50 protein-coding genes (1 of these 50 running past the window's edge) are annotated in these 57671 nt (G+C 68.1%); 30 read left to right on the top strand and 20 right to left on the bottom strand.

Annotated elements, in window-relative coordinates; translation table 11 throughout:
- Window positions 1-234: hypothetical protein (locus tag CFB82_RS26200; protein WP_218829056.1), on the bottom strand; the 234-nt coding region annotated here is incomplete at its 3' end.
- Between the two features lie 77 nt (window positions 235-311).
- Here CFB82_RS26200 and CFB82_RS26205 point away from each other — a divergent pair.
- Complete coding sequence (locus tag CFB82_RS26205) at window positions 312-2294, top strand: methyl-accepting chemotaxis protein (protein WP_089485882.1); 1983 nt, start codon at window positions 312-314, stop codon at window positions 2292-2294.
- A gap of 36 nt (window positions 2295-2330) precedes the next feature.
- Here CFB82_RS26205 and CFB82_RS26210 read toward each other — a convergent pair whose 3' ends face one another.
- Window positions 2331-3992, bottom strand: coding sequence for an acyl-CoA synthetase (locus CFB82_RS26210; protein WP_089485883.1), 1662 nt, complete (start codon window positions 3990-3992; stop codon window positions 2331-2333).
- Window positions 3993-4160: 168 nt separating this feature from the next.
- Here CFB82_RS26210 and CFB82_RS26215 point away from each other — a divergent pair, with 168 nt between their 5' ends.
- From CFB82_RS26215 to CFB82_RS26240, 6 genes are all read left to right on the top strand, one after another.
- Entirely contained in the window at window positions 4161-4916 is a 756-nt protein-coding gene (locus CFB82_RS26215) for a Crp/Fnr family transcriptional regulator (RefSeq protein WP_174943712.1), read from the top strand.
- Window positions 4917-5144: 228 nt separating this feature from the next.
- A complete protein-coding gene (locus tag CFB82_RS26220; RefSeq protein ID WP_089485884.1) occupies window positions 5145-8312 on the top strand; it encodes an efflux RND transporter permease subunit in 3168 nt (1055 codons plus the stop codon).
- Window positions 8313-8348: 36 nt separating this feature from the next.
- Complete coding sequence (locus CFB82_RS26225) at window positions 8349-9578, top strand: efflux RND transporter periplasmic adaptor subunit (protein WP_089485885.1); 1230 nt, start codon at window positions 8349-8351, stop codon at window positions 9576-9578.
- Between the two features lie 5 nt (window positions 9579-9583).
- The gene (locus tag CFB82_RS26230; protein ID WP_083266082.1) at window positions 9584-11104 is read left to right on the top strand and encodes an efflux transporter outer membrane subunit; all 1521 of its coding nucleotides are present in this window, start codon (window positions 9584-9586) and stop codon (window positions 11102-11104) included.
- 28 nt (window positions 11105-11132) lie between these two features.
- Window positions 11133-11828 (top strand): heavy metal response regulator transcription factor, encoded by a 696-nt coding sequence (locus tag CFB82_RS26235; RefSeq protein ID WP_011355331.1) that lies wholly within the window; start codon window positions 11133-11135, stop codon window positions 11826-11828.
- Window positions 11825-13264: a heavy metal sensor histidine kinase gene (locus CFB82_RS26240; protein WP_089485886.1), complete on the top strand. Its 1440-nt coding sequence runs from the start codon at window positions 11825-11827 to the stop codon at window positions 13262-13264. The genes CFB82_RS26235 and CFB82_RS26240 overlap by 4 nt, the downstream gene beginning before the upstream one ends.
- A 75-nt stretch (window positions 13265-13339) precedes the next feature.
- Here CFB82_RS26240 and CFB82_RS26245 read toward each other — a convergent pair whose 3' ends face one another.
- The 4 genes from CFB82_RS26245 to CFB82_RS26260 form a co-directional block, all read right to left on the bottom strand.
- A complete protein-coding gene (locus tag CFB82_RS26245; protein ID WP_089485963.1) occupies window positions 13340-14380 on the bottom strand; it encodes a helix-turn-helix domain-containing protein in 1041 nt (346 codons plus the stop codon).
- 144 nt (window positions 14381-14524) lie between these two features.
- Window positions 14525-16051, bottom strand: coding sequence for an amidase (locus CFB82_RS26250; protein ID WP_089485887.1), 1527 nt, complete (start codon window positions 16049-16051; stop codon window positions 14525-14527).
- 55 nt (window positions 16052-16106) lie between these two features.
- Window positions 16107-17159 carry an aliphatic aldoxime dehydratase gene (gene oxdA, locus CFB82_RS26255; protein ID WP_089485888.1) on the bottom strand — a complete coding sequence of 351 codons (1053 nt, stop codon included), beginning with the start codon at window positions 17157-17159 and terminating at the stop codon, window positions 16107-16109.
- Between the two features lie 96 nt (window positions 17160-17255).
- Window positions 17256-18152, bottom strand: coding sequence for a transporter (locus CFB82_RS26260; protein ID WP_089485889.1), 897 nt, complete (start codon window positions 18150-18152; stop codon window positions 17256-17258).
- Between the two features lie 511 nt (window positions 18153-18663).
- Here CFB82_RS26260 and nthA point away from each other — a divergent pair.
- From nthA to CFB82_RS26280, 4 genes are all read left to right on the top strand, one after another.
- Window positions 18664-19263 (top strand): nitrile hydratase subunit alpha, encoded by a 600-nt coding sequence (gene nthA, locus CFB82_RS26265; RefSeq protein ID WP_089485890.1) that lies wholly within the window; start codon window positions 18664-18666, stop codon window positions 19261-19263.
- Window positions 19264-19307: 44 nt separating this feature from the next.
- Window positions 19308-19961, top strand: coding sequence for a nitrile hydratase subunit beta (gene nthB, locus CFB82_RS26270; protein ID WP_089485891.1), 654 nt, complete (start codon window positions 19308-19310; stop codon window positions 19959-19961).
- On the top strand, window positions 19958-21220 hold the full coding sequence (locus tag CFB82_RS26275; protein ID WP_089485892.1) for a GTP-binding protein: 1263 nt from the start codon (window positions 19958-19960) through the stop codon (window positions 21218-21220). Before nthB ends, CFB82_RS26275 begins: the two co-directional genes overlap by 4 nt.
- Window positions 21221-21407: 187 nt before the next feature.
- Entirely contained in the window at window positions 21408-21995 is a 588-nt protein-coding gene (locus tag CFB82_RS26280) for a LysE family translocator (protein ID WP_089485893.1), read from the top strand.
- A gap of 10 nt (window positions 21996-22005) precedes the next feature.
- On the opposite strand, the gene CFB82_RS26285 is transcribed toward CFB82_RS26280, so the two are convergent.
- Window positions 22006-22851, bottom strand: coding sequence for an AraC family transcriptional regulator (locus tag CFB82_RS26285; RefSeq protein ID WP_089485894.1), 846 nt, complete (start codon window positions 22849-22851; stop codon window positions 22006-22008).
- Window positions 22852-23026: 175 nt separating this feature from the next.
- On the opposite strand from CFB82_RS26285, the gene CFB82_RS26290 reads away from it, so the two are divergent.
- Window positions 23027-23821 carry an SDR family NAD(P)-dependent oxidoreductase gene (locus CFB82_RS26290; RefSeq protein ID WP_089485895.1) on the top strand — a complete coding sequence of 265 codons (795 nt, stop codon included), beginning with the start codon at window positions 23027-23029 and terminating at the stop codon, window positions 23819-23821.
- A 24-nt stretch (window positions 23822-23845) separates the two neighbouring features.
- Here CFB82_RS26290 and CFB82_RS26295 read toward each other — a convergent pair whose 3' ends face one another.
- The 5 genes from CFB82_RS26295 to CFB82_RS26315 all read right to left on the bottom strand — a co-directional run bounded on the left by CFB82_RS26295 (window position 23846) and on the right by CFB82_RS26315 (window position 29026).
- The gene (locus CFB82_RS26295) at window positions 23846-24220 is read right to left on the bottom strand and encodes a hypothetical protein (RefSeq protein WP_089485964.1); all 375 of its coding nucleotides are present in this window, start codon (window positions 24218-24220) and stop codon (window positions 23846-23848) included.
- Between the two features lie 221 nt (window positions 24221-24441).
- Window positions 24442-25512: an AI-2E family transporter gene (locus CFB82_RS26300; RefSeq protein WP_089485896.1), complete on the bottom strand. Its 1071-nt coding sequence runs from the start codon at window positions 25510-25512 to the stop codon at window positions 24442-24444.
- 128 nt (window positions 25513-25640) lie between these two features.
- The gene (locus CFB82_RS26305) at window positions 25641-26750 is read right to left on the bottom strand and encodes an NADH:flavin oxidoreductase/NADH oxidase (protein ID WP_069251469.1); all 1110 of its coding nucleotides are present in this window, start codon (window positions 26748-26750) and stop codon (window positions 25641-25643) included.
- Between the two features lie 143 nt (window positions 26751-26893).
- The gene (locus tag CFB82_RS26310) at window positions 26894-27580 is read right to left on the bottom strand and encodes a type 1 glutamine amidotransferase domain-containing protein (protein WP_069251468.1); all 687 of its coding nucleotides are present in this window, start codon (window positions 27578-27580) and stop codon (window positions 26894-26896) included.
- Between the two features lie 417 nt (window positions 27581-27997).
- Entirely contained in the window at window positions 27998-29026 is a 1029-nt protein-coding gene (locus CFB82_RS26315; RefSeq protein WP_089485897.1) for a substrate-binding domain-containing protein, read from the bottom strand.
- A 187-nt stretch (window positions 29027-29213) separates the two neighbouring features.
- Between CFB82_RS26315 and CFB82_RS26320 the strand changes: the two genes are divergently transcribed.
- Both CFB82_RS26320 and CFB82_RS26325 read left to right on the top strand, forming a co-directional pair.
- Window positions 29214-30791, top strand: coding sequence for a glycoside hydrolase family 68 protein (locus CFB82_RS26320; protein WP_089485898.1), 1578 nt, complete (start codon window positions 29214-29216; stop codon window positions 30789-30791).
- Window positions 30792-30943: 152 nt separating this feature from the next.
- Window positions 30944-32581 (top strand): glycoside hydrolase family 32 protein, encoded by a 1638-nt coding sequence (locus CFB82_RS26325; protein WP_089485899.1) that lies wholly within the window; start codon window positions 30944-30946, stop codon window positions 32579-32581.
- A 96-nt stretch (window positions 32582-32677) separates the two neighbouring features.
- Here CFB82_RS26325 and CFB82_RS26330 read toward each other — a convergent pair whose 3' ends face one another.
- Complete coding sequence (locus CFB82_RS26330) at window positions 32678-33427, bottom strand: SDR family oxidoreductase (RefSeq protein ID WP_089485900.1); 750 nt, start codon at window positions 33425-33427, stop codon at window positions 32678-32680.
- 166 nt (window positions 33428-33593) lie between these two features.
- Window positions 33594-34511 carry a LysR family transcriptional regulator gene (locus CFB82_RS26335; RefSeq protein ID WP_089485901.1) on the bottom strand — a complete coding sequence of 306 codons (918 nt, stop codon included), beginning with the start codon at window positions 34509-34511 and terminating at the stop codon, window positions 33594-33596.
- A 307-nt stretch (window positions 34512-34818) separates the two neighbouring features.
- On the opposite strand from CFB82_RS26335, the gene pdxR reads away from it, so the two are divergent.
- The 9 genes from pdxR to CFB82_RS43390 all read left to right on the top strand — a co-directional run bounded on the left by pdxR (window position 34819) and on the right by CFB82_RS43390 (window position 42942).
- Window positions 34819-36303 (top strand): MocR-like pyridoxine biosynthesis transcription factor PdxR, encoded by a 1485-nt coding sequence (gene pdxR, locus CFB82_RS26340; protein WP_089485902.1) that lies wholly within the window; start codon window positions 34819-34821, stop codon window positions 36301-36303.
- A gap of 93 nt (window positions 36304-36396) precedes the next feature.
- Window positions 36397-36834, top strand: a complete 438-nt coding sequence (locus tag CFB82_RS26345) for a carboxymuconolactone decarboxylase family protein (protein ID WP_069251461.1) — start codon at window positions 36397-36399, stop codon at window positions 36832-36834.
- 10 nt (window positions 36835-36844) lie between these two features.
- Entirely contained in the window at window positions 36845-37267 is a 423-nt protein-coding gene (locus CFB82_RS26350) for a cupin domain-containing protein (RefSeq protein ID WP_089485903.1), read from the top strand.
- Window positions 37268-37527: 260 nt separating this feature from the next.
- Window positions 37528-38226: a TetR/AcrR family transcriptional regulator gene (locus tag CFB82_RS26355; RefSeq protein ID WP_089485904.1), complete on the top strand. Its 699-nt coding sequence runs from the start codon at window positions 37528-37530 to the stop codon at window positions 38224-38226.
- A complete protein-coding gene (locus tag CFB82_RS26360; RefSeq protein WP_089485905.1) occupies window positions 38223-39188 on the top strand; it encodes an HlyD family secretion protein in 966 nt (321 codons plus the stop codon). The genes CFB82_RS26355 and CFB82_RS26360 overlap by 4 nt, the downstream gene beginning before the upstream one ends.
- The gene (locus CFB82_RS26365; RefSeq protein WP_089485906.1) at window positions 39185-40144 is read left to right on the top strand and encodes an ABC transporter ATP-binding protein; all 960 of its coding nucleotides are present in this window, start codon (window positions 39185-39187) and stop codon (window positions 40142-40144) included. The genes CFB82_RS26360 and CFB82_RS26365 overlap by 4 nt, the downstream gene beginning before the upstream one ends.
- Window positions 40141-41295, top strand: coding sequence for an ABC transporter permease (locus CFB82_RS26370; protein ID WP_089485907.1), 1155 nt, complete (start codon window positions 40141-40143; stop codon window positions 41293-41295). Before CFB82_RS26365 ends, CFB82_RS26370 begins: the two co-directional genes overlap by 4 nt.
- A 10-nt stretch (window positions 41296-41305) precedes the next feature.
- Entirely contained in the window at window positions 41306-42796 is a 1491-nt protein-coding gene (locus CFB82_RS26375) for an efflux transporter outer membrane subunit (RefSeq protein ID WP_089485908.1), read from the top strand.
- Window positions 42793-42942, top strand: coding sequence for a hypothetical protein (locus CFB82_RS43390; protein WP_174943718.1), 150 nt, complete (start codon window positions 42793-42795; stop codon window positions 42940-42942). The genes CFB82_RS26375 and CFB82_RS43390 overlap by 4 nt, the downstream gene beginning before the upstream one ends.
- Before the next feature lie 115 nt (window positions 42943-43057).
- Here CFB82_RS43390 and CFB82_RS26380 read toward each other — a convergent pair whose 3' ends face one another.
- The gene (locus tag CFB82_RS26380; RefSeq protein WP_089485909.1) at window positions 43058-43840 is read right to left on the bottom strand and encodes an SDR family oxidoreductase; all 783 of its coding nucleotides are present in this window, start codon (window positions 43838-43840) and stop codon (window positions 43058-43060) included.
- Between the two features lie 172 nt (window positions 43841-44012).
- Between CFB82_RS26380 and CFB82_RS26385 the strand changes: the two genes are divergently transcribed.
- Entirely contained in the window at window positions 44013-44357 is a 345-nt protein-coding gene (locus CFB82_RS26385) for a winged helix-turn-helix transcriptional regulator (RefSeq protein WP_089485910.1), read from the top strand.
- A 378-nt stretch (window positions 44358-44735) separates the two neighbouring features.
- Here CFB82_RS26385 and CFB82_RS26390 read toward each other — a convergent pair whose 3' ends face one another.
- Both CFB82_RS26390 and CFB82_RS26395 read right to left on the bottom strand, forming a co-directional pair.
- Window positions 44736-45950 (bottom strand): porin, encoded by a 1215-nt coding sequence (locus CFB82_RS26390; RefSeq protein ID WP_069251452.1) that lies wholly within the window; start codon window positions 45948-45950, stop codon window positions 44736-44738.
- Between the two features lie 490 nt (window positions 45951-46440).
- Window positions 46441-47505 (bottom strand): phytoene/squalene synthase family protein, encoded by a 1065-nt coding sequence (locus CFB82_RS26395; protein ID WP_089485911.1) that lies wholly within the window; start codon window positions 47503-47505, stop codon window positions 46441-46443.
- A 375-nt stretch (window positions 47506-47880) separates the two neighbouring features.
- Here CFB82_RS26395 and CFB82_RS26400 point away from each other — a divergent pair, with 375 nt between their 5' ends.
- A complete protein-coding gene (locus CFB82_RS26400; protein ID WP_089485912.1) occupies window positions 47881-49026 on the top strand; it encodes a glycerophosphodiester phosphodiesterase in 1146 nt (381 codons plus the stop codon).
- A 57-nt stretch (window positions 49027-49083) separates the two neighbouring features.
- Here the strand turns inward: CFB82_RS26400 and CFB82_RS26405 are convergent, their stop codons facing one another.
- Both CFB82_RS26405 and CFB82_RS26410 read right to left on the bottom strand, forming a co-directional pair.
- The gene (locus CFB82_RS26405; protein ID WP_089485913.1) at window positions 49084-50712 is read right to left on the bottom strand and encodes a rhodanese-related sulfurtransferase; all 1629 of its coding nucleotides are present in this window, start codon (window positions 50710-50712) and stop codon (window positions 49084-49086) included.
- Window positions 50713-50838: 126 nt separating this feature from the next.
- On the bottom strand, window positions 50839-51405 hold the full coding sequence (locus CFB82_RS26410; RefSeq protein ID WP_089485914.1) for a cysteine dioxygenase: 567 nt from the start codon (window positions 51403-51405) through the stop codon (window positions 50839-50841).
- A 74-nt stretch (window positions 51406-51479) separates the two neighbouring features.
- On the opposite strand from CFB82_RS26410, the gene CFB82_RS26415 reads away from it, so the two are divergent.
- A complete protein-coding gene (locus CFB82_RS26415; RefSeq protein WP_089485915.1) occupies window positions 51480-52397 on the top strand; it encodes a LysR family transcriptional regulator in 918 nt (305 codons plus the stop codon).
- A 61-nt stretch (window positions 52398-52458) separates the two neighbouring features.
- Here the strand turns inward: CFB82_RS26415 and CFB82_RS26420 are convergent, their stop codons facing one another.
- A complete protein-coding gene (locus CFB82_RS26420) occupies window positions 52459-53814 on the bottom strand; it encodes an acyl-CoA dehydrogenase family protein (protein ID WP_089485916.1) in 1356 nt (451 codons plus the stop codon).
- Between the two features lie 294 nt (window positions 53815-54108).
- Between CFB82_RS26420 and CFB82_RS26425 the strand changes: the two genes are divergently transcribed.
- The 4 genes in view from CFB82_RS26425 to CFB82_RS26440 are tightly spaced (at most 33 nt apart) and all read left to right on the top strand, a layout consistent with a single transcriptional unit that may run on beyond the window.
- Window positions 54109-55194: an LLM class flavin-dependent oxidoreductase gene (locus CFB82_RS26425; RefSeq protein ID WP_089485917.1), complete on the top strand. Its 1086-nt coding sequence runs from the start codon at window positions 54109-54111 to the stop codon at window positions 55192-55194.
- 33 nt (window positions 55195-55227) lie between these two features.
- Window positions 55228-56067: a class II aldolase/adducin family protein gene (locus tag CFB82_RS26430; RefSeq protein WP_069251444.1), complete on the top strand. Its 840-nt coding sequence runs from the start codon at window positions 55228-55230 to the stop codon at window positions 56065-56067.
- Window positions 56068-56099: 32 nt separating this feature from the next.
- Window positions 56100-57140 (top strand): ABC transporter substrate-binding protein, encoded by a 1041-nt coding sequence (locus CFB82_RS26435; protein ID WP_089447532.1) that lies wholly within the window; start codon window positions 56100-56102, stop codon window positions 57138-57140.
- Window positions 57141-57144: 4 nt separating this feature from the next.
- On the top strand, window positions 57145-57671 hold the 5' portion of the coding sequence (locus CFB82_RS26440) for an ABC transporter permease (RefSeq protein ID WP_089485918.1). The gene runs 574 nt beyond the window's last position; the window shows 527 of its 1101 coding nt (coding positions 1-527); its start codon is at window positions 57145-57147; its stop codon lies beyond the right edge, outside the window.

A 57671-nucleotide genomic window follows, 5' to 3' on the forward strand; every position in this document is an offset into this window, starting at 1 on the left:
CTCATACACCGCCTCCAACGTCAGTTCCTGTCGTCTGGCGATCTCTTTCGCTCGCACGCCGTCGCTGAACATCAGAATCGTCCGCGACCGGTCTCGTATTCGCCAATCACGACGGCTTCTCGCCATCGCTTCAAGCTTTGTACGTTCTTCCTGCGTCAGTTCCAGCGCTTTCAATGCCATCAGCTTCGTTGCTCGTCCCGTCCAGTTCGAACCATGATTGTAGAGACATTTCATGTCGAAGGCTTATTAACCGGTCAACGAGCGGTGACGCGTGCGTTCCGCCTCCTCTCCCTCCCCACTCAGGATGTTTCATGAGATTGACCCACTTGGGCCGGGTGAGCGTCGGCGCGCGTCTTGCGGCGCTGGCGTGCGCGCTCGTCGCCCTGCTGTTTACCGTTTTCGCGTGGACGCTCGCGCATTTCGCCGGCCAGCAGCTGGCTGAAGAAGCCCACATGCGGATCGTCGACAAGGAACAGTCGATCCGCGCGATGGTCGACTTGTTCGACAAGGCGCTGACGGCCGAAGCGAACCGCTCGATGTCGCTGTTCGCGAGCTTCCTGCCGCCTGATTTTTCGCTCGACCCGGCGCGCACCGTCGACATCGGCGGCGTCGCCGCGCCGACCCTGCTCGCGGGCGGCCAGCCGCTCGACCTCGACTATTCGATTCCCGACCAGTTCCTGAAGAAAAGTGGCGCGATCGCGACGATCTTCGCGCGCGACGGCGACGATTTCGTGCGCATCACGACGTCGCTGAAGAAGCAGGACGGCGCGCGCGCCGTCGGGACGAAACTCGACCGTGCCGGCCCCGCCTACGCGCCGCTCGTCGCCGGGCGCAGCTACACGGGCCTCGCGAAGCTGTTCGGCCGGTCGTACATCACGCAGTACAAGCCGGTGACCGACGCGACCGGCCGCGTGATCGGCGCGCTGTTCGTCGGCCTCGACATCGGCAACGAACTCAAGCTCGTCGAGGACGGCATCCGCTCGCTGAAGATTGGCGACAACGGCTACTACTTCGTGCTCGATGCGTCACAGGGCCCGTCGCGCGGCACCTTCGTCGTGCATCCGGATGCCGACGGCCGGCCGGCCGACGACACGCGTGCGCCGTATGCACAGATGCTCGCGGCCGGCGAGGGGCGGCTCGCGTATACGTCGACCGACCCGGCCGCGCACGATGGCGGGCCGACCGCGAAATTCGTGTCGTTCACGACGATTCCGCAGTGGCAATGGCTCGTCGGCGGCATCGCGCTCGACGACGAACTGCTCGCCACCATGCGCGCCACCCGCAACCGCTTCCTGATGATCGGCGCCGTGCTCGTCACGGCATTCGCGACGCTGTTCGTCATCGTGGTGCGCCGCGTCGTGAGCCGGCCGCTCGATGCGGCGGCACGGGCCTCCGAACGCTATGCGGCGGGCGATCTCAGCGTGCGCATCCGTGATGGCGCGGCCACGCGCGGCCATGCGGGCGACGACGAGATCGGCCGGCTCGTGCAGGCGGTCGACGGGATCGGCGACGGCCTCGCTCGGATCGTCGCGCAGGTGCGCAACAGCTCCGCCGACATCGCGCGCGGCACGGTCGACATCGCGGCCGGCAGCAGCAACATCGCCGCGCGGATCGCGACGCAGGCGAGCAGCGTCGAACAGACGGCCGCCAGCATGGAACAGATCACCGCCGCCGTGCAGCAGAGCGCCGAGCACGCGGCGCAAGCCAATGCGCTGGTCGCGGACGCGTCGGCGGCCGCGACGAACGGCGACGCCGCGGTGCAGCGCGTGGTCGCGACGATGGACGACATCGGCCGCGCGACGCGCCGGATCGCCGAGATCACGGGCACGATCGAAGGCATCGCGTTCCAGACCAACATCCTGGCGCTGAACGCGGCCGTCGAGGCCGCGCGCGCGGGCGAACACGGCAAGGGCTTCGCGGTGGTCGCGGCCGAAGTGCGCGCGCTCGCGCAGCGCAGCGCGGCCGCGGTCAAGGAGATCGACGCGCTGAGCGCCGAATCGTCGACGACCGTCGAACAGGGTTACCGGATCGCGGAGGCCGCACGCGGCACGATGCGCGACATCGTCGCGCGCGTCGACCAGGTCAGCACGCTGATCGGCGAGATCAGCGCCGCGTCGCGCGAACAGTCGACCGGTATCGAGCAGGTGAACCTGGCCGTCACGCAGATCGGCGACGCGACGCAGCAGAACGCGTTGCTGATCTCGGATGCCGAACGCGCGGCCGTCGCGCTGCGCGACCAGGCCGCGCACCTGTCGGACGCGGTCAGCGTGTTCCGGCTCGAACGGAACGCGTGACGGAGAACGGCTGGCCGGCGACGGCCGGCCCATCGCCTACTTCTTGTTCTTGTCGTCGCCTGCCAGATCGATCGCCTTGTCCGATCCCACCGCATTGCGCAGCTGGAACTTCTGGATCTTGCCGGTCGACGTCTTCGGCAGTTCGCCGAACCGCACGGCCTTCGGCACCTTGAAGCCCGCGAGCAGCGCCTTGCAATGCGCAACGATTTCCTCCTCGGTCGCGCTCGCGCCTTCGCGCAGCTCGACGAACGCACATGGCACCTCGCCCCACTTCGGGTCGGGCATCGCGACGACGGCCGCCACCGCCACCGCAGGGTGCCGGTACAGCGCATCCTCGACCTCGATGCTCGAGATGTTCTCGCCGCCCGAGATGATGATGTCCTTCTTGCGATCCTTGATCCGGATATAGCCGTCCGGCATCAGCACCGCGAGATCGCCGGTATGGAACCAGCCGCCGTGGAACGCCTCGTCGGTCGCCTTCGGGTTCTTCAGGTAGCCCTTCATGCAGATGTTGCCGCGGAACATGATCTCGCCGAGCGTCTCGCCGTCGGCCGGCACCGGCGCCATCGTGTCGGGATCGAGCACCGTCGCGCCCGCCTCCAGGTGATAGCGCACGCCCTGGCGCGCGTTGAGCCGCGCACGCTCCTCGTCGCTCAGTTCCTCCCAGTGCGACTGCTTCGCGCAGACGGTCGCCGGGCCATAGACCTCGGTCAGTCCGTATACGTGCAGCAGGTCGAAGCCGATCTCCTTCATCTTCGCGATCACGGCCGGCGCGGGCGCCGCGCCCGCCACCATCGCGTGCACCGTGTGGTCGATGCCTTCACGGAATTCGGCCGGTGCGTTCGCGATCGCGCTCTGCACGATCGGCGCGCCGCAGTAATGCGTGATGCGTTCGCGGCGGATCAGGTCGAACACCGTCTTCGCATCGAACTTGCGCAGGCAGACGTTCACGCCCGCGCGCGCCGCGACGGCCCACGGGAAGCACCAGCCGTTGCAGTGGAACATCGGCAGCGTCCACAGGTAGACGGCGTGCTTCGGCATGTCCCATTCGAGGAGGTTGCTGACGGCCGCGAGATACGCGCCGCGATGGTGGTAGACGACGCCCTTCGGGTCACCGGTCGTGCCGGACGTGTAGTTCAGCGCGATCGCATCCCATTCGTCGGCGGGCGGCGTCCATGCGTAGTCGGCGTCGCCGCTCGCGACGAGCGCCTCGTAGTCGGTCGCGCCCGCGAAACGCGCGGGGTCGGCCGGCATCGCGTCGGCCACGCTGACGATCTTCAGGCCCGGCACCTCGAGCGCCGCGCGATGCGCGAACTCCGCGTACTCGGTGTCGACGATCAGCACCTTCGCCTCGCCATGACGCAGCATGAACAGCACCGACGACACGTCGAGCCGCGTGTTGATCGTGTTCAGCACCGCGCCGGCCATCGGCACGCCGAAGTGCGCCTCGACCATTGCCGGAATGTTCGGCAGCATCGCCGCGACCGTGTCGCCACGTTCGACGCCGAGCCGCGCGAGCGCGCTCGCCAGCTGCTTCGCGCGCGTGTAGGTCTCGCCCCAGGTGCGCCGCACGTCGCCGTGCACGATCGCGAGGCGCTCGCCGTAGACTTCGGCCGTCCTGACCAGGAAGTCGATCGGGGTGAGCGGCACGTAATTCGCGTCGCGGCGGCCGAGTCCGGCCTCGAACATCTGCGTCATGATCCTGTCTCCCGTGTCCTGTCGACCGGGGCGCATCCACCCCGGATCGTTTTGATGTGGTTCAATTGCCGACAGCCTAACGGGCGCTATTGTGAGCCGTCTGTCATCGAAACGACAGAGTGCCTTTCACGCGCTGCGCGTTATCCCTATCCTCGCAAACCCGCACCCATGCACGCCCCTCTCGTTGCCCCGCCCGACGCGCCCGCCCACCCGGCCGACGCGCTGCCCGAACCGGGCCCGCTGCCGGCGCTGGCCATGCTGTTCGGCCAGTGCGCCTGGTTCCGCACGCTCGCGCCCGAGCACCAGGCGCTCGTGCTCGCGCAGTCGCGCGTCGAGCAGTGCGAGGCCGGCGATGTGATCGCCCATCGGCTCGCGCCATCCGAATACTGGATCGGCGTGCACCGCGGGCTGCTGAAGCTCGCGATCTTCAACGCGTCGGGGCGCGGCTGCACGTTCTCCGGCGTACCGTCGGGCGGTTGGTTCGGCGAAGGCAGCGTGATCAAGCGCGAGCTGCGCAAGTACGAGGTCGTCGCGATCCAGCGCTCGACCGTGCTGTTCGTGCCGGTCGACACGTTCCATGCGCTGCTCGATACGAGCCTGCCGTTCACGCGCTTCGTGATCCATCAACTGAACAACCGGATGGGCGAGTTCATCGCGTCGATCCAGAACAGCCGGCTGCTCGACGTCGATGCGCGCGTCGCGCAGGCGCTCGCGCAGCTCTTCAACCCCGACCTGTACCCGGACACCGGCCCGTCGCTGTCGATCTCGCAGGAGGAACTGGGGATGCTCGTCGGCGTATCGCGGCAGCGCATCAACCAGGCGCTGCAGCAGCTCGAGAAGCTCGGCGCGCTGCGGCTCGCGTACAACCAGATCGACGTCGTCGATCTCGGTGCGCTCGCGCGTGTCGGGATGGAGCAGATCTGAGCGCGGGCCGATGAACGGAATCGCCATCGAAGCAGCACGCCCATCCGGTATCGCGACCGTTTTCCGGCCGTCGCGCCGCGCTGCGTTTCCTCTGCTGAATCGGCGATCGGCCGCCCCGCCCCGACCTGACAATTCCGCCAGTTTCGCGACAGTAACCCGTTGCGGGCCGACGCCTATCATTCGGGTTCCATTTACCCACGCCTGATCTCCGCCCGTCCCGCTGCCTCCATGTGGATCGTCAATCTCGCGCTCAAGCGCCCCTACACGTTCATCGTGATGGCCATCATGATCGTGCTGGCCACCCCGCTTGCGCTGATGCGCACGCCGGTCGACGTGCTGCCCGCGATCAACATTCCCGTGATCAGCGTCATCTGGAATTACAGCGGCTTCTCCGCGACCGAGATGACGAACCGCATCACGTCCGTGCATGAGCGGATCCTGACGACGACCGTCAACAACATCCAGCACGTCGAATCGACATCGTTGCCCGGCATCGCGGTCGTGAAGGTGTTCCTGCAGCCGGGTGCGAACGTGCAGACGGCGATCGCGCAGACGGTCTCGTCCGCGCAGGCGATCGTGCGGCAGATGCCGCAGGGCGCGACGCCGCCGCTCGTGATCACCTATTCGGCGTCGAGCATCCCGGTGATCCAGCTCGGGCTGTCGAGCAAGACGCTCAGCGAACAGTCGCTCGCCGACATCGCGCTCAACTTCCTGCGCCCGCAGCTGATCACGGTGCCGGGCGTGCAGATCCCGTTCCCGTACGGCGGCCGCACGCGCGTGGTCGCGATCGACCTCGATCCGCAGGCGCTGCAGTCGAAGGGGCTCACGCCCGCCGACATCGTCAACGCGGTCAACGCGCAGAACCTCGTGCTGCCGACCGGCACCGCGAAGATGGGCCAGACCGAATACCGGATCGACACGAACGCGTCGGCCGATACGGTCGCCGACATCAGCAGCCTGCCGGTCCAGACGATCAACGGCGCGACGACCTACCTGCGCGAGGTGGCATCGGTGCGCGACGGCTTCGCGCCGCAGACCAACGTCGTGCGTCAGAACGGCCAGCGCGGCGTGCTCATCTCGATCCTGAAAAGCGGCGATGCGTCGACGCTCAAGGTCGTGTCGGACCTGAAGACGCTGCTGCCGCGGGTGATCCCGACGCTGCCCGAAGGGCTCACGATCACGCCGCTGTTCGACCAGTCGGTGTTCGTCAACGCGGCCGTCCAGGGCGTGATCCACGAGGCGCTGATCGCCGCCGTGCTGACCGCGATGATGATCCTGCTGTTCCTCGGCAACTGGCGCAGCACGCTGATCATCGCGATCTCGATCCCGCTGTCGATCTTCACGTCGCTGATCGCGCTGTCCGCGCTCGGCGAGACCATCAACATCATGACGCTCGGCGGGCTCGCGCTCGCGGTCGGGATCCTGGTCGACGATGCGACCGTCACGATCGAGAACATCGAGCGGCACCTGCATCTCGGTACCAACCTGCACGACGCGATCCTCGAAGGCGCGGGCGAGATCGCGGTGCCCGCGTTCGTGTCGACGCTGTGCATCTGTATCGTGTTCGTGCCGATGTTCTTCCTGACGGGCGTCGCGCGCTTCCTGTTCGTTCCGCTCGCGGAAGCCGTCGTGTTCGCGATGCTCGCGTCGTACGTGCTGTCGCGCACGCTGGTGCCGACGCTCGCGATGCTGCTGTTCCGCGCGCAGCAGGCGGGCACCGGCCCCGACCAATCGACGTCGCGCTTCGCGCGCATCCATCACGCGTTCAACGCTGCGTTCGAGCGGCTGCGGGCGTGGTACATCGTGCTGCTCAGCATCCTGCTGGTGCGCCGCCGCTTCTACGCGACGTGCTTCCTCGGCTTCTGCGTGCTGTCGACGGGCCTCGTGTTCGTGCTCGGCCGCGACTTCTTCCCGAATGCCGATTCCGGCAACATCCGGCTGCACATGCGCGCGCCGACCGGCTACCGGATCGAGGAAACCGCGCGCCTCGCCGACCAGGTCGAGCGCGTGATCCGCGAAACCGTGCCGCCCGACGAACTCGGCGCGATCGTCGACAACCTCGGCCTGCCGGTGAGCGGCATCAACCTGTCGTACAGCAACGCGGGCACGATCGGCACGCTCGACGGCGAACTGCTGATCGCGCTGAAGCCCGGCCACCGCGCGACCCAGCACTACGTGCAGGCGCTGCGCAAAGTGCTGCCCGAGCGCTTCCCGGGCGTCGAGTTCTTCTTCCAGCCGTCGGACATCATCACGCAGATCCTCAACTTCGGCCAACCGGCCGCGATCGACCTGCAGGTGCTCGGCAACGATCTCGCGAGTAACATGACTATTGCGAGCGGCCTGATGAAAAAGATCAGGCAAATCCCCGGCGCCGTCGACGTGCACGTGCTGCAGCGTAACGACGAACCGACCCTGCTGGCCGACATGGACCGTACGCGCATGCAGCAGCTCAACCTCTCCGCGCAGAACGTCGCGCAGAACATGCTGATCTCGCTGTCCGGCAGTTCTCAGACCACGCCGTCGTTCTGGATCAACCCGCGCACCGGGGTCCAGTACCCGCTGCAGATCCAGACCCCGCAATACAACATCTCGTCGGTGGACGACCTGCTCGGCACGCCGATCTCGGCGAGCGGGCGCACGGGCATGCCACTGCAACTGCTCGGCAACCTCGTGCAGGTGCGCAGCACCGCGAACCCGGCCGTGATCACGCACTACAACATCCGCCCGGCGATCGACGTGTACGTGAGCGTCGAAGGCCGCGACCTCGGCGCGGTGGCCGGCGAGATCGACCGCATCGTGTCGGATGCGCGCGCGACGCTGCCGCGCGGCACCGAGCTGACGATGCGCGGCCAGATCGAGACGATGCGCACGTCGTATATCGGCCTCGGCGCGGGCGTCGCGATGGCGATCGTGCTGGTCTACCTGCTGATCGTCGTCAATTTCCAGTCGTGGCTCGACCCGCTGATCATCATCAGCGCGATGCCGGCCGCGCTCGCCGGCATCGTCTGGATGCTGTTCATCACCGGCACGCACCTGAGCGTGCCCGCGCTGACGGGCGCGATCATGACGGTGGGCGTCGCGACCGCGAACAGCATCCTGGTCGTGTCGTTCGCGCGCCAGCGCCTCGAGGCCGGCGCGCCGCCGCTCACGGCCGCGCTGGAAGCCGGCGCGACACGGATCCGGCCGGTGCTGATGACGGCGCTCGCGATGATCATCGGGATGGTGCCGATGGCGCTCGGTCTCGGCGAAGGCGCCGAGCAGAATGCGCCGCTCGGCCGCGCGGTGATCGGCGGCCTGCTGTTCGCGACCGTGTCGACCTTGCTGTTCGTGCCGCTCGTGTTCGGCGGCGTGCATGCGCGGCTGGCCCGCCGGCGTGCGCGCCAGGCCGGCCACTGACTTTCGTCCCACTACCCGGTTGATTTGGTTGAATTTATGGAAGAGAAACATCACAGCGCCGTCGGCATCCAGGTGGACGAACACGGCATGCACCTGCCGCCACGGTCGTCGGTGTCGCGACGCGGGAAAATCGTCCTGATCGTGATCGGCGTGCTGCTGGCCGCCGGCGCCGCGCGCACGGTCGTCGTCAACGTGCTGAACCACAACCGGCTCGACGCGGTCGCCCAGCAGAACACGCGCCAGTACGTGACCGTCGCACATCCGGTCGATGCGGCCACCGGCGGCAAGCTGACGCTGCCCGGCACGCTGCGCGGCTTCGTCGAGGCGCCGATCTACGCCCGCGCGAGCGGCTACGTGCTGCGCTGGCAGGCCGACATCGGCGCGCACGTGAAGCAGGGCCAGACGCTCGCCGAACTCGATACGCCCGAGCTGAACCAGGAACTCGCGCAGGCCACCGCGCAGCGCCAGCAGGCGCAAGCCGCACTCGCGCTCGCGAAGACGTCGTTCGACCGCGCGCAGCAGTTGCGCCAGCGCGATGCCGTCTCGCAGCAGGAACTCGACGACCGGCAAGGCGCGTTCAACCAGGGCACCGCGAACCTCGCCGCGGCCGATGCGAACATGCGCCGCCTCACCGAGCTGAAAGGCTTCCAGCGGATCGTCGCGCCGATCGACGGGATCGTCACGCAGCGCAACGTCGACGTCGGCGATCTCGTCAGTTCCGGCAATGCGGGCCGCTCGCTGTTCACGGTCGTGCAGGCCGACCGGCTGCGCCTCTACGTGCAGGTGCCGCAGGCGTACGCGCAGCAGGTGAAGGTCGGCCAGCACGTGAGCGTCGCGCAGGCCGAGCTGCCGGGCCGGACCTTCGACGGGACGGTCACGCGCACGTCCGAAGCGATCGACGTCGCGACGCGTTCGCTGCAGATCGAAATCACGCTGCCGAACCCGGACGGACGGCTGCTGCCCGGCGCATACGTGCAGGCGACGCTGCCGATGACGCCGGTCGGCCGCCTGCAGGTGCCGGCCAATACGTTGCTGTTCCGCGCCGAAGGCCCGACGGTCGCCACCGTCGATGCGAATGGCCAGGTGCGCCTGAAGCAGGTGACGGTCGTGCGCACGATCGGGCAGACGCTCGAAGTCGACGGCCCGCTCACGCCGAATGACCGCCTCGTCACGAACCCGAGCGACGCGCTCGCGAACGGCGACCCGGTGATCGTCACGGCACCGGCCGCGAAGCCGGCCTCCGGCGCTGCGGAGGCGAAGTCGTGATCGCGATGCGCGTCCGCCGGCGGCCTGCCGCCGTCTCCATCACGTCGGTTGCGCTCGCCGCCGCGCTCGCCGGCTGCACGGTCGGCCCCGATTACAAGCGGCCCGATGTCGACACACCGGCCGCGTGGCGGCTCGACCCGGCGGATGCGTACTGGCATCCGGCCGCGCCGGCCCGCGCGCCGCTCGACCCGGCATGGTGGACCGCGTTCGGCGATCCGCAGCTCGATGCGCTGGAAGCCGACGCGCTGCGCAACAACCAGAACCTGAAAGCCGTCGCCGCGCGCTACGACCAGGCGAAGGCGACGCTCGCGTCGGTCGCCTCGGCGCAGTATCCGGCCGTCGGCCTGAACGCGAGCGGCCAGCGCTTCAAGATCTCCGCCGATCGGCCGCAGACCAACTACGCGACGAAAAGCACGTCGACCGTGCAGAACGAGATCCAGGTCGGCGCGGCCGTCAGCTACGAGCTCGACCTGTTCGGCCGCGTGCGGCGCAGCGTCGAATCGGCGCAGGCGACCACCGAGCAGGCCGGCGACGATTTCGCGAACGCGCGCCTGGTGCTGACCGCCAATCTCGCGTCGAGCTATTTCGCGCTGCGCGAATTCGATACCGAGATCGACGTCGTCAAGCGCTCGATCGACCTGCAGCAGAAAGCGCTCGACTACGTGAGCGCGCGCCACGACCTCGGCGCGGTGTCGGGCCTCGACCTGCTGCAGCAGCGCGCGCAGCTCGACGCGACGCGCACGCAGGCGCAGTTGCTGCTCCAGCAGCGCGTGCAGGTCGAAACCGCGATCGCGACGCTGGTCGGCACGCCGGCCCCCGCCTTCTCGATCGCGCCGCGCGTCGTGCCGATCAACGCGCCGGCGCTGCCGGCCGGCCTGCCGAGCGACGTGCTGCAGCGGCGCCCCGACGTCGCGTCGGCCGAGCGCGCGATGGCCGCCGCGAATGCGCAGATCGGCGTCGCGCGCGCCGCGTATTTCCCGCGCATCACGCTGTCGCCCGATATCGGCTGGGACGCGACGCGCTTCGCCGGCCTGTTCACCGTGCCGGCGTTGCTGTGGTCGGTCGGCGGGTCGCTCAGCCAGCCGCTGTTCCAAGGCGGCAAGCTGAAAGCCGGTGTCGATTTCGCGCAGGCCGGCTATGTCGCCGCGCAGGCCAGCTACCGGCAGACCGTACTCACCGCGTTCCAGGAGGTGCAGAATGCGGTCACGGGACTGTCGGTGCTCGCCGACGCCGCGCAGCAGGCCTCCGCGGCCGTCGACGATGCGCGCAAGCTCGTGTCGCTCGCGCAGGATCGCTACGCGGGCGGCCTGACGCCGTTCATCGACGTGCTGACGGCCCAACAGCAGTTGCTGACGAGCGAGCGGCAGGCCGTGCAGATCCAGGGCCAGCGCGCGGCGCTCGTCGTGTTTCTCGCGAAGGCGCTGGGCGGCGGCTGGGATGGCCAGGCCGCGGGCGGCCCCGCGCCGGCCGAGGTCGCCACGGCAGCGCCGGCGCCGGCCCCGGCCCCTGCGCACCCGAGCCCTTAACCGGATTACCCGGACAACGGATTCCCACATGAAAGTCCTGATCGTCGAAGACGAACCGAAAGTCGTTGAATACCTGAAGAGCGGCCTGACCGAGGAAGGCTGGGTCGTCGACACCGCGCTCGACGGCGAGGACGGCGCGTGGAAAGCCGTCGAATTCGACTATGACGTGGTCGTGCTCGACGTGATGCTGCCGAAGCTGGACGGCTTCGGCGTGCTGCGTGCACTGCGCGCGCAGAAGCAGACGCCCGTCATCATGCTGACCGCGCGCGACCGCGTCGACGACCGCGTGCGGGGCTTGCGCGGCGGCGCCGACGACTACCTGACCAAGCCGTTCTCGTTCCTCGAACTGATCGAGCGGCTGCGCGCGCTGACGCGCCGCGCCCGCGTGCAGGAATCGACGCTGATCTCGATCGGCGACCTGCGGGTCGACCTGATCGGCCGCCGCGCGACCCGCGACGGCACGCGGCTCGACCTGACCGCGCAGGAATTCCAGCTGCTCGGCGTGCTCGCACGGCGCAGCGGCGAGGTGCTGTCGAAGACGACCATCGCCGAACTCGTGTGGGACGTGAACTTCGACAGCAACGCGAACGTCGTCGAAACGGCGATCAAGCGCCTGCGCGCGAAACTCGACGGCCCGTTCACGGACAAGCTGCTGCACACGATCCGCGGCATGGGCTACGTGCTCGAGGCGCGCGAGGACGGCGACACCGAGAGGCCCGCATGAAACGCTCGATCGTCCTGCGGCTGTCGGCGATGTTCGGCATCGTGTCGCTGCTCGTGTTCACGCTGGTGGGCTGCGGGCTGTTCGTGATGATGGAGCGCCAGCTGTTCGCCGAGCTGCGCGCGACGCTCGACACGCGCACCAAGGTCGCCGAGATGATCGTGTCGCATGCGACCACGGCCATGCGCGGACGTCTCATGCAGGAGAAACTCGCCGACCTCGAGCCGCCCGACGGCTCGACGCACTATCAGGTCGACAGCCCGAATCCGGATTTCCGCTTCGGCACGCCCGTCGACGGCGTGCCCGTCGGCGCACCGTTCGGCGCCTTCCAGCGCTACGCGCTGAACCACAGCACCTACGACGTGATGACGAAGACCGTCATGGTGGCCGGTAACGGCGAGCGGCCGACGCTGAAGCTGATCGTCGCGAGCTCGTGCGAGCGCACGCAGCGGATGCTGCGCCGCTTCGGCTGGACGCTCGCGGGGCTGATCGCGATTGCCACGATCATCACGCTGCTGCTGAGCCGCGCGGTGGCCCGCTTCGGGCTCGCGCCGCTCGACCGGCTGTCGCAGGACGCATCGGCGATCAGCCTCGCGAACCGCCGCCAGCGGCTGCAGACCGACGCGCTGCCGCCCGAGCTGCGCGACCTCGCGACGTCGTTCAACGGTGCGCTCGACCGCATCCAGCAAACCTACGCGCGGCTCGAGGCGTTCAACGCGGACGTCGCGCACGAGCTGCGCACGCCGGTCAGCATCCTGATCGGCCAGACCCAGGTCGCGCTGACCAGCCGCGACCGCACGGTCGAGCGGATGCAGCGGACGCTGCAGTCGAACCTCGAGGAATTCGAGCGGCTGCGCGTGATCATCAACGACATGCTGTTCCTGTCGCGCAGCGACCGCGGCGAACGCGCGACCGACCTGAAGGACGTGTCGCTCGCCGACGAAGTGCGGCGCATGCTCGACTTCCTCGAGATCCCGCTCGACGAGGCGCAGTTGCGCGCCGAGCTGCACGGCGATGCGCGCGCGGCCGTCGATCCGTCGCTGTTCCGCCGCGCGATGACGAACCTGCTGATCAACGCGATCCAGCATTCGGCGCCCGGCGCGACGGTCAGCGTGACGATCGTGCGTCGCGACACGCTCGTCGAAATGTCCGTCGCGAACCCCGGCGAGCCGATCGACCCGGCCCGGCGCTCGCACGTGTTCGAGCGCTTCTACCGGCTCGAGGAAGCCCGCGCGAACAGCAAGGAGAACCACGGGCTCGGGCTGTCGATCGTCAAGGCCGTCGCCGAGATGCACGGCGGCAGCGTATTCGTCGCGTGTTCCGGCGGCATCAACACGTTCGGGTTCTCGGTATCGACCCAACCCGCCGCAGGCACCCCGCTGCGCCCGGCCGACGCGCGCGATGCGCGGCCGGCCCACGCGCCGCGCGCACTGCACTGACGGCGGCCGCGCCAGTCGACGTCCAGCCGCTCTTCCGACCGGCGCTTGCCTGCCTCGAACGCGGCCCAGGACGGGTTACGCGCGCGGTTTGCCGCCCTGCTCGCGCCAAGCCCGCGGCGACATCGCAAACCGCTCCCGAAACACGCGACTGAAATGCGACATGTCGTTGAATCCCCAGCGCAACGCGATGTCGGACACGCGCAGCACCGCGCATTGCGGATTCGCAAGATCCTGCGCGCACCGTTCGAGCCGCAGGTTCAATACGTAACGCATCAGCGACGTGTTTTCGGCCTCGAACAACTTGTTGATGTACCGCGACGAAATCCCGATCGACCGCTCGATCATCATCGGGCTCAGCTCCGGATCGTGCAGGTGCTCGAGCAGATGCCGCTTCACACGCGTCAGCGTCAACGCCTTCATCCTCGATTGCGCGAGGTCGTTGCGCTGCATGCCCCCGAGCGTCATCGCGATCAGCGAGATCGCGGTATCCGACAACTGCCGCATCTCTTCCTCGGTCACGCTGCGGATCTGCGACGACATCTGCTCGAGAAACGCACGCATGACGCTGCCGACGCCCTCCCCGGTTTGCGTCGGGCAGGCCGTGCGGTGTTCCATCCCGATGACGAGCTGGTTCAGGGTCGCGCGGGGAATGCTGACGACGATCTCGCGCCACGACTGGCCGAACTGCAGGTGGTGAGGCCGGGTCGCATCGTAGATCGCAAAATCCCCGGGGCGCAGCGTGACGATCTTGCCGTCCTGCTCGACCGATTGGCTGCCCTCGAGCATCAATACGCCGAAATACTTGTCCTCATACTCGCTCCGCGCCTGGCGATAGCGCCGAATCACGGCCTGCTCGCTGGCGTAGATTTCCGAGATTCGCATCTTTTCGCATTTGCGCTGCCGCACCTGACCGAAGAAATCAGCTTTCTGCACGGCCGCGATCTGCACGTCCGCGAACAAGCGCAGAATCGTCTCGCGCCAAAACTCGATACGCTGGCTGATCGAGCCGTCGGTCGCCACCTCGATCGCCGAATTCGTCCATTCGACCGGCGGGCTGCCGGACGCCGGGCCGGGCGCGTCACTGCTTGCGGCGCGCGGGAAAGGACGCATCGTCATGATCGTGCCCCACATGGGTTAGCCAACACGCAACCGGTAGCGTGCCCGTTCAAAAGCGCATTGTCCAATCGGCAACGGTGCAAGCCGCGTTGCCGGTCGGACCGACATGCGGCGCGGCGGCGATGCGCTGCCGCGCCGGGCATGTCATGCGAATGCCGTCTGACGCCAGTCGGAAGACTGTTCATACGCATAGGCGCAGCGGTAGATCGTCGCCTCGTCGAAGCGGCGCCCGACCAGTTGCAGCCCGATTGGCAGATCGTCAGCTACCCCGCACGGCAGCGACATGGCCGGATGCCCGGACACGTCGAACGGCGCGGTATTCGCGAGCATCTCGAACGCCCGCGTCAGCGACTCGGACATCGCACAGCCGGGCTTCGGCAGTTCCGACGCGCGGATCGGGACGGTCGGCATCAGCAATACGTCATACGACTGCAGCGCCGCGTCGTAAGCCGATCGCAAGCGTCGCGCGAGGTTCTGGCACTTCGCGTAATAGCGCCCGCGATACCGGCTCGTGAAATATTCACCGAGCAGCATCGTCACCTTCACGGTATCCGGCAGCTCATCGGCGCGCTCGCGCCAGCCCGCGTGATGATCGATCATGCCGGTCACGTACAGGCCGCCCCAGTTGAAACCGTGGCTGTTGCCCTTCATCATCTGCTGCGTCGCCCCCTCGGCCGCGATCGGCAGCCAGATCGTGGTGCCGGCCGCATGCAGCGGCACCGACACTTCGTCGACGCTCGCGCCCAGCTTGCGCAACTGGAGCGCGGCGACCCGCACGGCCTCGTCGACCACTTTCTCCGAATTCGCGAGCCCGAACGCCTCGCGCAGAATGCCGATCCGCAGGCCGGCGATGCCGTCGCGGATCGCGCCGAGATAATCGGCGCGCGGCGGCAGCATCCGTTGGCGCGGATCGAGCCCGTCGTCGCCCGCGATGACGTCGAGCAGCAGCGCGTTGTCGAGCACGGTGCTCGTCATCGGCCCGAGATGATCGACGGTCGCCTCGATCGGCATCGCGCCGGTATACGGCACGAGCCCGTGCGTCGGCTTCATCCCGTAGATGCCGCAATAGGCGGACGGGATTCTCACCGAGCCGCCCTGGTCGCCGCCGAGCGCCATGTCGACCTCGCCGCTCGCGACCAGCGCGCCGCTGCCGGACGACGAGCCGCCGGACGAGTGTCCGGCCTTGCGCGGATTGTGTACCGGCCCCGACGCGCTCGTGTGCGAGCCGCCGGAAAAGCAGTAGTACTCGCAGGTCGCCTTGCCGGCGATCGTCGCGCCGGCGTCGAGCACCCGCGTGACGACGGTCGCATCGACATCGGGCACGTAGCCCTCGAACGTGCTCGCGCCATTGCGCATCGGCACGCCGGCGACGCAGATGTTGTCTTTCACGGCCACCGTCTTGCCGCGCAGCTTGCCGTCGGCGGCGCCGTGGATCGTACTCTTCTGCGCCCATGCGCCGTAACGGTTCTCGTCGCCTTCCGGGCGGTAGCCGGGCGTGCGCGGATACGCGACGACGGGCAGATGGTCGGGCAACGCGTCGATCATGTCGTACGCGTCGAAGTTGGCCTGCAGCGCCTCGTCGTACTCGGCGAGCTGGCGGGAATCGACATGAAAGCCGAAGCCGGCTGCAATATCGGACAGTTGTTCGCGGGTCGGGCGTTTGATGGCCATCGACGTTCTCCAGTTCGGTAAGCGGCGCCCCCAGCCTCGGCGGCGCCGGCGGGATTCAGCGGGCGACGGCGTCGCGCATCAGCCCGGTGCGCGGATGACAGTTCACGTATTCGTAGACCTGATGCCTTGCGTCGAAGACGGAAACCTCGTGATACAGCCTCAGTTTCGACAGCCCGGTGACGACGCGGAAGAACGTGACGAAGATCCGCAGGTGCGTCGGATGGGATTCGGCCCAGCGCTCGAGGCGGTCGAGCGAGCGCCAGTGGCCGATGTTGTAACTCTCGTCGAGCACGTTGCCGTCGAGATCGATCGAGCGCACGTAGCGATTGCTGTAGCAGCCGACGTCCTTGCCGTTGTCGCGCAGGAACTCCATTCCGCTGCGCAGCGTCGGCTCGATCTCCTCCAGATACAGTCGGCGCTCGTCGCTCTCCGCCGCGCGCCAGTCCTGACCGGACCGAATCAGCGCGATGTTGTCGTGTGCCAGTACGACCACACGGCCGCCGCGAGCCGGATCGCCCTCGACGATGCGCAACTCGCCGTTCGCGTTCATCCAGTCCGTCTGCGAGATCGGGAACCGGTCACGCATCGATCCCCAGTAGCCGTGCTCCTCGATCTCGCCGCTGACGCCGTCCATGATCGCGCCGACGCCGGGGAAATCGCTCGTAAACGCGTAAAGCGTCTCGAACTGCTCGGCGCGCGGCGCGACGATTTCCCGGAAGTAGCCGATCCCGTCCGCGAGGCGTGCGTCGGAGGCCCACCATTCGACGATTGCCGGCGACGTAATCCAGCGCGCATACGCAGCCGGATCGCGCCAGTAGCCGACGGCAATCAGGTTCTCGTAGCCCTGGTCGTCGGTGTGTTGTGTCAGGTCGAAGTTGTTCGGGCCGTCCTGCGCACCGAAATCGGTGACGATCCGGCGCAACGCGGCCAGTGCCACCGCGCGCTTGTCGGCGCCGTTGTATTGCACGCCGAAATAGCCCATCACGACCTGGCTCAGGTCTTCGGCGGCCCGGGCGACGTACATCGGGAACGGCGGCTGGTAATCGTCGGCGACGCGGCGTGACAGCGTTCGCGGGCAGATCAGGTGTTTGTCGATGGCGGATTCCATGCGTGACCTCTCTGGAAAGGGAATCGGGTGTCGAGGTATCGACGTTGGGGGACACGAAGCGACATGCACCGGCCATATCCCGGCGCATGCGGGTCGTCAGAAGATGTGCGCGTAACGCAGGCCCGCGAGCACACTGTTCTTCGGACCGTTGCGCACGCTCAGGTCGGTGCCGAGCTGGATCTGCACCTGGTCGGCCTTCGTCACGAACTTCGCTGCGGTGATCCGCAGGCGCGTGGTGCGCAGCGCGTCGTTGTTGTCCGCGCCGTCGACGCTCGTTTCACCGCCCCAGAGCTGGGTGATGCCGATCCCGAGCGACGTGCCCGGATCGGGCATGTAACGCACCATCGCCTGTGCGCTGTAGCTCATCCGCTGATGCAGCGTCGCACCGTTCGCGCCGTACGACGTGTTGTTGCCGTACCAGATCGCGTCGCCGACGAGATCGAGCGCCCACTGCGGAGAAAAGTGCTTGACGTAGGCCGCCTGGAAATCCAGCGACCAGCGGTTGGCGCCGAGATTGAGACCGCGGTTCTGGTCGTAACTCCCGGTCGGCGCGTAAACGTAGACCGTCGCGGCGACGACGTCCTTCGCTTCGTTCAGGCGGAATTTCAACGGAGCGGTCAGGATCACGTCGCCGACGCCGTTCGTACTGCCAAGCGCGCCGGCGTTGCCGAAGCTGCTGATGTGACCGAACGGCAGCAACACCTGCGGATCGATCGTGAGCCTGTCGGTGAGCTGGAACACATGCAGCAGGCGGGCGATGCCGACATTGGACTGCAGGTCGAAATCCGACGTCCGGTGGCCATTCGCGTAGTACGCGTTCGTCGCCGAATAGTTGTAGTACAGCACGCCGATCGTCGCGCCGACCGGATACTGCTCGTAGTCGCCGGGATCGACCTCGACCGCGCCCGCGTAATGCGATGCGACGACCATCAGCGACAGGCCGATCCAGCGCGCGATTCGCTTCAGTTTCATTCTGTTGACGTTGTCCATCATGCTCCTCACCTGGATGCGCAGACACCGCCATGCTCGACGTACGACGAACGGGAACCGTTGCCGGACGGTGGAATCGCGGGTTACTGGCTGACTGTTATTCCGCCGGTACTCGGGAGAGTGCCGACGATTCGCGACGCCGGACGGCCGTCGCTTGAGGGTGAGAATAGAAAGGCAAAATCCGCATTTCTGTTTTCCGGCGGAACAAGAAATTGGCTGTGGCGGGCCTCCTCGGCCAGCGCCGTGCAGCGGTCGCGAAACGTGCGCGGGCAGCCGCCGTTTCATGCCGGACGCGCTGTCGATGCCGCGAATCGCCGTGCATCCGCTGCGCATCGGCGCCTGCCGCGCAATGGGGCCGTCTCGGCATAGTTTCCGATCCGTGCCGGCAAAGAACCGCGCTTTTTCTCTTCTTACCCTGCTCGTCGAGCGTGACGACACGATGCGCCCACACGCCGCCACGGCAGTCGCAACGCCGTGGCGGCGGTCGACCCGAACCACGACAAGGAGCCCCACGATGAACCCGATTCCTTCCGAGGAAACAGCCTCGACGCCCGGCGAACGCGCCTGGGCGCTGTTTCGCGTGATGAAAGAGAAGAACCTGATTCCCGACGGCTATATCGAAAATCTGACCGAGCTGATGTCCACGACCTGGGATCCGGCCAACGGCGCGCGCATCATCGCGCGCGCGTGGGTCGACCCGGTGTTTCGCGAACTTCTGCTGACGGACGGCACGGCCGCATGCGCGCAGTTCGGCTACACCGGTCCGCAGGGCGAATACATCGTCGCGCTCGAAGACACCCCCACGCTGAAGAACGTGATCGTCTGCAGCCTGTGCTCATGCACGAACTGGCCGGTACTCGGGCTGCCGCCCGAGTGGTACAAGGGCTTCGAATATCGTGCACGGCTCGTCCGCGAAGGGCGCACGGTACTGCGGGAGCTCGGCACCGACCTGCCCGATGACGTCGTCGTGAAGGTGTGGGACACGACCGCAGAGAGCCGCTATCTCGTGCTGCCCGTGCGGCCGGCCGGCAGCGAGCACATGACCGAGGAACAACTGCGCACGCTCGTCACGAAGGACGTGCTGATCGGCGTTGCGCTGCCGCGCGCGCATTGACGCGCACCCCGTTTCGCTCTCGACCTTCATCTCGGAGATCACATATGGACGGCTTTCACGACCTCGGCGGATTCCAGGGTTTCGGCCCGGTGCCGCATACGATCAACAGTCTCGGCTACAAGCCGGTCTTCAAGGAAGACTGGGAGCATCTCGCGTACAGCCTGATGTTCGTCGGGGTGGACCCACTGAAAAAATTCAGCGTCGACGAGGTACGTCACGCAGTCGAACGCATCGACGTGCGCCAGCACGTCGGCACGCGCTACTACGAGCGCTACGTAATCGCGACCGCAACATTGCTCGTCGAAACCGGCGTGCTCGCGCAGGATGAACTCGACCGCGCGCTCGGTTCGCATTTCCGGCTCGCGAACCCGCCGCGATCCGGCGGCCGCGCGGCCCCACCCGCGTCGACGCGGTTCGAGGTCGGCGATCGCGTCGTCGTTCGCGACGAATACGTCAGCGGACACATCCGCGCGCCGGGCTACGTTCGCGGCAAGGCAGGCGTCGTGTTGCACCGGACGACCGAATCGTGGCCATTCCCGGATGCGATCGGCCACGGCGACACCGGCGCCGTGCATCAGCCGACCTATCACGTCGAGTTCCGCGTGAAGGATCTGTGGGGCGACGCCGCCGACGACGGCTATGTCGTGGTCGACCTGTTCGAAGGCTACCTGGATCGCGCGTCCGGGCAGAGCGCATGACGACGCCGGCAAATCGACACGTGCCTGCGGCCACGGCGCCGAGGATTCCGGTCACCGTGCTGTCCGGCTTCCTCGGCGCCGGGAAAACGACGTTGCTGAACCACATCCTGCGCAACCGCGCCGGCCTGAAGGTCGCCGTGATCGTCAACGACATGAGCGAAGTGAACGTCGACGCCGACGACGTGCGGCGCAATGTCGAGCTGCATCGAGGCGAGGACGAACTGGTCGAAATGACCAACGGTTGCATCTGCTGCACGCTGCGCGCCGATCTGCTCGAGCGGATCAGCGCGCTTGCGCGGCAGCGTCGCTTCGATTATCTGCTGATCGAGTCGACGGGTATCTCGGAGCCGATGCCGGTCGCGGAGACGTTCGCGTTTCTCGACCGGGACGGTTTCAGCCTCAGCGAACTCGCGCGGCTGGACACGCTCGTCACGGTGGTCAACGGCGAGACGTTCGAGGACATGATCGCTTCGGCCGAACCGGTCACGCGCGACGCTCCGCTCGCGAACGGCGGCGATGCCGATCCACCGCGCAAGCTGTCGGATCTGCTGATCGAACAAGTCGAATATGCGAACGTGATCCTCGTGAGCCGACTCGACCGGATCGGCCACGCGGGTTTCGAGCGGCTGCGCGCAATTCTGGCGTCACTGAATCCATCGGCGCGCATCCTGCCGATGCAGCACGGCAAAGTCGATCCGTCGGACGTCCTGGATACGCGGCGCTTCGATCTACCGGCGCTCGTCGAATCGCCGGGATGGATGCAACGCATGCAGGCCGACGAACGCCCGTCGGAATCGGACGCGTACGGGGTCGTGTCGTGGGTCTATCGCGAACGTGCGCCGTTTCATCCGGCGCGCCTGCTCGCGTGGCTGAGTCGCCCCTGGACCAACGGCCGACTGCTTCGCTGCAAGGGATATGTCTGGGCTGCGCACCGATATGCGGAAACCGCCATGCTCGTGCAGGCCGGCGACGCGTTCCAGTGGGGCTACGTTGGCCGATGGTGGCGGTTTACCCCACCGTCGGACTGGCCGCACGACGACTATCGTCGCGAGGCCGTGCTGAAGAAATGGGAGGAACCGGCTGGCGATTGCCGGCAGGAAATCGTGTTCATCGGGCAGTCGATCGATTACGTCCAGTTGCGTCGCGAACTTGATGCGTGTCTGCTGACGGTCGCAGAAATCGACTCAGGCCCGGAGTCTTGGCGCCAGTTTCCGGAAGCTGACACGTTCGACGCGCTCGCGACTACCGCCCATCCGTGAAGTGGGATTCGACGGCGTCGTTTGCAACGCCTGCGACCGACGACTTTCGATCGGCCGGTGGGCGTTGCGCCCGGTTCAGCGTGACGTGAATCCCGACAGCGCCGCCAAGGGCAGTTTTCTTCAATACGGGCCCGTGCGGCTCCCGTAGTCTCGATGCGACTTTCGACCTTTCGCATGGAGACATCCAATGAGCATGCTGGTTTCGATGGCCGCATTCGCGCTCGCCTCGTCGATCACCCCCGGCCCCGTCAATATCGTCGCGCTCAGTGCCGGCGCACGCCACGGCCTCGGCGCGAGCCTGCGCTATGCGGCCGGCGCGACGCTCGGCTTCGTCGCGCTGTTCCTGCTGATCGGCCTCGGGCTGCACGCGGCGCTCGCGCGCTGGCCGGTACTGACGACCGCCACGCAGTGGTCGGGGATCGCGTTCCTGCTTTACATGGCGCTGCGGCTCGCGCTCGACGACGGCCGGCTGTCGGCGGATCCGGACGTGGCCGGCCCGTCAGCGGCGGCCGGCGCGGCGATGCAGTGGCTGAATCCGAAGGCGTGGCTCGCGTGCGTGGCCGCGATGGGCGCGTATGCGGCCGATGGCGACCGCACGCAGGTCTGGCAGTTCGCCGCGCTGTATCTGGTGATCTGTTTCGCGTCGATCGCGTGCTGGTCGTATGTGGGCGCGTCACTGCGGCATCGGCTGGCGAACGCGCGGCACATGCGCGTGTTCAACCGGCTGATGGCGCTGCTGCTCGCGGGCAGCGCACTCTTCCTGCTCGACGCCTAGAGTTTGCTGTTCAGCTCGTCGCGCTGCGGTACTGGCCGGGCGTCGCCGCCGCGATCCGCCGGAACGCGCGCTGGAAGTGCGCCTGGTCGGCGAAGCCCGCGTCCAGCGCGACGTCGGCGATCGGCCGGCCGCGGCGCAGCTCCGTGCGGCCGTACTGCACGCGGCGATCGATCAGGAAGGCATGCGGCGTCATCCCGTAGCGGGCGTTGAACGCGCGGATCAGATATGACGGCGACAGATCGGCCGCCGCGCAGATCGCATCGAGCGTGACGCCCTCACGGCAATGTGCGGCGATGTAGTCGGCCGCGCGCGCGAGCCGGGCGTTGTCGTCCCCGGCGCGCGGGCCGGGCAATTCGCGATCGAGCGCGCCGTGCAGCGCCGTGAAAAACTCGACCGCCGCGCTCTCCTTGCCGAGCGGATCGATGCCTGGCGCGACGAGCGTGCGATAGAAGCCGTCAAATTGCGCGAACAGATCGCGCCGCTCCGTCAACTTCTGCGAAAAACCGTGAAAATCGTTGTTCGGATCGCGACCCAGCGAATGCTGAAGCCGCGCGAGCCACGGCACGTCGACATAGACCATCCGGTACGCCCATGCGTCGGGGCCATACGGATTGCACGCATGCACCTGTTCCGGATCGATGACCACGAGCACGCCGCGCCCGACGTGCTCGTTCGTCGCGCCGTTCACGTAGGTGCTCGTGCCGCCGACGATCGCGCCCACCGAAAACGTGTCGTGCGTGTGTTTCGCGTAACAGATCGCGCGGCCGTCGTCGACGGTGCGCGCCTCGATGAACGGCAGCGCGGCGTCACGCCAGAACGGCGACGGGACGACGGATCGGTTGGCGGTACGGCTCACGCGGCGGGCTCCCGGTTCGGACGGCGAACGCTCACCGTACAAGACTGTGCGGCGCCGCGCAACCGGATCGGCGGATTGCGGCTTCAATACCGGATCGCGCCGTTTCGCCTAAGCTTTGAATTCCGTCCGCCGCGGCACGCGCAGCGATTCCGTTCCTTCCTCTCCCGTCACACACATGCAAATCGATCTGAATGGCAAGACCGCAGTCGTCACCGCCTCCACCGCCGGCATCGGGCTCGCGATCGCCGAAGGGCTCGCGCGCGCCGGCGCGCGCGTCGTCGTCAACGGCCGCAGCGATGCGTCGGTGCAGTCCGCGCTCAAGCACCTGCGCGCCACCATCCCCGATGCAGACTTCGACGGCGTCGCGGCCGACCTGTCCGATGCCGCCGGCGTTGCGCGCATCACGCAGCACACACCTGCGGCCGACATCCTCGTCAACAACGCGGGCATCTACGGCCTGAAGGCGTTCTTCGACATCGACGACGCCGAATGGGAGCACTATTTCCAGACCAACGTGATGTCCGGCGTGCGCCTCGCGCGGCATTACCTGAAGGGGATGATCGAACGCGATGCCGGGCGCATCGTGTTCATTTCGTCGGAATCGGGCCTGAACATCCCGGTCGACATGATTCATTACGGTTTCACGAAAACGGCGCAGCTGTCGATCGCACGCGGCCTCGCGAAGCTCGCGGCCGGCACCCGCGTGACCGTCAACTCGGTACTGCCGGGGCCGACGATGTCGGACGGCGTGCGGGCACTGCTGAAGGAAACGGCCGACGAAACCGGCCGCAGCGTCGAGGACGTCGCCGTGGATTTCGTGCGCAACCACCGCTCGAGCTCGATCATCCAGCGGCCGGCGACGCCGGAGGAAGTCGCGAACATGGTCGTCTACGTGTGCTCGCCGCTCGCCTCGGCAACGACGGGCGCCGCGTTGCGGGTGGACGGCGGCGTGGTCGACACGATCGCGTAACGGCGAACGGGCAAGGCCGCCGCGCTAGCGCGAGGCGGCCTTGCCCAGCTGGAGCGTGCCCTTGCGGTCGGCGTTCATGCAGGAATCGAAGCCGTATTGCGTGACGACGCCGGCCCTGTCGAACACGACGAAATACTCGCGGTGATCGTTGCCGTGCTCGATGAAGTAGTTGTAGCAGACACCGTTGCCGTTGCGGACCATCCAGACACTGCGCGGATTGCCGGCGGCCCGGACGACATCGGCGCGTGTCGCGCCGTGCCGCGACGCGGCCCTCGCGAGCGGCGTGCGCGAATACGAGAATGGCAGCCACGAGTCGAACCACGCGCAACCGTGCAACATCAGGCAGCTGGCGGCCAGGGACAGCGTCGCTGCGGGACGGGACATCGTAATCAATCGCATGCTTGGGAAAATCGGCCGCGCCATGCCGGCGTAATCGAAAGCCCCATGCTACTCGACCTTTGGGTCCGGATCGAAAAGAAATGTAGAGATCTTTATCCGAATCCTTGCATTGCATGCTTCGGCACCAGCCTGATCGGCGCCCGTCGCGGCGGCCGATGCGCGCTTGAACACGCATCCGTACCATCGCTTTCTGCCGCCTCGGCACGCATCGTCACGCATTGTCACGCGACCCATTCGGCCCACAGCATCGTCAGCACCGTCATCAGCGCGGGGCCGACGAACAGCCCGATCAGGCCGAACGTCTCGGCGCCGCCGAGGATGCCGAACAGCACGAGCAGGAACGGCAGCCGCGCGGAACTGCCGATCAGCACCGGCCGCACGAAGTGCTCGGCGACGAACACGACGACGAACCCGAGCACGGCCACCACGATGGCCCACATGGTCGCGCCCTGCACGAACAGCCAGAGCGCCGCGCCGCAGAACACGACGGGCGCGCAGAACGGCAGCATCGCGGCGATCGCCGTGACGAGGCCGAGCAGTGCCGCATGCGGGACGCCGGCCAATGCATACGCGATACCGAGCAGCGCGCCCTCGCCGAGCCCGACGACGACGAGCCCCGTCACCGTGCCGAACACGGCCGCGACCATCCGCTCGATCAGCTCCGCGCCGCTACGCCCGAACGCGCGCCGCGCGCCCTGCAGCAATGCCCCCGACAGCTTGTGGCCGGCGCGCAGGATCACGAACAGCGTGACGAGCATGAAGCCGAATTCGAGCAGCGCGTGCGCGAGCTTCGTGCCGAACTGCCGGCCGAACGCGAGGAATTTCTCGCTGTTGACGCCGTGCATCGCGGTGGCCGCATGCAGCGGATGGGCGAGGTTGGCCTGCCACCATTCGGTGATCTGCGCCGCGCCGTAAGGCAGCCGCGCGACCACCTCCGGCACCGGGATGCCGTTGTCCTGGATCGTGCGCAGCCACTCGCGCAGGTCGTGCGCCTGGCCGATCGCCTGGGTCGCCGCGACGGCCACCGGCAGCACGACCAGCAACGAGATCGCCGCCGTGATGACGAGCGCGATGAGCGTCGGGCGGTTGCGGAACAGCCGATGCGATTCGAAGCGCTTCAGCATCGGCCACATGGCGATGGCGATCACGCAGGCCCACGCGATGGCGGGAATGAAATCGCGGATCACCCACAGCGCGATCACCAGCAGCGCCGCAACCAGCACGGCGCGAGAGACCTGCTGCGTGCGCGGCCGAGCGGCGGGCTCGGGAGACGACGGGACATGTGCGCCCATGGCACCTCTGTCGAAATGAAAAAATGGCGGTTCGCGCAGGCAACCGGCCTGCGCGAACCGCCATTCTATCCATCGGCGCCGGATCGGCGGCGCATGTGACGCGCGCGCCGCCCCGGCGCCCCGCCCGCTCAGGCCACCTTGTCGGCGGTCCGGTAACGCTCGAGCCAGTGCGCGTATGGTGCGGGCAGCGTCCACGACGGACGCTCGACGCCGAGTTGCTTGGCCGCGTAGTACGGCCAGTGCGGGTCGGCCAGATGTGCGCGGCCGACCATCACGAGATCGAGCTGCTCCTCCGCTATCACGCGGTTCGCCAGTTGCGGCGTGTCGATCCCCCACGCGGACGACACCGGCAGCCCGGCCTCGCGGCGCACGCGTTCGGCGATCGGCGCGAGGAACGCCGGGCCCCACGGGATCTGCGCGTCGGGCGTCGAGAAACCGATCGACACGCTCAGCATGTCGAGCCCTTCCCGCTTCAGCCGCTGCGTGAGCGCGATCGATTCGGCGAGCGTCTCCTCGTCGCGGCCGTCGTACTCGATCACGCCGAAGCGCGCGGTCAGCGGCAGATGCTCCGGCCACACCTTGCGCACGGCCGCCAGCGTCTCGACGAGGAAGCGGCCGCGGTTCTCGGCCGAGCCGCCGTATTCGTCGTCACGCTGGTTCGCATGCACGGAGAAGAAGCTCTGGCCGAGATAGCCGTGCGCGAAGTGCAGTTCGAGCCATTCGAAGCCCAGGTCGCGCGCGCGCTTCGCCGACGCAACGAAGTCGGCCTGCACGCGTGCGATGTCGTCGCGCGTCATCGCGCGCGGCGTCTTCGGCAGATGCGCGCCGAACGGCACGGCCGACGGCGCGATGGTTTGCCAGCCGCGCGGATCGCCGTCGGCGATGTGGTCGTCGCCTTCCCACGGGCGGTTCGCGCTCGCCTTGCGGCCCGCGTGCGCGATCTGGATGCCCGGCACCGCGCCGGCCGCCTTGATCGCCGCGACCGACGGCGCGAACGCTTCGGCCTGCGCATCGTTCCACAGCCCCGCGCAGCCCGGCGTGATGCGACCTTCCGGCGACACGGCCGTCGCCTCGGCGATCACGAGGCCCGCACCGCCACGCGCGATGCCGGCCAGATGCACGTGATGCCAGTCGTTGACGACGCCGTCCTCGGCGACGTACTGGCACATCGGCGGCACCGCGATGCGGTTGCGCAGCGTGACATCCTTGAGTTTGAACGGTTCGAACAGGGCAGACATCCACGGCTCCTTTGCTTGGTTCTGCAAAACGACTGGAAACGCGTCGTGCAATGTGCACGACGGAATGATTCGGGCCGTCGACGGGCCGGCCTGCGGCCGGCGACGGATACGGGGATGGCGCCGGCCCGGCCGGCGCCCGTGGCTCAACGGCGGCCGAGCTGCGCGAGCAGCGCCTCGGCGGCAGGCTCCGACGACGCGGGGTTCTGCCCCGTGATCAGCAGCCCGTCGGTGACGACATGCGGCGCCCAGTCAGCGCTGCGCTCGAACTCCGCGCCGTTGGTCTTCAGCATGTCCTCGACGAGGAACGGCACGACTTCCGTCAGTTCGACGGCCGCTTCCTCGCTGTTGGTGAAGCCCGTCACGCGCTTGCCGCGCACGACGGATTCGCCGGTCTGCGGGTTCTTCACGTGACGCAGCACGCCCGGCGCGTGGCACACGGTGGCGACCGGCTTGCCGGCCGCCAGCGCGCGCTCGATCAGGCCGATCGAATGCAGATCTTCGGCGAGATCCCACAGCGGGCCATGGCCGCCCGGGTAGAACACGGCGTCGTAGTCGTCCACGGACACGTCGGTCAGCTTGCGCGTCGAAGCCAGTTCGGCCTTGGCCGCCGCATCGGCGTCGAAGCGGCGCGTCGCGTCGGTCTGGGCCGTCGGATCGCTGCTTTTCGGGTCGAGCGGCGGCTGGCCGCCCTTCGGCGACGCGAGCGTCAGTTCGACGCCCGCATCCTTGAACGTGTAGTACGGCGCGGCCAGTTCCTCGAGCCAGAAGCCGGTTTTCTTGCCGGTGTCGCCGAGCGTGTCGTGCGAGGTCAGGACAACCAGAATCTTCATGATCGGACACTCCTTCGAAAAATGGATGACAGGAACGGGGCCGCTCGACCGGAAAATCCGGCCGGTCGGCGCGGCACGCCTGTGGGTTAGTCAGCTGTGACGCGTCAACGTGCGACCCGTATATCCGAATGCGACTTGCGTCTATTAGACCAGTCGTCTAGGACAATTCGAAATAAAACGACGGCGTCTCGCTGCACCACCAGCATCGCAGCGCGAAATGGCATTCAAATGGCATTTTCGCGTCTTCGTTGCCTGCGCCGCGGACGTCGTCGCATTCATGGGAACGGATGATAGCGTCGGATTAGACCGGTCGTCTAGTAAACGGGGAATCGCCCCTGCCGTCGTCATGGCCTTTTCGGTGGCGCGCGATCCGCCGGCGTCTGCCGTCGCTCGCGCCCCTCACCGGCGCCGCGGCGGCTAGCCGCGCAACGGACCGTCCGTGTCGCCCGCCTCGATCGCCGGTGCTTCGAGCCGCTGCTCGCGAACCCCGTCGCCCAGCAGCCGCAGCATCAGTTCCGCCAGTGCGCGCCCCGACGCGTGGCCGGTCGGCTGCACGACCGCCGTCACGCGGTACGGATGCGCGAGGTCCGGCGGCACGCCGTCGTAGACGATCAGCGACATGTCCTCGCCCAGGCGCAGCCCGCTGTCCACGAGCGCCCGAAACGCGCCACCACCCGCGATATTGTTGTCGACCAGCAGCGCCGTCGGCCGCTCGGGGCGCGCGAGCAGCGCCCGCGCCGCCTGCAACCCGCCGTCGTGCGTAAACGGGCACTCGACCAGCAGGGCCGGATCCGGCTCGATGCCGGCTTCGCGCAGTGCCGACAGATAGCCGGCACGGCGCTGCGCGGCGAAATTCAGTGCCAGCGGCGCGCTGATCATCGCAATGCGCCGGTGCCCGAACGCCGTCAGCCGACGCACCGCGTCCCGCGCGCCGGCCTCGTTGTCGAAATCGAACCACGCATACGGCTCGGCCACCTGCGTCCGGCCGTACGCCACGTACGGAAACGCGCTCGCCTGCAGGTACGCGATGCGCGGATCGTCGACCCGCGTGCGCGCGACGATCAGCCCGTCGACGAGTTTGCCGTCGACGATGCGCCGATAGGTGTCCAGTTCCGCGTTCGGCCGCGCCGACGCGATGATGAAATCGAGATTGCGTTCCGCGAGCCGCTCGGTGATGCCCGCGACGACCTCGCCGAAACGCGGATCGCCGAGATCGCCCGCGCCGAACGGATAGACGATGCCGACCACGTCCGCCCGCCCGGTCGCGAGCCGGCGCGCGGTCGGATCCGCCACATAGCCCATTTCCCGGGCAGCCCGCGCCACGCGTTCGCGCGTCGCCTCGCTGACGTCGTCGTAACCGTTCAGCGCGCGGCTGACCGTCGTCCGCGACAGCCCGAGCGCGTCCGATAGCGCCTTCAGATTCACCTTCACCGCCACTCCTCGCATTCGCCGATCCGCCCGGCCGCCCGACGTCCGGGACGTGCCGACCGGGTAATTATTTCCAATTGGTAACGATTACCGTCAAATAAATATCTTTTGCGTTCCAAACCGGTTTGAAATAGCATCCAAACCGGTTTGGACATCGATGCCCACTCAGCCGTTCACTTTCACTTTTCCAGGAAACGACGACGAGATGACATACTTTCCCCTTTTCCGCCCGATCGCGACCAAACGTTTGCTGCTCGCTGGCGGCGCACTTGCCGCCTTCGCGTCCGTCGCGCACGCGCAGTCCAGCGGCACGGGCGCGCCCGTGCCCACGCCCCACACGCAGCAGGCCTACGATCCCGAAGGCAACTTCACGATGCGCTGGACGCGGGCGGACATCCGCCAGATCGTCGCGCAGTCGCATACCGCCGGCGCCGACAAGAACTCGCTGCCGCAGGCGCTGACGATGCCGGACATCCCGCAGGATTTCCCGCTGATCAACTCGAACGTGTGGGTGTGGGACACGTGGCCGCTGGCCGACCTGCGCGCGAACCAGCTCAGCTACAAGGGCTGGGAGGTGATCTTCTCGCTCACCGCCGATCCGCATGCGGGTTACACGTTCGACGACCGTCACGTCCATGCGCGCATCGGCTTCTTCTACCGCCGCGCGGGCATCCCCGCGTCGCAGCGCCCGGCGAACGGCGGCTGGACCTGGGGCGGCCACCTGTTCCCGGATGGCGCGAGCGCCAAGGTGTTCGGCACGTCACCGATGACCAACAACGCGGAATGGTCGGGCTCGGCACGCCTCACGAACGGCGACAACGTGAGCCTCTACTACACCGCGACGTCGTTCAACCGCTCGGCGCCCGGCGGCGCCGACATCACGCCGCCGCAGGCGATCATCACGCGCGCCGACGGCCATATCCACGCAGACGCCACGCACGTCTGGTTCAGCGGCTTTGACGATCACAAGGCGCTGCTGCAACCGGACGGCAACTACTACCAGTCCGGCCAGCAGAACACCTACTTCTCGTTCCGCGATCCGTTCGTGTTCACCGATCCCGCGCACCCGGGCAAGACCTACATGGTCTTCGAGGGTAATACGGGCGGCCCGCGCGGCGCACGCACCTGCACCAACGCGGATCTCGGCTACGCGCCGAACGATCCGTACAAGGAAGATCTCAACGCGGTGATGAATTCGGGCGCAGTGTATCAAAAGGCCAATGTCGGCCTGGCGATCGCGACGAATCCGCAATTGACCGAGTGGAAGTTCCTGCCGCCGATCCTGTCGGCGAACTGCGTCGATGACCAGACCGAGCGCCCGCAGATCTACCTGAAGGACGGCAAGTACTACCTGTTCACGATCAGCCACCGCACGACGATGGCGGCCGGCGTCGACGGGCCGGACGGCGTGTACGGCTTCGTGGGCAACGGCATCCGCAGCGACTTCCTGCCGCTGAACGGTGGCAGCGGCCTCGTGCTCGGCAACCCGACGGACTTCTCCGCGCCGGCCGGCGCGCCGTATTCGCAGGATCCGAACCAGAATCCGCGCGAATTCCAGTCGTATTCGCACTACGTGATGCCGGGCGGGCTCGTCGAATCGTTCATCGATGCGATCGGCCCGCGCCGCGGCGGCACGCTCGCGCCGACGGTGAAGGTCAACATCAACGGAACGTCGACGGCGGTCGATCGCGCCTACGGACGCGGCGGGCTCGGCGGCTACGGCGACATTCCGGCGAACCTGCCTGCGACCGGCGGCGGCAACAGCCAGGGCAACCAACAATAACGAACGCTGGTAGAGGCACGGGGTTAAGGAGGCGCGTATCGCGCGTGTCGCGTGCGCGCCTCCTCTTTTTTCTTCCATCCATCGCGCACACCGCCGTTGAAAGCGGCTGTGCCCTCCTTTCCCGCTTTGCACGGCGGAGCACGGGACCCCGCATGACATCGACGTCTTTCCGCTTTTCCATCGGCATCGCCCGGTTGCTGCTCGCCTGCGTGGCCTGCACCCAGGTCATCGCAGCGCCCTGCCACGCGCCAGCCGACAACGGCACGCCGCAATGGCGGCCCGCGCTCCACTACACGCCGCAGCGCAACTGGATGAACGACCCGAACGGGCTCGTCTACGACAACGGCCGCTATCACCTGTTCTATCAATACAATCCGCTCGGCCGCGACTGGGGCAACATGTCGTGGGGCCACGCGACGAGCACCGACCTCGTCCACTGGCGCGAGCAGCCGGTCGCGATGCGCGCGAACGCGACGGAGGAAATCTTCTCCGGCTCGATCGTCGCCGACACGCTCAATACGTCCGGCCTGGGCCAACCGGGCCACATGCCGCTCGTCGCGCTTTATACGAGCGTGTACAAGGCGGGCTCCGGTCACGCGCCGGGCGTCCAAGCGCAGTCGCTGGCATACAGCCTCGATCAAGGTGCGACCTGGCAGCCATACGCACGCAATCCGGTGCTGACGCTCGATCCGGAATCGAAGCAATTTCGCGATCCGAAAGTGTCGTGGTATGCGCCGGGCGGCTACTGGCTGATGACGACGGTCGTCGCCGACGCGCACGTCGTGAAGCTCTATCGATCGGACGACCTGATCCACTGGAATTTCCTGAGCGACTTCACGCGGCCGGGCGTGCCGCACGACGGCGCGCTGTGGGAAATGCCCGACCTCGTGCCGCTGCCGCTCGACGGCGACCCCGCACGCATCCGGTGGGTCATGATCGTCAACGTCAATCCGTGGTCGATCGCCGGCGGCTCGGGCGCCATGTACTTCGTCGGCGACTTCGACGGCCGCACGTTTACGCCGGATCACATTGCGCCCGCCGGCTCCGATCCCGCGCAATTCCGCTGGGTCGACCATGGCGCGGACTTCTACGCAGCCGGCACCTTCTCGGGCGCGCCCGGCTCACGGCCGGTCGCGATCGCGTGGATGAGCAACTGGGATTACGCGGCGAAAGTGCCGACCACGCCATGGCGCGGCGCGACGACCCTGCCGCGCGAACTGTCGCTGAAAACGATCGACGGCGAGCCGACGCTCGTCGTCGCACCGGCCGCCGCGTTCGATGCCTGGGCGGACGGCAGGCCCGCCGTGCATGAAGGCGACCTCGCGGTCGACTCCACGACGCGCGCGCTGTCGGCCGCGACGCGCGGCGTCGTCCAGCGCATCACGGTCACGATCGCGCCGCAGCATGCGGCACGGGCGGGCCTGATCGTCCGGCGCTCGGCGGATGGCTCGGTCGGCACCCGGATCGTGTACGACACGGCAAAGGGCACGCTGACGCTCGACCGCTCGCAGTCCGGCGAAACGAATTTCGCCGACACGTTCAGCCGCGAACACATCGTGGACCTGCCGCTCGAGCACGGGCAGTTGCGGCTCGAGATCGTCGTCGATCGCGGTTCGGTCGAAGTGTTCGCGAACGGCGGCCGTGTCGCGCTCACCGACCTGATCTTCCCGCCGCTCGACGCGGATCGCGTTGCCGTGTTTGCCGAACACGGCCGCGCGACGTTCTCCGGGCTCACGGTGACGCAGCTCGAAGCCGGCGGTGACAGGCATGGCGCCTGTGCGGCGCGATAGACGCGACGGGCGGACGGCCGTTGGTCCTGCATGTGACGGGGGCTGTCCGACCGGCATCACGCCGGTCGGTGACAGCCCCCGCCGGAGCCCCACCGATCAGAGCAAGCCCATCCCGCCCGACGCGATGATCTCCGCGCCGACGATGAACGCGGATTCGGGCGCGCTGAGGTGCAGCACCGTCGACGCGATCTCGTCCGGCGTGCCGAACCGGCCGACCGGGACGAGGCCCTTGATCTTCTCCGCCGTTTCGTCGAGCGTGGCCGCGTCGAGCCCGAGCTTGCCGTAGAGCGGCGTCTGCACGGGACCGGGGCTCACGACGTTCACGCGCACGCCGTGCGGCAGCAACTCCGTCGACAGCGTCTTCGCGAACGAATTGACGGCCGCCTTGCTCGCCGCATACACCGACGAGCCGGGCATCCCGATGTGCGCGTTGATCGAGCCGTTGATCACGATCGACGCGCCGCGGTTCAGCAGCGGCACCAGCGACTGGATCTGGAAATACGCGCCCTTCACGTTGGTGTTGAACACGAGATCCCACATGGCCTCGTCACTGTCGGCGAACGGCGCGAGTTTCGCGACGCCCGCGTTGATGAACACGGCGTCGAGCCGCGCCCCCGCCGACGCGATCGCATCGGCCAGCGCGCGGGCCGACGCGACGCTGCCGGCCTCGTTGCGGATCGCGAGCGCGTCTGCGCCGAGCGATTGCCGCGCGGCCTCGAGCGTCTGCGCATCGCGCCCGGTGATGATGACGCGCGCACCTTCTGCCGCGAATGCCTTGGCGGCCGCCAGGCCGATACCGCTGTTACCACCCGTGACGAGGACCGTCTTTCCTTCGAAGCGTTGCATGATGTTCTCCTGTGAACCGGTGAGTTGACCGTGAACACAGGATGCGCGCGGCGCCCGGTCATGCCGTACGACGGGCGTGACGAACATGTTCGAAATTTTCGAACGTGTTCGGGCGGGTGAATTCGATTGCCTTGTCCTTTCCTGCCCTGTTCCGTTCCGCGCCGCGTCAGCCGGCCACGTCGATGCCGTCGAGCAGGCGCTGCGCGAGCCGCGGTTCGCGCAATTGCTCGAGCCACCATTGCAGCGCGCGGCCGTCCCGGTCGCCGTGCCATGCGACATACAGCAGGTTCGGCTCGCGCGGATCGGTCGTCTGCCTTTCCACGAGTTCGCCGCGCGCGAGCAGCGACGCCACGCGCCGGCGCGGCACCCAGCCGACGCCAAGCCCGTCGCGCTGCGCGAGGATCTTCGCGCGCATCGACGGCACTGCAAGCACGGCCTGCCCGCCGAGCAGGCCATACGCGCGGCCGACCGCGCGCCGCGACGAATCGGCGACGACGACGGCCCGGTGCGCACCGATCGCGTCCCGCGTCAGCGCGCCGCTCACGGCGGCCAGCGGATGGCGCGGCGACACCGCGAACACCCACTCCATCGCGCCCAGCTCGAACCACTTGAAACCGGGAATCGCCGGCGGCTCGTTGGTCGCGCCGATCACCAGGTCCGCGCGTCCGTCGCGCAGCGCTTCCCAGGTCCCGCCGAGCACTTCGTGCGTGAATCGCAGCGACACGCCCGAGTCGAGCGCATCGAACGCGCGAACGACCGGCAGCAGCGTGTCGAACTCCAGCACCTCGTCGCTGACGATCCACAGCCGGTCCTCCCAGCCGCTCGCGACCTGCCGCACGCGCTGCGTCAGCCGCGCGACGTCCAGTGCCAGCCGCGCGGCTTCGTCGGTCAGCAACTGGCCGGCCGGCGTGAGCTGCAGCCGGTAACCGCGGCGGTCGAACAGCAGCGCGTCGAAGCGCGTTTCGAGCTGGCGCGCCGCGTGCGACACCGTCGACGGCGCCTTGCCGAGCCGCGCGGCCGCGCGCGACAGGCTGCCGGTGGCGCGGATCGCGTCGAGCAGCGCAAGTTCGTCTTCGGACAGCATGGGCACGCTCCGGTGTGGGGTTGTCGTGGATCGTAAGGCAGCGGCGGGCCGAGGTCCAATCGCTCGGTGCGGCTGCGTCGTCTGACGATGCCCGTCACCCCTGCGGGATGCCGCCGGGCCAGCGTTGCACGATGCACCGGTTCGCCGGCCGCCCGCGTCGCCCTGTCGGGATTCCTTGCACCGTGTGGCCGGTTCGTGCATCGTGCGACACCCGCGAAGCCGTCATGCCGCGCAGAGCCACCCATTCTTTCGTCGCCTTCGGTATGCTGATCGGCACAAAATTACTGCAATCGAGGTAACCACTGCGATGGACATCGCGATCCGCATCGAAGGCCGTCACGACCTGACGGGGCAGATCTTCCGGCAACTGCGCACCGCGATCGTCGACGGGCGGCTCGCCGGCGGCGCGCGGCTGCCGTCGACGCGCGACCTCGCGAAACAGCTCGGCGTATCGCGCAAGACGACGCTCGACGCGTTCGAGCGTCTCGTCGCCGAGGGTTTCCTGACCACGCGCGCGGGCGACGGCACGTTCGTCGCCGACGGCCTCGCGCGCGTGCCGCACGCCGCGGCCATGTCGGCGCCCTCCCTCGTCGAATACATGCCGCGCATCGACGCAGTCGATGCGCGTGCGCTGTGGGACGACCTGCCCGACGCGCTCTCGATGCCCACGCCGCAGGATGCGCCGGGCTTCGATTTCCGTGGCGGCGTGACCGACAAGGCGCTGTTCCCGTTCGACGCATGGCGGCGCTGCCTGCATCACGCGCTGCGCCAGCAGATGCGCGGCCCGGCCCTGTACCACGACCCGGCCGGCGATCCGCAGTTGCGCGGCGCGATCGCGCGTTACGTCGCGTTCAGCCGCGCGGTCGCGTGCGGCTGGGACGACGTGCTCGTCACGCAAGGCGCGCAACAGGCGCTCGACCTGATCGCCCGCGTCGTCGTGCGGCCCGGCGATGTGGTGGCGGTCGAGGATCCCGGCTATCCACCTGCCCGCGCCGCGTTCGCGTCGCTCGGCGCGACGGTGATCGGCGTGCCGGTCGACGCACAGGGACTGGTGACGGAACGGCTGCCCGACGACGCACGCCTCGTCTACGTGACGCCGTCGCATCAGTTCCCGCTCGGCATGCCGATGACGCTGGACCGGCGCGTCGCGCTGCTCGAATGGGCACAGCGCCGCCGCGCGGTGATCATCGAGGACGACTACGACGGCGAGTTCCGCTTCGAGGGCCGGCCGGTGGAATCGCTGAAGAGCCTCGACCGCACGGGCCTCGTTGCGTACGTCGGCACGTTTTCGAAGACGATCTTTCCGGAACTGCGGATCGGCTACGCGATTCCGCCGCGCGCGCTGCGCGGCGCGCTGACCAAGGCGAAGCAGATCGTCGACTGGCACACCTGCACGCTGACTCAGGCGGCACTCGCGCGCTTCATGCTCGAAGGCGATTTCGCGCGGCACCTGAAGCGCGTGCAGAAGCACTACGAGGCGCGTCGCAAGATGCTGATCGCGCATCTGCGCGGCGAACTCGCGCCGTGGTTCGACGCGATCGTGCCGAGCGCCGGCATCCACCTCGCGGCCTACCTGAAGCCGGGGCTCGACGAAGCGGCGCTGGTCCGCGCGGCCCGCGCGCAGGACATCGGCCTGTACGGCATCTCGGCGTTCCACGTCGGCGTGCCGGTCCGTGCGGGGCTGCTGTTCGGCTATGGCGGGATCGACACGCTGCGCATCGACACGGCGCTCGCGACGCTGGCCGGCCTGCTGGGTTCGGACGCCATTGGCGGCTCGGCACTGGTTACCTGAATTTCCAGGAAATTGGCCATTCAAGCAGGCCAGCATGCGTCTTAAAGTGGGTCCTGTCGCGCCACCGTGCGCTCCAACCGAAAAGGACCTGCCATGCAACCGCGCCTGAACTTCTACGCCGCCAGCCCGAATGCGATCAAGGTGATGCGCAACGCCGAGGAATTCCTCGCGAAGAGCTCGATCGAAAAGCCGCTCGCCGAACTCGTCCGCCTGCGTGCCTCGCAGATCAACGGCTGCGCGTTCTGCGTCGACATGCACACGACCGACGCGCGCAAGGGCGGCGAAACCGAGCGCCGCCTGGCCACCGTCGTCACGTGGCGCGAAACGCCGTTCTTCACCGAGCGCGAACGCGCGGCGCTGGAATGGACCGAGGCGCTGACGCTGGTCGCCAGCAACCACGTCCCCGATGCCGTCTGGGAAGCCGTGAAGCCGCATTTCACCGATGAAGAGCTGTTCGACCTGTCGATGCTGATCGCGACGATCAACTCGTGGAACCGCTTCGCGATCGCGTTCCGCAAGATGCCCGAGTAAGGAGACGACGATGATGGACGCTACGCTCCGTCGCGCCGCCCTGTGTGCATCGCTCGCGGCCGGCGTCGCGCTGCTGCCGGCCGCTGCCCGGGCGCACGATACCGGCAACAACGTGCACGCGATCATGCAGCAGGCCGTGCCCGAAGCGCCCGGCAAGCTCGCGGTCGTCGCGACCGTCGACTATGCGCCCGGCCAGGCGTCCGAAGCGCACCGGCACCTCGGCTCGGTGTTCGCGGTCGTGTCGAAAGGCGAAGTGCTGTCGCAGGTGAACGGCGGCCCGCTGCACCGCTATCGCACCGGCGAAGGCTGGTACGAGGCGCCCGGATCGCGCCACCAGGAGTCGCGCAACGCGAGCGCGACCGAGCCCGCGCAACTCGTCGTGTTCGGGCTGACCGGCGAACACGTGCCGCTGACGTCGCCGATCGATCAGTAAGCGCTTTCCGGGGGGCGTGCCATCGTCCAGGCACGCGCCGCCCCGCTTCGCGACCGGCTTTCCATACCGTGTGGCCCCGCCACGTCCCGCCGCGTCTCCATTAGCTGCTCCCTACACTCCGCCGCCGGCTTGCCGCACCGCGCCGCATCACGTCACCTCCCCGCCCACCCGCGCCCCCGTTCGACGCTCGCCTGATCGCGATCAACTCGGGCGGAAACCCTTCCTTGAAATTAACTAACTCATCAATTAGCGTCGATTTCATGAACGCGAAATCCACCGTCGCCAGGCCCCGCGGCCGCCGCCCGTCGGTCGACGATTTCGACCTGCGCGGCCACATGCTCGACGTCGCGATGCAGTTGTTCGCCGAGCGCGGCATCGCCGCGACGACCGTCGCGCAGATCGCCGCCGCCGCCGGCGTCACGTCGGCGATGGTCCACTACTACTTCACGAATCGCGAGCAGCTGCTCGACGCGATCGTCGAGGAACGGCTCGCGCAGGCCATCGCGTTCGTGTGGCGGCCGACCGAGCCGCAAATCGAAAACGACCCGTTCGCGCTCGTCGCCGAACTCGTCGACCGCTTCTTCGACGTCACGCGCCGCATGCCGTGGCTGCCGTCGATCTGGCTGCGCGAGATCATCCATGAAGGCGGGCTGCTGCGCGAGCGGATGGTCCGGCGCATTCCGCTCGAACATGTCGGGCGCTTTGCCGAACGCATCCGCGGTGCGCAGCAGGCCGGCACGCTGAACCCCGCGCTCGAACCCGCGTTCCTGTTCCACTCGATCATCGCGCTGGTGATGCTGCCGCTCGCGACCGCGAAACTGTGGCAAAGCGCGCGCGGCCTGCCGCCGATCGACCGCGACGTGCTGCACCGCCACGTCCGCGCGCTGCTCGGGTCGGGCATGCAGCCGCCGGCCGCCGCGCCGCGCGCACGGGCCCGCTCGCCGCGGAGGCCATCGTGAACATGGCGCGCGCACTGCCGCTCGCGCTGGCCGCCGCGGTCGCGCTGCTCGCCGGTTGCGGACGGCAAGCGAGCAACGGTACGACCTACCAGGGCTACGTCGAAGGCGAATTCGTGTACCTGGCGTCGTCGCAATCGGGCACGCTGACGCAGTTGTCGGTCGCGCGCGGCCAGACTCTCGCCGCCGGCACGCCGGCCTTCTCGCTCGAAGCCGCCAACGAAACGGCCGCGCTGCTGCAGGCGCAGCACCAGCTCGCAGCCGCCCGCGCCCAGCTTGCCGACCTGCAGACCGGCAAGCGCCCGCCGGAAATCGCGGTCACGCAGGCGCAACTCGCGCAGGCCACCGCGCAAGCCGCGCGGGCCGCCGCGCAACGCGTGCGTGACGAAAGCCAGTACGCGGCCGGCGGCTTGTCGAAACAGCAGCTCGACGATTCGCGCACGTCCGCGCAAACCACCGCCGCGCAGATGCGCGAATTGCAGAAGCAGGTCGACGTCGCACGCCTGCCGGGCCGCGCGCAGCAAGTGACCGCGCAGGCCGCGCAGGTGGATGCCGCGCAGGCGGCAGTCGCCGAGGCGCAATGGAAGCTCGACCAGAAGCGCGTCGCCGCGCCCGCCGCCGGGCGCGTGTACGACACGCTGTACCGCGTCGGCGAATGGGTGCAGGCCGGCAATCCGGTCGTGCAGATGCTGCCGCCGCAAAACCTGAAGGTGCGCTTCTTCGTGCCGGAGGCCGCCGTCGCCTCGCTCGCACCGGGGCGCACGGTCGCGATCCACTGCGACGGCTGTGCGGCCGACGTGCCCGCGCGCATCACCTACGTGTCGAGCGAGGCCGAATACACGCCGCCCGTGATCTACAGCAACGAGAGCCGGACCAAGCTCGTGTTCATGATCGAGGCGCGCCCCACCGTCGCCGATGCGCCGAAGCTGCATCCGGGCCAGCCCGTCGCCGTGAACGTGCCATGAACGCGCCACCCGCACCGTATGCGATCGACGTCGATCGCCTGAACAAGCATTTCGGCGACAAGCATGTCGTGAAGGACGTGTCGCTGCGCGTCGCGCGCGGCGAGATCTTCGGCTTTCTCGGCCCGAACGGCAGCGGCAAGACCACGTCGATCCGGATGATGTGCGGGCTGCTCACGCCCGACTCGGGCAGCGGCACCTGCCTCGGCTACGACATCGTGCGCGACAGCGCGCAGATCAAGCGGCGCGTCGGCTACATGACGCAGCGCTTCTCGTACTGGGAAGACCTGTCGATCCGCGAGAACCTCGACTTCGTCGCGCGCGTGTACGGGATGCCCGACCGCAAGGCGGCCGTCGCGCGCGCACTCGACGGGCTCGGCCTCGCGAGCCGCGCGGATCAACTCACCGGCGCGCTGTCGGGCGGCTGGAAGCAGCGCCTCGCGCTGGCCGCCTGCATGCTGCACGAGCCGGCGCTGCTGCTGCTCGACGAGCCGACGGCCGGCGTCGACCCGGCCGCGCGCCGCGACTTCTGGGAGGAACTGCACCGGCTGGCCGCCCAAGGCATCTCGGTGCTCGTCAGCACGCACTACATGGACGAAGCCGAGCGCTGCCACAAGCTCGCATACATCGCGTACGGCGAGCTGCTCGCGCAGGGCACGTCGGCGGAGATCGTCGCGTCGCAGGGGCTCGCGACCCGCGCGATCACCGGCGCGCATCTGAGCGAACTGTCCGCTCGGCTGCGCACGATGCCGGGCGTCGACCAGACGGTCGTGTTCGGCTCGGTGCTCCATGTGAGCGGCCGTGATCAGGCGCAGCTCGACGCGACGCTCGCTCAGGTCGCGGCGCAGGCCGACGGGCCTGCCGCGCTGCAGGTCGCGCCGATCGACACCGGGCTCGAGGACGTCTTCATCTTCATGATGGGCCGCGCATCCGGGCCGTCCGGCGGAGCGTCGTCATGAACGCATGGGCGCGCCTGCGCGATGCGTTCTCGGTCGCCCGCTGGTGGAGCATCGTGCTGAAGGAATTCCTGCAGCTGCGGCGCGACCGCGTGACGTTCGCGATGATCGTCGGCGTGCCGATCATCCAGCTCACGCTGTTCGGCTTCGCGATCAACACCGATCCGAAGCACCTGCCCACGGCCGTGATCGTCGCCGATGCGAGCCCGTTCGCGCGCAGCTTCGTCGCCGCGATGCGCAATTCCGCGTACTTCGACATCGTCGAGACGCTGCCCGACGAGGCGGCCGGCCGGCATGCGCTCGCCCGCGGCGACGTGCAGTTCGTGCTGAACGTGCCGGCCGATTTCTCGCGGCGGCTGCTGCGTGGCGAGCGTCCGTCGCTGCTCGTCGAGGCGGACGCGACCGATCCCGTCGCGACCGCGTCGGCGATCGCCGCGCTGCCGGGCCTCGTGCAGCCCGTCGCCGACAAGGACCTGACGGGCCCGCTCGCCTACCTGAACGGCCGCCCGGCCGCGTTCGACGTCGTGCTGCACCGGCTGTACAACCCCGAGGGCATCACGCAGTACAACGTCGTGCCCGGCCTGATGGGCGTGATCCTGACGATGACGATGGTGATGATGACGGGCCTCGCGATCACCCGCGAACGCGAGCGCGGCACGATGGAGAACCTGCTCGCAACGCCGGTGCGGCCGCTCGAGGTGATGACGGGCAAGATCGTCCCGTACGTGCTGATCGGGCTGATCCAGGTGTCGATCATCGTCGCTGCGGCGCGCTTCGTGTTCGACGTGCCGTTCGTCGGCGGCGTGTTCGCGATCTACCTGTCCGCGCTGCTGTTCATCGCCGCGAACCTGACGGTCGGCATCACGCTGTCGTCGCTCGCGCAGAACCAGTTGCAGGCGATGCAGCTCGCGGTGTTCTACTTCCTGCCGAACATCCTGCTGTCGGGCTTCATGTTCCCGTTCGCCGGGATGCCGAAGTGGGCGCAGTTCATCGGCAACCTGCTGCCGCTCACCTACTTCAACCGCCTCGTGCGCGGGATCCTGCTGAAAGGCAACGGCTGGAGCGACCTGTGGCCGTCGGTGTGGCCGGTCGCGCTGTTCACCGTCGTCGTGATGGGCATCGCGCTGCGCTTCTACCGGCGCACGCTCGACTAGGTGCCGCACGATGAAACCGGCTTCGCGTCGCCCTTTCCACGCCGCCCGCGGTTGCATGCTGATCGCCGCTGCGCTGCTCGTCGCCGGATGCGCGGTCGGGCCGGATTTCCACGCGCCGGATGCGCCCGCCACGCAGCGCTACACGCGCGGCGAGCCGCCCGCGACGACGGCCTCCACCGCCGGCCCGACCGGCGATGCGCAGACGTTCGCATCGGCCGCGCATACCCCGCAGCACTGGTGGACGCAGTTCGGCTCCGAACCGCTGAACCGGCTCGTCGATACCGCTTGGCACAACAGCCCGACGCTTGCGCAAGCCCGTGCGCGACTCGACGAAGCGCGGCAGAACCACGCGGCCGAAGCCGGCGCGACGATGTTGCCGAAAGTCGATGCGAGCCTGTCCGCCACACGCCAGCGAGTCGACACGACCGCGTTCGGCCTGCCCGCCAACGTGCCCAGCCCGGGGCCGTTCACGCTGTATGACGCGTCGGTGAGCGTGTCGTACGTGCTCGACGTGTTCGGTGGCAACCGGCGTGCGCTCGAAGCACTGCGCGCGCAGGTCGACTACCAGGCGTACACGCTTGACGCCGCGCGCCTGACGCTCGCGGGCAACGTCGTCGCGACCACGATCCTGCGCGCGTCGCTCGCGCAGCAGGTCGCGCTCACGCGGCAACTGATCGATGCGCAGGCGCGGCAGCTACGCATCGTCGAAGCGCGTTTCGCGGCGGGTGGCGTTTCGCAGGCCGACGTGCATGCGCAGCGCGCGCTGCTCGCGCAGACGCGGGCGTCGCTGCCACCGCTCGAGGCCCGCCTCGCGCAAGCCGGCCACCGGCTCGCGATCCTGCTCGGCGTGCCGCCGTCCGATGCCGTGCTGCCCGACCTCACACTCGATACGCTCGCGTTGCCACGCACGCTGCCGGTCGCGCTGCCGTCGACGCTCGCGCGCGAACGCCCCGACATCCGCGCGGCCGAAGCCGTGCTGCACCAGGCGAGCGCGAACGTGGGCGTGGCCACCGCGAACCTGTATCCGCGCTTTTCGATTTCGGCGGGGATCGGCTCGGAGCGCACGCGCATCGCGGATCTCGTGAGCGGGCTCAATGTGTGGAATGTCGGCCTCGGGCTGACGCAACCGCTCTTTCATGGCGGTGAACTGCGCGCGAAGAAACGTGCGGCCGAAGCGGCGTACGACGCGGCCTTCGCAAGTTACCGGGAAACCGTGCTCGAGGCGCTGCAGCAGGTGGCCGATGCAATGCGCGCGGTCGAGCACGACGCGGCTGCACTGCAGGCGAGAGACACCGCCGCGCAGGAAGCGGCGGCCAGCAACCGGATTGCCGGCGACCGCTACGCGGCGGGCGGGATCAGCACGTTCGACCTGCTCGACGCGCAGCGGCAGGCGTTGCAGACGGCGCTCGACCGTACGCGCGCGCAGGCCGACCGGCTCGCCGATACGGCGGCGCTGTTTCAGGCGCTGGCGGGGAACTGGACGGACGATGCGGCGCAATGACCTGCTCGAGCGCGTCGCCGCCGCTGCACGACAAGCGCGACGCGACGTTCGTCTGCGACGGTCATTCCATTGACGACCACCTCGACGCGTTCTCGTATCGACCGGCGTGCGTCATCTGCTGCCGTCGGAAGCAGCATGCCGAGTGATCGTGGACGATGTCGACTGCCTGCATCCAAGCATGGACGATACGTCGGGCCGACATCCTTGAATCCTTGTTGCTTCAGCGCGCTTCAACAGATGCGGGTCATGCATCCGTCGATGCTAGACCGTCGGAACGGTCCCGCCATCGATCACATATTCGGTGCCGCTGATCGATGCCGCGCGCGGCGATACGAGGAAGGTGATCAGGTCGGCCACTTCTTGAGGCTTCGCCGGGCGACCGAGTGGAATTCCGCCAAGCGCATCCATGATGATTTTCTTGCCGCCCTCGTAGTCGGTCCCTGCCGCATCCGCCAGCCGCTCGGCTAGCCGCACGGCGGCCTCGGTCTCGACCCACCCCGGCGAAACGCGCACGACGCGAACGCCTTTCGGCGTGACTTCCTTCGACAGGCTCTTGCTGTAAGTCGACAGTGCCGCCTTCGCCGCCGCATAGGCGGTGGTCGCCTCGGGCAGCGGCAGCGCGTTCTGTATCGACGTAACATGGATGATGACACCTGCCCCCTGTGCGATCATCGACGGGAGCAACGCCCGGTCGATGCGCACGGCCGCCATCAGGTTCAGATTGAGTGCGGCATCCCATTCATCATCGCTCAGGACTGCGAATCCGCCGCTCGGGGCGCTCGATCCCCCCAGGACATTGACGATCACGTCGATGCCGCCGAGGCGATCGAGCACTGCCTTCGACAAAACCTGGCATCCGGCCGCCGTCGTCAGATCGGCGGCGATCCAGGTGACGCCTTCAGCAGCTGTATCGGGAACCGAACGCGCCGCGGCGACGACCGTTACGCCGGCGTTTCGCAAGGATTCGACGACAGCCGCGCCAACACCTTTCGTGCCGCCGGTGACAAGGGCCCTGCGGCCGGTAAGCTCGAGGTTGAAGGTCATGGCGTGATTTCCAGAGAGAGGATCTTGCTGCACCCGACTTGACGGCACCTTGACGGGGCACCGGATCGCCCGGTGCAATCAGGGTCGATCAGCCGGAATGATGAAGCCAAGCGCCCGAAACAGGAAGAACGCACGAAAAAGTAAGGTGCTTACTCAACGGTAAGGATGAAAATTGGAAAAGAAATGGACCCCGACCTCGGCCGCCGCGGGTGTCGGCCAGGCGCTCAAGATATTCGACGGAAAATGGAAGCTGGTTATCCTGTTCCATCTGTTCGGCGGCAACCTGCTGCGATTCTCTGAACTCGAACGAGCGATCCCTGCCATCACGCAGAAGATGCTTGTTCAGCAACTTCGCCAGATGGAGATAGATGGGGTGGTTCGCCGGATCGTTCACCCTCAGGTGCCGCCGAAGGTCGAGTACGGCCTGACCGATTGGGGGCAGGCGCTCTGTCCGACGCTCGATGCGCTGCTGAAATGGGCCGCTCTCCGCCCGCACCCCGACGAGAACGATGCCTGATTCACACGTCACGGGCGCAACCCGAATCGCGGGATGCGTGCGCGTTCTCGTGATTTGATTTTCTCGCTGTGACGGCTGTGCCGGACGATGCCGGCGTCAGCGGCGATTTCACGCTGCCCGGATTGATTCGGTCCACTGGCCGCCACGGCACAGGACTGAACTCCGCCCCGTCATCGGGCATTGCACGGCGCCCACGCGCCAGCATGACGGACCTTCGACACCCTCACGCAGTTGCGCCGCGCTTCGTTCGCCGTGACCCGCTTATGGCGGGATTTGCCCCCGCGGGAGTGCGCCCATGCCGGGTGCATAAAAAAACCGGCCCGAAGGCCGGTTCTTCATACCGCATGCCGTAAGCGGCGCTCGCGCGCCGCGTGGCATTTAGAAGCGGTGGATCAGGCCGACGCCGACGCCGATCTGGTTCTGCTTCGAACCTGCGCCCACGCCGTCGCCGATGGACGTCGTTGCAGCGATGATCTTGCCGCCATTGAGCGTGTTGCCGCTCGAATGCTGGTAAGCCTCAACTGCGTACAGGCCCGTGCGCTTCGACAGGCTGTAGTACTGCGACAGCGTGACCTGGTGGTACTTGGCCGAGCTGGTGATGCCGTTCGACTGCGTTGCCGCCGTGTACGAGTAGCCCGCTGCGAAGTCCCACTGAGCGGCTGCCTTCCAGTGCAGCACGGCGCCTGCCGTGTTGAAGATGGCCGTGTTGCGGAACGCCGAACCCGTGCCCGGCGTGTACTGGACGTTCGAGTACGATGCCGAAATGTCCCATGCCGGCGTGAACTGGTAGCCCGCCGTCACAGCGATACGCTGTTGCGATTGCGCCGTGGCATAGCCGTTGTTGATCGACGAAACAGCCGGCTGGTTGCCGTCGCCCGATGCCGTCAGGCCGTTCTCGACCGTCGAGTTCGCGCCCCACACGCCGCCGCCGAGCGTTGCGTTGTTGACCTTCTGATAGCCGACCGCGATGCCTGCCGGGCCGTTCAGGTACTGGATTGCCGCGCTCCACGTCGAGCCACGGTTCGTCGCGCCTGCGACGCCGCCGAACGAGTACGAACCGCCGACCGTGAAGCCGTAGAACTTCGGCGACATGTAGACGAGCGAGTTGTTCGCACGGTAGCTCGTATCCAGCGAGTCGATATCGCCCGGGTGCGCGCCGTAGTAACCGGTCAGCCAGGTCGTCGGGCTGTACGGCGACAGCAGCGTGTAGTACGCGGTGTACTGGCGGCCGGCCGTCAGCGTACCGTACGTGCTGTTGGTCAGGCCAACCCACGCCTGACGCGTGAAGATGCCGTTGGTCCACTGCGACGAGCCGTTAGCCGTGTTGACGCCGGCTTCCAACTGGAAAATCGCCTTCGTGCCGCCGCCGAGATCTTCGCTGCCCTTCAGGCCGAAGCGGCTGCCTGCCCACACGCCGGTGGACATTTGCACCTTCGAATGACCACCCGTGGTCGCACCGACTGCCGACGAGTTGTTCTGCCAAGCGATACCGTTGTCGACGATACCGTACAGGGTCACGCTGCTCTGGGCGTGGGCGGCGGTAGCGGCTGCGAGACCGACTGCCGTCATGGCGAAAGCGACGCGCTTTTTCATTGATTCTCCGTCCTCAAAGAATGATTTCTTTTCTGGTGTGGTTTTATGACTGACACATGTGCGAGTACATGCCGACGGGATTCTGACGGATTACCGATTATTTCCCAACACGTGCAGTCGGTCATCGTATGATCGACGCAACGCAGGGGTTCACCAAGCGGTTACATAACACCTGAAAACGCTTACGCGGCGGGCCTTTCCGGCATTTCCCGGTGAAAACCCTAGCTTTACATTTTTACGGGTGCAACACGACCGTCGGATGTTGTCAGATGCCTTCGGCAACATACGTCTTACCAATGCGCGACCGTAGCTGACACCACGATTCACGCCGCCGCGAAGGATCGCTGACGTTCATGACACCCACGTTTCGCGACACGAAATAATGAAAACGTTTTTAGTCGACGCGCGAAGGGACGGAAGGTGATGGCCCGGCGAACGCGGGCCGAGGGGCGATGCCGGCACCTGTCGAGCCGGCATCGTTCAGGGCGAGTCAGCGCGTGGCCGGCTGCGCGAGATGCGCGTTCACGGCATCGGCGAGCGCGGTCAGGCGCGCACGAATCGCGGTGTTCGAGCCGACCAGCGCGAGCGACGACGCCATGATCCGGTAGACGCGCTTTCTCGGCACCTTGGCCGGCTTCACCGGATCGAGCCACGCCGGGTGGCCGGCCAGCAGCTCGAGCGTTTCGAGGCCGATCATGATCGGCCACAGGCACGCGAGCCGCAGCCGCACGAAGCGGCGCGGGATCGCGAGCGTGTACAGACACGCGTCGCGATACTGGTCGAGCGTCACGCGCAGCAGGTCGACGAGCACGCCGCGCGCGCGCGCCGACGCATCGGGCGCCATCAGGTCGGCGACGCCGAGCCCGTGCGCACCCAGCACGTCGTCGGGCAGGTAACACCGGCCGATGCGCAGGTCCTTCCCGCAGTCGCGCAGGATGTTGGTCATCTGCAGCGCCTTGCCGAAACGGATGCCCTTCTCGCACATGTCCGGCAGGTTCCAGCCACGCGCGGCCGGCGTGTGCATGCCCGTCATGTCGGTCCAGAACTCGCCCACGCAGCCGGCCACGAGATACGTGTAGCGGTCGAGTTCGCCGCGCGTCGGCAACGACACGACGCGCCCCGACTGCTCGTCGGGGAACGTGCGCAGGTCGAATACCATCCCCGCCGTCAGCGTCGCGACGACCTTGCGGATCGACGCGCGGTCGGCGTCCGGCTGCGTGCGCAGCAGCGCGAGCATCGGCTCCATCGAGCCGAGCAGCACGTGTTCGTGCGAATCGGTCTGCATCCGCGTCACGTCCTCGAGCGCGCGCGACAGCGCCACGCCGTCGCCGAGCCGCTCGACCTCGTCGCGCAGGTCGGTCAGCAACGCCGCCCGGCGATCCGGTGCGACGAGCGCCGTATCGGCGATCGTGTCGGCCGCGCGCGCAAGCAGGTACGCGAGGCCGACCGGGTCGCGCATGCCGTCGGGCAGCACGCGCAGCGTCAGGTAGAAGGAGCGGGAAACGTTCTTCAGCAGGTCGCCGAGCAGGAAAGCGGAATCGGTTCGAGTCGTCATGGGTCGGGAAAAATCGGCCGGCGCGGGCCCCGGACGCACACGGGCGCCGGGTGCCCGCGCCGGCCCGCGAGTCGCCGCATCGTCGCGCCAGACGGGCGTCGGCCCCGGCGCGGCGATGCAAAATTCCCGCAAGTTTAGTGCATCCGGCGGCCGGCCTGCCCGAGACGGCCGGAATGAGCGTCACGCCAGGTCGCAGTCAACCGCCCTGCCGCAGGCATTGCACCCTAAAAACAGAGAACGGAAAGGCGAAAGTAATACATATGTAATTATTCGGTGCGACGATCGCGTCCCATTCGACTCCGTGCGACACGCCGCGCCGGCCGCACCGCCGGATCGATCGCCCCTTTCCGACTCTCGTTTCGAAGGTTTATCGCCATGCTCTTCAAGCGCCCGACCTCCTTGCGCTACGTCCCGTTCGCCTGTGCCGCCGCGTTCCTGCTTGCCGCGTGCGGCGGCGACGACGACGTCGCGTCCGATCCCACCCAGCCGATTTCCGCGAAGGTCCAGGTGGTCGGCCATCGCGGCGCGAGCGCGCTGCGCCCCGAACACACGCTCGCGTCGTACCGCAAGGCGGTCGAGGACGGCGCGGACGTGATCGAGCCCGACCTCGTGTCGACCCGCGACGGGGTGCTCGTCGCACGTCACGAGAACGAGATCTCGGGCACGACGAACGTGTCGACGCTGCCGCAGTTCGCGAGCCGCAAGGCGACCAAGACGATCGACGGCGCGGAGCTGACGGGCTGGTTCACCGAGGATTTCACGCTCGCCGAACTGAAGACGCTGCGCGCCCGCGAGCGCATTCCGCAGGTGCGCCCCGCGAACACCGCGTACAACGACCAGTTCGAGATCCCGACGTTCGACGAGATCGTCGCGCTCGCGAAGCAGATATCCGCGCAGACCGGCCGCACGATCCACCTGTATCCGGAAACCAAGCATCCGACCTACTTCCAGTCGATCGGCCTGCCGCTCGAGGACCGTCTCGTCGATGCGCTGCTGAAGGACGTGTACACGGCGCGCACGGCGACCGTCTACATCCAGTCGTTCGAGGTCGCGAACCTGAAGACGATCCGCAACCGGATCAAGTCGAGCCAGCCGAACTGGAAGCTCGTGCAGCTGATGGACGAAGCCGGCCAGCGCCCGTACGACTTCGTGAAGGCGAACGACAAGCGCACCTACGGCGACCTGTCGACGCGCGACGGCATGCGCGAGATCGCGACCTATGCGAACGGCGTCGGCCCGTACAAGACGTCGATCATCGCGGTCGCCGCGGACGGCACGCTGCAGCAGCCGACGCCGTACGTGCGCTACGCGCACGAGGCCGGCCTCGTCGTGCATCCGTACACGTTCCGCCCGGAAAACAACTTCCTGCCCGCGTCGCTGAAGGACGGCGGCACGGCGGCCACGCGCAACACGGCCGGCTCGGTGCGCGAGATCCAGGCGTACCTGCGCGCGGGCATCGACGGCTTCTTCACCGACGATCCGGCCGTCGGCCGCACGGCGGTCGATACGTTCAAGCGCTGACCTGCGCGCCGACCGGGCGCGACGCACGACGCGCCACGCCCGGTTGCAACGCATCGCTCAGATCACGTTGAAGTGATGCGTGCCGTCCCGCTTCAACTGATCGACCAGTCCGTACTCCCAGTCGAGATACGCCTGCATCGCGGCCGCCGCGTTGTCGGTGCCTTCGTACGGGCGCCGGTAGCGGTCGACGCGCGGTGAGGCCAGATGCGTCTCGCCGCTTTCGAGCGGCAGCCCGGCGTCGATCCATGCGGCCGTGCCGCCGGTGAGCACCGAGATGTCGGCCGAAGCCGGCAGCAGCGCGCGGGCGTCGTCCGCCGCGAACCGCGCCAGCAGGCTCGATCCGCACGTGAACACATAGCGCTTCGCGGCCGGAATCGCCGCGAGCGCATCACGCAACTGCGCACGCACCGCGAACCACGCGCCCGGGATATGCCGCTTCACGTAGTTCGCGCTGGCCGTCACGTCGACGATCGCCAATTCGCCCGGCGCGGCCTCCTTCAGCCAGCCCGCGAGCGTCGCGGGCGAGATGTCCTTCACGCTCGGCGTCGCCGGCACGTCGCGCGGCGGCTGGCCGCGCTCGCTGAACCTCGCCGTGCCATCCTCAGGTTCGACCACCCGCACGTCCCAGCCCATCTGCGCGAGCCACGACGCGGTCATGTCAGCGCGCACGCCGTCGTCGTCGGCGAGCACGATCCGCGCGCCGCGCACGGCCGCGTGATGGTCGGTCTCCTGCACGAGCTGGCCGCCCGGCGTGCTCAAAAAGCCCGGCAGGTGGCCGGCTTCGTATTCCTCCAGCGTACGCACGTCGAAGCGGTACAGCGTGCGGCCCGGCGCGTCGAGCGCCGCGACGTCCGCGAGCGCGATGCGCGGCACGCCCGCGCGCTCGGCCACCGCGCGCGCCGCCCGGCGTGCGTCGGCGCGCTGCGCTGCGTCGATGTCGTCCGGAAAGCGTCGCGCGGCGCCGCGTTCGAGCGTCTGGCCCGCGAGCGTCCAGCCGATCGTGCCGTTGCGCAGCGCGGCGACCGGATTCGGCAGCCCCGCGTTGACGAGCGACTGCGTGCCGATGATGCTGCGCGTACGGCCCGCGCAGTTGACGATCACCTGCGTCGCCGGGTTCGGCGCGAGCGCGCGCACGCGCAGCACGAGTTCCGCGCCCGGCACGCTCGTCGAGGTCGGAATGTTCATCGTCTGGTATTCGTCGAAACGGCGCGCGTCGACGATCACGACATCGGCCTTCGCATCGATCAGCGCCTGCACCTCCTGCGCGGACAGCGACGGCGTATGCCGCTCGGCCTCGACCCATTCGCCGAACGACTTGCTCGGCACGTTCACGTCGATGAAGAGTTCGCCGCCCGCGGCGACCCAGCCCGCGAGGCCGCCGTCGAGCAGCCGCACGTCCGTGTAGCCGAGTTGCGCGAGCCTGGCGGCCGCACGCGGCGCGAGATCCTCGCCGCCCGCTTCGCCGAACACGACGATCGGCGTGTCGCGGCGCGGAATCCGCGTCCACGCGTCGAGTTCGAGTTTCGACAGCGGAAAGTTGGCGGCCCACAGCGGGTGGCCCCGCGCGTACGGATCTTCCTCGCGTACGTCGATCAGCGCGATCTCGTCGCGGGCAAGCAGGCGGGCGCGCACGTCCTGGTACGACGCAACGGGAAAGCGGGAGGTGGAGTCAGCGGATTGCGTCACGGTGTCTCTGTCTTGAATGCGTTGAAGTCAGTGAAGAAAGCGGAACGGATGAATCTTGTGCCCGCCGGCGCGTGCCGGCAACCGGCCGCGCGTGCGGGCGTTGCGTCAGGCATCAGGCATCACGCATCAGGCATTCGAATAACCCGACACGAACGGCTTCACGGTGCCGTCGTCGAGGAACACCGCGCGCTCGACCTTGCCGATGTTCGCGCCGTACACGTGGATGCTGATCGATACCTGATCGTCGAACGCGTTGGTCACGCGATGGACATCGCCGATGCGCGGCGACACGGCCTCGATTTCGCCCGGCTGCAGCCGCACGGCGTCGCCGGCCGGCTCGGGCCTGCCCGCTGCGTCGAACCGGTACGGCTGCGAGAACTCGCCGCCGCGCAGCATCCCGATCAGCCCCCACACCGTGTGGTTGTGGATCGGCGTCGTCTGGCCGGGCCCCCACACGAAGCTGACGACCGAGAACCGCTCGTCCGGGTCGAGATGCAGCAGGTACTGCCGATAGCGCGCGGGGTCGGGCTGCGCGAATGCGTCGGGCAACCAGTCGTCGTGTTCGACGAGCGCGGCGAGCAGCGCGCCGCCCTCGTCGAGGATGCGCGCCTCGTTCGCGCCGGACGCGAGCAACGCGCCCAGACCATCGACGAACGGCCGCAGCGGCGTCTGATGCAACGAAAGCGTACTCATCGGCTGACTCCTCGAATATGATGCCGAATATGATGGATTGTCATGATGCACCCGAAAGACCATGCAGAACAAACATGAAAATTAGCGATATCGACGCTTTTGCAGCGGTCGTCCGCTGCCAGACCCTGAGCCAGGCCGCGGCCGAGCTCGGGATGACGCAGCCCGCGATCACGCGGCGCGTCCAGAATCTCGAGGAAGCGCTCGGCGTGATCCTGCTCGATCGCAACACGAAGCCGCCGCGCCCGACCGACATCGGCCGGCGGGTGTTCGAGCAGTGTCGCGCGATCCTGCGCGAAGTCGATGCGCTGCGCGAGCTGACGGCCGGCGAGCAGCCGCCTGCCGGCGAATTCCGGATCGGCCTCACGCAGGGCCTCGGCGAGCTGATGCTGCCCGCGCTGATCGCCGAACTCGCCGCGCAATGGCCCGCGCTCGCGACACAGGTCACGACCGCCTGGGGCGGCATGCTCGTCGAGCGCGTCGCCCGGCGCGACCTCGATGCAGCGCTCGTGTTCCTCGCACGCGAAATGGTGCTGCCGGCGCAGGTCGAAGGCGAACGGCTGCTGGCCACGCGGCTCGTCGCGGTCGGCCGCAAGGGTGACTGGCCGCGCCGCAGCTACCGGCTCGCCGATTGCCACGCACGTGGCTGGGTGCTCAATCCGGACGGCTGCGGTTTTCGCGCGGGCTTGCGGCGCGCGCTCGACGCGCAGGGCCTGCCGATGCCGGTCACGCTCGACACCTACGGTCGCGACCTGCAGTTGCAGAGCGTCGCGAACGGCTTCGGCATCGGGCTGATGCCGCTGCCGCTCGTCGAAGGCAGCCCGCTGCGCGATGCGCTCGACATCGTGCCGCTCACCGATTTCAAGCCGCAGATCGATCTGTGGCTGCTGCGCCGGCACGATGCGGCCCGCTTCGACGCGCCGCTCGCCGCCGTTGCCGCCCATGCGCGCACGGCGTTCGCGTTGCCCGAGCAGGCGCACGGCAAGGCGGCCTGACCGGACCGGGCGGCGAAGGCGTCGCGCCGCCCGATCGGCGCCCGCGCCAGCCCTGCTCCCGTCACGCATCGCCGCGGCCGCGTTCGGTCTCGTTGACCGACGCCCCGCTCGTCTCCGTCTCGCCCTTCGTTGCGCGCTTCCCCTCACTCCGGCTCGCCGCTTCGAGCGCCGCACGCCCCGCCGCCACCGCGATCGCATCGTCCTGCGGCGTATGCACGCGGCTGCACAGCACGTCGCGATAGTGACGTTCGAGCGGATTGGCGCGGCTCAGCCCGTGATTGCCCGACAGCTTCAACGCCTGCTCGACCACGCGGATCGCGTGCTCGGTCACGGCCCGCTTGACGAGGCCGCTCGTCGTGACCGACGGTGCATCGCCCGCGTCGGTGCGCGCGATGTGATCGTCGAGCAGCACACGGTTCGCATGCAGCCAGCCCTCGATTTCGCCGACCGCTTCCTGCACGCGCGGCAGCGTCGCAAGCGGCGCGCCCAGCCCGCTCGGCGCACGCGTCGTTGCAAATTCGACCAGCCAGTCGCGCGACGCACGCGCCACCGCGTCGTACAGGCTGCCGAGCAGCGCGACCATCCACGCCTGCTGGTCGGCCTGCGCGTCGGCATCCGCATGGGTCGCGGCCGACACGGCCCATGCGTCCGGTGCGCGTACGTCGACCGCGTGATCGCCCGGCAGCCGCACGTCGTCGAACACGACCTCATGGCTGCCTGACGCACGCAGGCCGAGGTGATTCCAGCTTTCGATCACGCGGATGCGATCGCCGTCCGCATCGCGGTCGCGCGGCACGAGAAACACGCCGACCCGCGGCGCCGGCTCATCGGTGCGCGCCCACACGGCCAGCCAGCGCAGCGCCGGAATCCCGGTGCTGTACAGCTTGTGGCCGGACAATCGCCAGCCGTCGCCGTCACGCCGCGCAGTGGTTTCCGGCAGGCCGCCGCGCGACGGCGAACCGAGCGCGGGCTCGACGCGCAGCGCGTTGATCAGCGCGCCTTGTGTGACCGCGCTGTCGAACACCGCCCGCCGCACCTGCGCCGGCCAGCGGTTGTCGGCGCGGCCGAGCGCGCGATGCTGCAGGTACGTCATCGTCAGCACCAGCGCGGTCGCCGGGTCGGCGCTCGCGACGGCGGCCACGATCCGGCTCGCCTGCGCGAGCGTCGCACCGGCGCCGCCATGCTCGCGCGGCACGACCTGGGCGATCAGCCCCGCGCGATGCAGCCGCGCGAAGTTCTCGTGCGGAAAGCGACCGTCGACGTCGTTGCGGGCCGCGTCGGCGGCCAGCTCCGGCGCGAGGCGGTCGAGCAGCGCGGCGACGCGGACGTCGTCGGCGGCGTCGGCATCTTCGGTGGACAAGAGGCGCAGCGAACGCGGCTGCGGCGACGGCGAGGAGGCAGCAAGGCTGGCGGACATCGAGACGGATTCCCTGGGTAATACGGACAGGCGGCAATGGCGGCAATCGATCGCCACGCGGCGCGGTTTCGCATGAAGCCGGCGATCCGGAACGCGCGGCGCCGGATTCGCCGGCGCCCGCGCGCCCGATCGTTCACGAGCCCACAGCGTAGGCGCAGCGCACCGCCGCCCAAACCATGCAAATCTGATATTCAAATCGGGATTGATTATTTCCGTTTCGCATGATCTCGGCGTTAACCTGCGCTCCATTCCCGCCCGGCCACGCGCCGGGCCGTCCCTGCACCGGAGACCCAGATGAGCGTCGAATTCATCGGCATGATCCAGAGCCAGAAACAGTCGGAAATCCACCCGGCGTCCGGCCCCGTGGTCGATCCCGACTATGTGCGCGACTTTGCCCGCGCCCACGAGACGGCCGGCTTCGACCGGATCCTCGTGCCGCACCACTCGACCGGCCCGTCGGCGACGCTGACGATCGCGTTCGCGGCGGCCGCGACCGAGCGCATTCACTTCATGCTCGCGCATCGCCCGGGCTTCACCGCGCCGACGCTCGCCGCGCGGCAGATCGCGACGCTCGACCAGTTCAGCCGCGGCCGGCTCGCCGTGCACTTCATCTCCGGCGGCTCGGACAGCGAACAGCAGCGCGACGGCGACTTCCTCGACCACGACGCGCGCTATGCGCGCACCGACGAATACCTGGGCATCCTGCGCCGGATCTGGACCGACGCGCAGCCGTTCGATCACGACGGCGCGCACTACCGGTTCAAGCAGGGTTTTTCGGAAGTGAAGCCGCTCCAGCAGCCGCATGTGCCGATCTATTTCGGCGGCGCGTCGGAAGCCGCGCTCGCGGTGGCCGGCAAGCACGCGGACGTCTACGCGCTGTGGGGCGAATCGCTCGACCAGGTGCGCGACCTGACCACGCGCGTGCGCGCCGAAGCCGCGAAGCACGGCCGGCAAGTGCGCTTCTCCGTGTCGTTCCGCCCGATCCTCGCCGCGACCGAGGACGAAGCGTGGGCGCGCGCGCATCGCATCCTCGACGAAACGCGCCGGCTGCGCGAAGCGGCCGGCCTCGGCGCCGGCGGCCCGCAACAGAGCGAAGGGGCGCGCCGCCTGCTCGCCGCGGCCGAACGCGGCTCGCGCGTCGACAAGCGGCTGTGGACCGAGATCGCGAAGCTCACCGGCGCACGGTCGAATTCGACGGCGCTCGTCGGCACGCCCGAACAGGTCGCCGACGCCCTGCTCGACTACTACGACCTCGGCGTCACGACGTTCCTGATCCGCGGCTTCGATCCGCTGGAAGACGCGATCGACTACGGCCGCGAACTGATTCCGCGCGTGCGCAGCGCCGTCGCCGCCCGCGACGCGGCACGCCGCGCGGCCTGAGCCCAACGGAGCCTATTGGAGCCATCCGCCATCATGTCCGCCGTCCTTGCCTCACCCGTCCGCACCGCATCGGGTCTCGAACTCGCCGAAGCGCCGCGCCAGCATTTCTGGTTCGATCCGCCGGCACCACGCATCGACGTCGCCGCCGAGCGCCGTCACCGTCAGGAACGGCTCGCGGCCGCATTCCGCCTGTTCGCACGCTTCGGCTTCGCGCAGGGGCTCGCCGGCCACATCACCGCACGCGACCCCGAACTGCCCGACCACTTCTGGGTGAACCCGCTCGGCGTGCATTTCTCGCAGATCAAGGTGTCCGACCTGCTGCTCGTCAACGCACGCGGCGAAACCGCGATCGGCACGCGGCCGCTGAACAAGGCCGCGTTCGCGATCCATGCGGCGATCCATGAAGCGCATCCGCACATCGTCGCCGCCGCGCATACGCACTCGACGTACGGCAAGGCGTGGTCGACGCTCGGCCGCCCGCTCGATCCGCTCACGCAGGACGCCTGCGTGTTCTACGAAGACCACGCGCTGTTCGACGACTTCACGGGGATGGTCGTCGACACGAGCGAAGGCGCGCGGATCGCGGACGCGCTCGCGAAGCCGGACGGCACCACGCACAAGGGCGTGATCCTGAAGAACCACGGCATCCTGAGCGCCGGCCCGTCGGTCGAAGCCGCCGCATGGTGGTACATCGCGCTCGACAACGCCGCGCACACGCAGTTGCTGGCCGAGGCGGCCGGCACGCCGCAGCCGATCGATCACGCCACCGCGCGCCACACGCACGGCCAGATCGGCGGCCCCGAGGGCGCGCTGCATGCATTCGACAGCCTGTTCGCGCGCGTCGTCGCCGACGAACCCGACCTGCTCGACTGAGCGCCTTTCCGCACGACCGGAGACCAGACCTCATGACCCGAACCACCGCACCCGCGCCCGTGCCCGCCGACGCGCACGACGACAAGCGCCGCAAGCTGCTGCGCGCCGCCGGCGCCGTCGCGCTCGCCGCACCCGCGATCACGCTGGGCCGCAAGGCCTGGTCCGCGCCGCCGCTGAAGAAGCTCACGTTCGCGTGGAACCAGAACGCGTTCTGCCTGACGCCGATCGTCGTCGCGCAGGAGCGCGGCTTCTTCGAGAAGAACGGCCTGAAGGTCGATTTGATCAACTACAGCGGCTCGACCGACCAGCTGCTCGAATCGATCGCGACCGGCAAGGCCGATGCGGCGGTCGGGATGATCCACCGCTGGCTGAAGCCGCTCGAAGCCGGTTTCGACGTGAAGATCATCGGCAGCTCGCACGGCGGCTGCGTGCGGCTCGTCGGCGCGAAGGCGGCCGGCGTGACGACGCTGCAGGCGCTGAAGGGCAAGACGGTCGGCGTCAGCGACCTGGCTGCGCCCGGCAAGCATTTCTTCTCGATCCTGCTCGCGAAGAACGGGATCGATCCCGAGCGCGACATCACGTGGCGGCAGTATCCGGCCGACCTGCTCGGCGTCGCGGTCGACAAGGGCGAGATCCACGCGATCGCCGACGGCGACCCGAACCTCTATCTGCTCGAGAAGCGCAGCAATGGTGCGTACACCGAACTGGCGACGAACCTGTCCGGCGAGTACGCGCGCAAGGTGTGCTGCGTGATCGGCGCGCGCGGCGACCTCGTGCGCAACGACCGGCCGTCGGCCGCCGCACTCGCGCGCTCGATCGTGCAGGCCACCGAATTCACGCACGACAACCCGAACGAAGCCGCGAAGGTGTTCGCGAAGTATTCGCCGAAGATCAGCCCCGAGGACCTGCGCAAGCTCTACGCGACGCTCACCTACAACCATCACCCGACCAACGTCGACCTGCAGCAGGAAATCGCGTTCTACGCGGACGACTTCCGCCGCATCAGCGTGCTGAAGAAGAGCACCGACCCGCAGCGCTTCGCGCAGCAGGTCTATGCGAACGTGCTGGGGTGACGCGATGTCGACGATCGAACACGCTCCCGCCGCACGCGCCGCCTCCGCCCCTTCCGGCGGCAGTGCCGCCGCATCCGCGCCCGCGTCGCGCGTCGCGTGCATCGCCTGCGAAGCCACGCTGGCCGCCGAAGCCCGCCGCGCGCGCACCTGGCCCACCGGCATCGCCGCCGCGCTCGCATGGGGCGTGCTCGGCGCCCTCACGCAACTGTGGCCGAACCGCGTCGTCGGTTTCAGCGACTGGGCGTACACCGGCGAATTCGCCGTCGGCGCGTGGACGGTCGCCGCGTTACTGCTGGTCGCCGCTACACTCGGCCATCTCGTTCCCGCGACGCGTACGCGGCTCGCGCGCGTGCGCCCGGCCGGCCCGTGGCTCGTCGCGCTGCCGCTCGTGCTCGCCGCGTGGGAAATCGTCACCGCGAAAACCGGCTGGCTGCCGACCCCGTTCTTCGCGCCGCCGCAGGCGCTGATCGAGGTCTACGTCGACGACTGGCCGCGCCTGCTCGGCAGCGCCGGCAACACGCTGAAGCTGCT

This window comes from Burkholderia sp. HI2714 (assembly GCF_002223085.1).
In the GTDB taxonomy this organism is placed as follows: domain Bacteria; phylum Pseudomonadota; class Gammaproteobacteria; order Burkholderiales; family Burkholderiaceae; genus Burkholderia; species Burkholderia lata_D.

Excerpts from the sequence above, each read along its gene's own strand:
- CFB82_RS26420 (WP_089485916.1), bottom strand. The coding sequence starts at position 53,814 with ATGTCCGCCAGCCTTGCTGCCTCCTCGCCGTCGCCGCAGCCGCGTTCG.
- CFB82_RS26365 (WP_089485906.1), top strand. The coding sequence starts at position 39,185 with ATGAACGCGCCACCCGCACCGTATGCGATCGACGTCGATCGCCTGAAC.
- CFB82_RS26310 (WP_069251468.1), bottom strand. The coding sequence starts at position 27,580 with ATGAAGATTCTGGTTGTCCTGACCTCGCACGACACGCTCGGCGACACC.
- CFB82_RS26415 (WP_089485915.1), top strand. The coding sequence starts at position 51,480 with ATGAAAATTAGCGATATCGACGCTTTTGCAGCGGTCGTCCGCTGCCAG.
- CFB82_RS26305 (WP_069251469.1), bottom strand. The coding sequence starts at position 26,750 with ATGTCTGCCCTGTTCGAACCGTTCAAACTCAAGGATGTCACGCTGCGC.
- CFB82_RS26390 (WP_069251452.1), bottom strand. The coding sequence starts at position 45,950 with ATGAAAAAGCGCGTCGCTTTCGCCATGACGGCAGTCGGTCTCGCAGCC.
- CFB82_RS26280 (WP_089485893.1), top strand. The coding sequence starts at position 21,408 with ATGAGCATGCTGGTTTCGATGGCCGCATTCGCGCTCGCCTCGTCGATC.
- CFB82_RS26350 (WP_089485903.1), top strand. The coding sequence starts at position 36,845 with ATGATGGACGCTACGCTCCGTCGCGCCGCCCTGTGTGCATCGCTCGCG.
- CFB82_RS26430 (WP_069251444.1), top strand. The coding sequence starts at position 55,228 with ATGTCCGCCGTCCTTGCCTCACCCGTCCGCACCGCATCGGGTCTCGAA.
- CFB82_RS26240 (WP_089485886.1), top strand. The coding sequence starts at position 11,825 with ATGAAACGCTCGATCGTCCTGCGGCTGTCGGCGATGTTCGGCATCGTG.
- CFB82_RS26410 (WP_089485914.1), bottom strand. The coding sequence starts at position 51,405 with ATGAGTACGCTTTCGTTGCATCAGACGCCGCTGCGGCCGTTCGTCGAT.
- nthA (WP_089485890.1), top strand. The coding sequence starts at position 18,664 with ATGAACCCGATTCCTTCCGAGGAAACAGCCTCGACGCCCGGCGAACGC.
- CFB82_RS26250 (WP_089485887.1), bottom strand. The coding sequence starts at position 16,051 with ATGGCCATCAAACGCCCGACCCGCGAACAACTGTCCGATATTGCAGCC.
- CFB82_RS26375 (WP_089485908.1), top strand. The coding sequence starts at position 41,306 with ATGAAACCGGCTTCGCGTCGCCCTTTCCACGCCGCCCGCGGTTGCATG.
- CFB82_RS26325 (WP_089485899.1), top strand. The coding sequence starts at position 30,944 with ATGACATCGACGTCTTTCCGCTTTTCCATCGGCATCGCCCGGTTGCTG.
- CFB82_RS26300 (WP_089485896.1), bottom strand. The coding sequence starts at position 25,512 with ATGGGCGCACATGTCCCGTCGTCTCCCGAGCCCGCCGCTCGGCCGCGC.
- CFB82_RS26225 (WP_089485885.1), top strand. The coding sequence starts at position 8,349 with ATGGAAGAGAAACATCACAGCGCCGTCGGCATCCAGGTGGACGAACAC.
- CFB82_RS26425 (WP_089485917.1), top strand. The coding sequence starts at position 54,109 with ATGAGCGTCGAATTCATCGGCATGATCCAGAGCCAGAAACAGTCGGAA.
- CFB82_RS26220 (WP_089485884.1), top strand. The coding sequence starts at position 5,145 with ATGTGGATCGTCAATCTCGCGCTCAAGCGCCCCTACACGTTCATCGTG.
- CFB82_RS26290 (WP_089485895.1), top strand. The coding sequence starts at position 23,027 with ATGCAAATCGATCTGAATGGCAAGACCGCAGTCGTCACCGCCTCCACC.
- CFB82_RS26380 (WP_089485909.1), bottom strand. The coding sequence starts at position 43,840 with ATGACCTTCAACCTCGAGCTTACCGGCCGCAGGGCCCTTGTCACCGGC.
- CFB82_RS26235 (WP_011355331.1), top strand. The coding sequence starts at position 11,133 with ATGAAAGTCCTGATCGTCGAAGACGAACCGAAAGTCGTTGAATACCTG.
- CFB82_RS26295 (WP_089485964.1), bottom strand. The coding sequence starts at position 24,220 with ATGCGATTGATTACGATGTCCCGTCCCGCAGCGACGCTGTCCCTGGCC.
- CFB82_RS26400 (WP_089485912.1), top strand. The coding sequence starts at position 47,881 with ATGCTCTTCAAGCGCCCGACCTCCTTGCGCTACGTCCCGTTCGCCTGT.
- nthB (WP_089485891.1), top strand. The coding sequence starts at position 19,308 with ATGGACGGCTTTCACGACCTCGGCGGATTCCAGGGTTTCGGCCCGGTG.
- CFB82_RS26345 (WP_069251461.1), top strand. The coding sequence starts at position 36,397 with ATGCAACCGCGCCTGAACTTCTACGCCGCCAGCCCGAATGCGATCAAG.
- CFB82_RS26370 (WP_089485907.1), top strand. The coding sequence starts at position 40,141 with ATGAACGCATGGGCGCGCCTGCGCGATGCGTTCTCGGTCGCCCGCTGG.
- CFB82_RS26275 (WP_089485892.1), top strand. The coding sequence starts at position 19,958 with ATGACGACGCCGGCAAATCGACACGTGCCTGCGGCCACGGCGCCGAGG.
- CFB82_RS26335 (WP_089485901.1), bottom strand. The coding sequence starts at position 34,511 with ATGCTGTCCGAAGACGAACTTGCGCTGCTCGACGCGATCCGCGCCACC.
- CFB82_RS26245 (WP_089485963.1), bottom strand. The coding sequence starts at position 14,380 with ATGACGATGCGTCCTTTCCCGCGCGCCGCAAGCAGTGACGCGCCCGGC.
- CFB82_RS26230 (WP_083266082.1), top strand. The coding sequence starts at position 9,584 with ATGCGCGTCCGCCGGCGGCCTGCCGCCGTCTCCATCACGTCGGTTGCG.
- CFB82_RS26395 (WP_089485911.1), bottom strand. The coding sequence starts at position 47,505 with ATGACGACTCGAACCGATTCCGCTTTCCTGCTCGGCGACCTGCTGAAG.
- CFB82_RS26435 (WP_089447532.1), top strand. The coding sequence starts at position 56,100 with ATGACCCGAACCACCGCACCCGCGCCCGTGCCCGCCGACGCGCACGAC.
- CFB82_RS26315 (WP_089485897.1), bottom strand. The coding sequence starts at position 29,026 with ATGCGAGGAGTGGCGGTGAAGGTGAATCTGAAGGCGCTATCGGACGCG.
- CFB82_RS26330 (WP_089485900.1), bottom strand. The coding sequence starts at position 33,427 with ATGCAACGCTTCGAAGGAAAGACGGTCCTCGTCACGGGTGGTAACAGC.
- oxdA (WP_089485888.1), bottom strand. The coding sequence starts at position 17,159 with ATGGAATCCGCCATCGACAAACACCTGATCTGCCCGCGAACGCTGTCA.
- CFB82_RS26260 (WP_089485889.1), bottom strand. The coding sequence starts at position 18,152 with ATGATGGACAACGTCAACAGAATGAAACTGAAGCGAATCGCGCGCTGG.
- CFB82_RS26320 (WP_089485898.1), top strand. The coding sequence starts at position 29,214 with ATGACATACTTTCCCCTTTTCCGCCCGATCGCGACCAAACGTTTGCTG.
- CFB82_RS26215 (WP_174943712.1), top strand. The coding sequence starts at position 4,161 with ATGCACGCCCCTCTCGTTGCCCCGCCCGACGCGCCCGCCCACCCGGCC.
- CFB82_RS26355 (WP_089485904.1), top strand. The coding sequence starts at position 37,528 with ATGAACGCGAAATCCACCGTCGCCAGGCCCCGCGGCCGCCGCCCGTCG.
- CFB82_RS26210 (WP_089485883.1), bottom strand. The coding sequence starts at position 3,992 with ATGACGCAGATGTTCGAGGCCGGACTCGGCCGCCGCGACGCGAATTAC.
- pdxR (WP_089485902.1), top strand. The coding sequence starts at position 34,819 with ATGGACATCGCGATCCGCATCGAAGGCCGTCACGACCTGACGGGGCAG.
- CFB82_RS26205 (WP_089485882.1), top strand. The coding sequence starts at position 312 with ATGAGATTGACCCACTTGGGCCGGGTGAGCGTCGGCGCGCGTCTTGCG.
- CFB82_RS43390 (WP_174943718.1), top strand. The coding sequence starts at position 42,793 with ATGACCTGCTCGAGCGCGTCGCCGCCGCTGCACGACAAGCGCGACGCG.